58 protein-coding genes (1 of these 58 only partly in view) are annotated in these 55,971 nt (G+C 56.3%); 39 read left to right on the top strand and 19 right to left on the bottom strand.

Annotated elements, in window-relative coordinates; all coding sequences use genetic code 11:
* Positions 1-1,359, top strand: partial view of a two-component system sensor histidine kinase EnvZ gene (gene envZ, locus HFD94_RS16960; protein WP_010253168.1) — the 3' portion only. Its footprint begins 9 nt before the window's first position; the window shows 1,359 of its 1,368 coding nt (coding positions 10-1,368); its start codon lies off the left edge, out of view; it ends in the stop codon at positions 1,357-1,359.
* A gap of 39 nt (positions 1,360-1,398) precedes the next feature.
* Here envZ and pckA read toward each other — a convergent pair whose 3' ends face one another.
* The 5 genes from pckA to HFD94_RS16935 form a co-directional block, all read right to left on the bottom strand.
* Positions 1,399-3,018 (bottom strand): phosphoenolpyruvate carboxykinase (ATP), encoded by a 1,620-nt coding sequence (gene pckA, locus HFD94_RS16955; RefSeq protein WP_010253165.1) that lies wholly within the window; start codon positions 3,016-3,018, stop codon positions 1,399-1,401.
* A gap of 368 nt (positions 3,019-3,386) precedes the next feature.
* The gene (hslO, locus tag HFD94_RS16950; protein WP_010671560.1) at positions 3,387-4,253 is read right to left on the bottom strand and encodes an Hsp33 family molecular chaperone HslO; all 867 of its coding nucleotides are present in this window, start codon (positions 4,251-4,253) and stop codon (positions 3,387-3,389) included.
* A gap of 49 nt (positions 4,254-4,302) precedes the next feature.
* Entirely contained in the window at positions 4,303-4,707 is a 405-nt protein-coding gene (gene hslR, locus HFD94_RS16945) for a ribosome-associated heat shock protein Hsp15 (RefSeq protein ID WP_010253159.1), read from the bottom strand.
* Positions 4,708-4,720: 13 nt separating this feature from the next.
* Positions 4,721-5,368: a GMP/IMP nucleotidase gene (yrfG, locus tag HFD94_RS16940; protein WP_022624036.1), complete on the bottom strand. Its 648-nt coding sequence runs from the start codon at positions 5,366-5,368 to the stop codon at positions 4,721-4,723.
* A gap of 57 nt (positions 5,369-5,425) precedes the next feature.
* The gene (locus tag HFD94_RS16935; protein WP_122889865.1) at positions 5,426-7,561 is read right to left on the bottom strand and encodes an intracellular growth attenuator family protein; all 2,136 of its coding nucleotides are present in this window, start codon (positions 7,559-7,561) and stop codon (positions 5,426-5,428) included.
* Positions 7,562-7,952: 391 nt separating this feature from the next.
* On the opposite strand from HFD94_RS16935, the gene nudE reads away from it, so the two are divergent.
* Complete coding sequence (gene nudE / locus HFD94_RS16930; RefSeq protein WP_122889866.1) at positions 7,953-8,516, top strand: ADP compounds hydrolase NudE; 564 nt, start codon at positions 7,953-7,955, stop codon at positions 8,514-8,516.
* A 72-nt stretch (positions 8,517-8,588) separates the two neighbouring features.
* Here nudE and mrcA read toward each other — a convergent pair whose 3' ends face one another.
* Positions 8,589-11,138 carry a peptidoglycan glycosyltransferase/peptidoglycan DD-transpeptidase MrcA gene (gene mrcA, locus HFD94_RS16925; protein WP_022624040.1) on the bottom strand — a complete coding sequence of 850 codons (2,550 nt, stop codon included), beginning with the start codon at positions 11,136-11,138 and terminating at the stop codon, positions 8,589-8,591.
* Between the two features lie 116 nt (positions 11,139-11,254).
* Between mrcA and pilM the strand changes: the two genes are divergently transcribed.
* From pilM to hofQ, 5 genes are read left to right on the top strand one after another with little or no spacing between them, the layout of a single operon-like run.
* A complete protein-coding gene (gene pilM / locus HFD94_RS16920) occupies positions 11,255-12,061 on the top strand; it encodes a type IV pilus biogenesis protein PilM (protein ID WP_122889877.1) in 807 nt (268 codons plus the stop codon).
* Complete coding sequence (locus HFD94_RS16915) at positions 12,061-12,603, top strand: PilN domain-containing protein (RefSeq protein WP_122889867.1); 543 nt, start codon at positions 12,061-12,063, stop codon at positions 12,601-12,603. Before pilM ends, HFD94_RS16915 begins: the two co-directional genes overlap by 1 nt.
* On the top strand, positions 12,596-13,090 hold the full coding sequence (locus tag HFD94_RS16910; protein WP_022624043.1) for a hypothetical protein: 495 nt from the start codon (positions 12,596-12,598) through the stop codon (positions 13,088-13,090). The genes HFD94_RS16915 and HFD94_RS16910 overlap by 8 nt, the downstream gene beginning before the upstream one ends.
* On the top strand, positions 13,080-13,463 hold the full coding sequence (locus HFD94_RS16905) for a HofP DNA utilization family protein (RefSeq protein ID WP_122889868.1): 384 nt from the start codon (positions 13,080-13,082) through the stop codon (positions 13,461-13,463). The genes HFD94_RS16910 and HFD94_RS16905 overlap by 11 nt, the downstream gene beginning before the upstream one ends.
* Positions 13,402-14,673, top strand: coding sequence for a DNA uptake porin HofQ (gene hofQ / locus HFD94_RS16900; RefSeq protein WP_072044052.1), 1,272 nt, complete (start codon positions 13,402-13,404; stop codon positions 14,671-14,673). The genes HFD94_RS16905 and hofQ overlap by 62 nt, the downstream gene beginning before the upstream one ends.
* Positions 14,674-14,764: 91 nt before the next feature.
* On the opposite strand, the gene HFD94_RS16895 is transcribed toward hofQ, so the two are convergent.
* Entirely contained in the window at positions 14,765-14,938 is a 174-nt protein-coding gene (locus HFD94_RS16895; RefSeq protein ID WP_223265993.1) for a hypothetical protein, read from the bottom strand.
* Between the two features lie 97 nt (positions 14,939-15,035).
* Between HFD94_RS16895 and aroK the strand changes: the two genes are divergently transcribed.
* From aroK to trpS, 7 genes are all read left to right on the top strand, one after another.
* The gene (gene aroK / locus HFD94_RS16890; RefSeq protein WP_003852989.1) at positions 15,036-15,557 is read left to right on the top strand and encodes a shikimate kinase AroK; all 522 of its coding nucleotides are present in this window, start codon (positions 15,036-15,038) and stop codon (positions 15,555-15,557) included.
* A gap of 38 nt (positions 15,558-15,595) precedes the next feature.
* Entirely contained in the window at positions 15,596-16,684 is a 1,089-nt protein-coding gene (gene aroB, locus HFD94_RS16885) for a 3-dehydroquinate synthase (protein WP_010253124.1), read from the top strand.
* 72 nt (positions 16,685-16,756) lie between these two features.
* Positions 16,757-17,809 (top strand): SPOR domain-containing protein, encoded by a 1,053-nt coding sequence (locus HFD94_RS16880; RefSeq protein WP_022624046.1) that lies wholly within the window; start codon positions 16,757-16,759, stop codon positions 17,807-17,809.
* A gap of 93 nt (positions 17,810-17,902) precedes the next feature.
* Complete coding sequence (gene dam / locus HFD94_RS16875) at positions 17,903-18,718, top strand: adenine-specific DNA-methyltransferase (protein ID WP_010253118.1); 816 nt, start codon at positions 17,903-17,905, stop codon at positions 18,716-18,718.
* A 67-nt stretch (positions 18,719-18,785) separates the two neighbouring features.
* The gene (gene rpe, locus HFD94_RS16870) at positions 18,786-19,469 is read left to right on the top strand and encodes a ribulose-phosphate 3-epimerase (protein ID WP_010253116.1); all 684 of its coding nucleotides are present in this window, start codon (positions 18,786-18,788) and stop codon (positions 19,467-19,469) included.
* Positions 19,453-20,130, top strand: a complete 678-nt coding sequence (locus tag HFD94_RS16865) for a phosphoglycolate phosphatase (protein ID WP_010253114.1) — start codon at positions 19,453-19,455, stop codon at positions 20,128-20,130. The genes rpe and HFD94_RS16865 overlap by 17 nt, the downstream gene beginning before the upstream one ends.
* A 16-nt stretch (positions 20,131-20,146) precedes the next feature.
* Positions 20,147-21,148 carry a tryptophan--tRNA ligase gene (gene trpS / locus HFD94_RS16860; protein WP_010253111.1) on the top strand — a complete coding sequence of 334 codons (1,002 nt, stop codon included), beginning with the start codon at positions 20,147-20,149 and terminating at the stop codon, positions 21,146-21,148.
* 58 nt (positions 21,149-21,206) lie between these two features.
* On the opposite strand, the gene cysG is transcribed toward trpS, so the two are convergent.
* Genes cysG through nirB form a run of 3 tightly spaced genes read right to left on the bottom strand, consistent with a single transcriptional unit; the run spans position 21,207 to position 25,480 of the window.
* Complete coding sequence (gene cysG, locus HFD94_RS16855) at positions 21,207-22,571, bottom strand: siroheme synthase CysG (protein WP_167433305.1); 1,365 nt, start codon at positions 22,569-22,571, stop codon at positions 21,207-21,209.
* A gap of 45 nt (positions 22,572-22,616) precedes the next feature.
* On the bottom strand, positions 22,617-22,943 hold the full coding sequence (gene nirD / locus HFD94_RS16850; protein ID WP_137230914.1) for a nitrite reductase small subunit NirD: 327 nt from the start codon (positions 22,941-22,943) through the stop codon (positions 22,617-22,619).
* The gene (gene nirB / locus HFD94_RS16845; RefSeq protein WP_167433304.1) at positions 22,940-25,480 is read right to left on the bottom strand and encodes a nitrite reductase large subunit NirB; all 2,541 of its coding nucleotides are present in this window, start codon (positions 25,478-25,480) and stop codon (positions 22,940-22,942) included. Before nirB ends, nirD begins: the two co-directional genes overlap by 4 nt.
* Positions 25,481-25,697: 217 nt before the next feature.
* On the opposite strand from nirB, the gene HFD94_RS16840 reads away from it, so the two are divergent.
* Positions 25,698-26,975: a cytosine deaminase gene (locus HFD94_RS16840; protein WP_029519456.1), complete on the top strand. Its 1,278-nt coding sequence runs from the start codon at positions 25,698-25,700 to the stop codon at positions 26,973-26,975.
* Between the two features lie 35 nt (positions 26,976-27,010).
* Here the strand turns inward: HFD94_RS16840 and tsgA are convergent, their stop codons facing one another.
* A complete protein-coding gene (tsgA, locus tag HFD94_RS16835; RefSeq protein WP_010253099.1) occupies positions 27,011-28,189 on the bottom strand; it encodes an MFS transporter TsgA in 1,179 nt (392 codons plus the stop codon).
* Between the two features lie 261 nt (positions 28,190-28,450).
* Here tsgA and ppiA point away from each other — a divergent pair, with 261 nt between their 5' ends.
* The 5 genes from ppiA to HFD94_RS16810 all read left to right on the top strand — a co-directional run bounded on the left by ppiA (position 28,451) and on the right by HFD94_RS16810 (position 31,795).
* Positions 28,451-29,023 carry a peptidylprolyl isomerase A gene (gene ppiA / locus HFD94_RS16830; RefSeq protein ID WP_003852970.1) on the top strand — a complete coding sequence of 191 codons (573 nt, stop codon included), beginning with the start codon at positions 28,451-28,453 and terminating at the stop codon, positions 29,021-29,023.
* 99 nt (positions 29,024-29,122) lie between these two features.
* Entirely contained in the window at positions 29,123-29,293 is a 171-nt protein-coding gene (locus HFD94_RS16825) for a YhfG family protein (RefSeq protein ID WP_010253095.1), read from the top strand.
* On the top strand, positions 29,283-29,876 hold the full coding sequence (locus HFD94_RS16820; protein ID WP_122889871.1) for a putative adenosine monophosphate-protein transferase Fic: 594 nt from the start codon (positions 29,283-29,285) through the stop codon (positions 29,874-29,876). Before HFD94_RS16825 ends, HFD94_RS16820 begins: the two co-directional genes overlap by 11 nt.
* Before the next feature lie 41 nt (positions 29,877-29,917).
* Positions 29,918-30,493, top strand: a complete 576-nt coding sequence (locus HFD94_RS16815) for an aminodeoxychorismate/anthranilate synthase component II (RefSeq protein ID WP_033758980.1) — start codon at positions 29,918-29,920, stop codon at positions 30,491-30,493.
* A gap of 81 nt (positions 30,494-30,574) precedes the next feature.
* Entirely contained in the window at positions 30,575-31,795 is a 1,221-nt protein-coding gene (locus HFD94_RS16810) for an aspartate aminotransferase family protein (RefSeq protein WP_022624054.1), read from the top strand.
* A gap of 1 nt (position 31,796) precedes the next feature.
* On the opposite strand, the gene HFD94_RS16805 is transcribed toward HFD94_RS16810, so the two are convergent.
* On the bottom strand, positions 31,797-33,872 hold the full coding sequence (locus HFD94_RS16805; RefSeq protein WP_010253083.1) for a YccS/YhfK family putative transporter: 2,076 nt from the start codon (positions 33,870-33,872) through the stop codon (positions 31,797-31,799).
* A 57-nt stretch (positions 33,873-33,929) separates the two neighbouring features.
* Positions 33,930-34,562: a cAMP-activated global transcriptional regulator CRP gene (gene crp / locus HFD94_RS16800; protein WP_003852956.1), complete on the bottom strand. Its 633-nt coding sequence runs from the start codon at positions 34,560-34,562 to the stop codon at positions 33,930-33,932.
* Positions 34,563-34,865: 303 nt separating this feature from the next.
* Between crp and HFD94_RS16795 the strand changes: the two genes are divergently transcribed.
* Complete coding sequence (locus HFD94_RS16795; RefSeq protein WP_010253071.1) at positions 34,866-35,270, top strand: OsmC family protein; 405 nt, start codon at positions 34,866-34,868, stop codon at positions 35,268-35,270.
* Positions 35,271-35,736: 466 nt separating this feature from the next.
* Here HFD94_RS16795 and HFD94_RS16790 read toward each other — a convergent pair whose 3' ends face one another.
* The 3 genes from HFD94_RS16790 to HFD94_RS16780 all read right to left on the bottom strand — a co-directional run bounded on the left by HFD94_RS16790 (position 35,737) and on the right by HFD94_RS16780 (position 37,907).
* Positions 35,737-36,606 carry a phosphoribulokinase gene (locus tag HFD94_RS16790; protein ID WP_010253068.1) on the bottom strand — a complete coding sequence of 290 codons (870 nt, stop codon included), beginning with the start codon at positions 36,604-36,606 and terminating at the stop codon, positions 35,737-35,739.
* Positions 36,607-36,667: 61 nt separating this feature from the next.
* Positions 36,668-36,886: a YheU family protein gene (locus tag HFD94_RS16785; protein ID WP_010253066.1), complete on the bottom strand. Its 219-nt coding sequence runs from the start codon at positions 36,884-36,886 to the stop codon at positions 36,668-36,670.
* Positions 36,887-36,890: 4 nt separating this feature from the next.
* Entirely contained in the window at positions 36,891-37,907 is a 1,017-nt protein-coding gene (locus HFD94_RS16780) for a hydrolase (RefSeq protein ID WP_031593717.1), read from the bottom strand.
* Between the two features lie 57 nt (positions 37,908-37,964).
* Between HFD94_RS16780 and HFD94_RS16775 the strand changes: the two genes are divergently transcribed.
* On the top strand, positions 37,965-38,567 hold the full coding sequence (locus tag HFD94_RS16775) for a LysE family translocator (RefSeq protein ID WP_010671578.1): 603 nt from the start codon (positions 37,965-37,967) through the stop codon (positions 38,565-38,567).
* Position 38,568: 1 nt separating this feature from the next.
* On the opposite strand, the gene HFD94_RS16770 is transcribed toward HFD94_RS16775, so the two are convergent.
* The gene (locus HFD94_RS16770) at positions 38,569-39,549 is read right to left on the bottom strand and encodes a LacI family DNA-binding transcriptional regulator (protein WP_122889873.1); all 981 of its coding nucleotides are present in this window, start codon (positions 39,547-39,549) and stop codon (positions 38,569-38,571) included.
* Between the two features lie 236 nt (positions 39,550-39,785).
* Here HFD94_RS16770 and tauA point away from each other — a divergent pair, with 236 nt between their 5' ends.
* The 4 genes from tauA to tauD are packed head-to-tail and all read left to right on the top strand — an operon-like array spanning position 39,786 to position 43,200.
* Positions 39,786-40,763 carry a taurine ABC transporter substrate-binding protein gene (tauA, locus tag HFD94_RS16765; protein ID WP_010253052.1) on the top strand — a complete coding sequence of 326 codons (978 nt, stop codon included), beginning with the start codon at positions 39,786-39,788 and terminating at the stop codon, positions 40,761-40,763.
* A 9-nt stretch (positions 40,764-40,772) separates the two neighbouring features.
* Positions 40,773-41,540, top strand: coding sequence for a taurine ABC transporter ATP-binding subunit (tauB, locus tag HFD94_RS16760; RefSeq protein ID WP_010671580.1), 768 nt, complete (start codon positions 40,773-40,775; stop codon positions 41,538-41,540).
* Positions 41,537-42,364 (top strand): taurine ABC transporter permease TauC, encoded by an 828-nt coding sequence (gene tauC, locus HFD94_RS16755; protein WP_167433303.1) that lies wholly within the window; start codon positions 41,537-41,539, stop codon positions 42,362-42,364. The genes tauB and tauC overlap by 4 nt, the downstream gene beginning before the upstream one ends.
* Positions 42,361-43,200, top strand: a complete 840-nt coding sequence (gene tauD / locus HFD94_RS16750) for a taurine dioxygenase (RefSeq protein ID WP_010253043.1) — start codon at positions 42,361-42,363, stop codon at positions 43,198-43,200. Before tauC ends, tauD begins: the two co-directional genes overlap by 4 nt.
* A gap of 32 nt (positions 43,201-43,232) precedes the next feature.
* On the opposite strand, the gene HFD94_RS16745 is transcribed toward tauD, so the two are convergent.
* Positions 43,233-45,137, bottom strand: a complete 1,905-nt coding sequence (locus HFD94_RS16745) for an ABC transporter ATP-binding protein (protein ID WP_010671582.1) — start codon at positions 45,135-45,137, stop codon at positions 43,233-43,235.
* A 112-nt stretch (positions 45,138-45,249) separates the two neighbouring features.
* Between HFD94_RS16745 and kefG the strand changes: the two genes are divergently transcribed.
* The 4 genes from kefG to slyD all read left to right on the top strand — a co-directional run bounded on the left by kefG (position 45,250) and on the right by slyD (position 48,583).
* The gene (gene kefG / locus HFD94_RS16740; RefSeq protein ID WP_010253037.1) at positions 45,250-45,801 is read left to right on the top strand and encodes a glutathione-regulated potassium-efflux system ancillary protein KefG; all 552 of its coding nucleotides are present in this window, start codon (positions 45,250-45,252) and stop codon (positions 45,799-45,801) included.
* Positions 45,802-47,607, top strand: a complete 1,806-nt coding sequence (kefB, locus tag HFD94_RS16735; RefSeq protein WP_010253035.1) for a glutathione-regulated potassium-efflux system protein KefB — start codon at positions 45,802-45,804, stop codon at positions 47,605-47,607.
* Between the two features lie 23 nt (positions 47,608-47,630).
* Positions 47,631-47,825 carry a YheV family putative zinc ribbon protein gene (locus tag HFD94_RS16730; RefSeq protein ID WP_010253033.1) on the top strand — a complete coding sequence of 65 codons (195 nt, stop codon included), beginning with the start codon at positions 47,631-47,633 and terminating at the stop codon, positions 47,823-47,825.
* Positions 47,826-48,022: 197 nt separating this feature from the next.
* Complete coding sequence (gene slyD, locus HFD94_RS16725) at positions 48,023-48,583, top strand: peptidylprolyl isomerase (protein ID WP_010253032.1); 561 nt, start codon at positions 48,023-48,025, stop codon at positions 48,581-48,583.
* Positions 48,584-48,678: 95 nt separating this feature from the next.
* Here slyD and HFD94_RS16720 read toward each other — a convergent pair whose 3' ends face one another.
* Positions 48,679-48,897, bottom strand: a complete 219-nt coding sequence (locus HFD94_RS16720; protein WP_010253031.1) for a SlyX family protein — start codon at positions 48,895-48,897, stop codon at positions 48,679-48,681.
* A gap of 269 nt (positions 48,898-49,166) precedes the next feature.
* On the opposite strand from HFD94_RS16720, the gene fkpA reads away from it, so the two are divergent.
* From fkpA to HFD94_RS16675, 9 genes are all read left to right on the top strand, one after another.
* Entirely contained in the window at positions 49,167-50,012 is an 846-nt protein-coding gene (gene fkpA / locus HFD94_RS16715; protein WP_010253030.1) for an FKBP-type peptidyl-prolyl cis-trans isomerase, read from the top strand.
* Between the two features lie 166 nt (positions 50,013-50,178).
* Positions 50,179-50,901, top strand: a complete 723-nt coding sequence (locus HFD94_RS16710) for a transcriptional regulator (RefSeq protein ID WP_010253029.1) — start codon at positions 50,179-50,181, stop codon at positions 50,899-50,901.
* A complete protein-coding gene (tusD, locus tag HFD94_RS16705; protein WP_010253028.1) occupies positions 50,901-51,287 on the top strand; it encodes a sulfurtransferase complex subunit TusD in 387 nt (128 codons plus the stop codon). Before HFD94_RS16710 ends, tusD begins: the two co-directional genes overlap by 1 nt.
* Positions 51,287-51,646 (top strand): sulfurtransferase complex subunit TusC, encoded by a 360-nt coding sequence (gene tusC / locus HFD94_RS16700; protein ID WP_010253027.1) that lies wholly within the window; start codon positions 51,287-51,289, stop codon positions 51,644-51,646. The genes tusD and tusC overlap by 1 nt, the downstream gene beginning before the upstream one ends.
* Before the next feature lie 9 nt (positions 51,647-51,655).
* Positions 51,656-51,943 carry a sulfurtransferase complex subunit TusB gene (tusB, locus tag HFD94_RS16695; protein ID WP_010253026.1) on the top strand — a complete coding sequence of 96 codons (288 nt, stop codon included), beginning with the start codon at positions 51,656-51,658 and terminating at the stop codon, positions 51,941-51,943.
* A gap of 124 nt (positions 51,944-52,067) precedes the next feature.
* Positions 52,068-52,442 (top strand): 30S ribosomal protein S12, encoded by a 375-nt coding sequence (gene rpsL / locus HFD94_RS16690; protein ID WP_003852912.1) that lies wholly within the window; start codon positions 52,068-52,070, stop codon positions 52,440-52,442.
* 96 nt (positions 52,443-52,538) lie between these two features.
* The gene (gene rpsG, locus HFD94_RS16685) at positions 52,539-53,009 is read left to right on the top strand and encodes a 30S ribosomal protein S7 (protein WP_003852909.1); all 471 of its coding nucleotides are present in this window, start codon (positions 52,539-52,541) and stop codon (positions 53,007-53,009) included.
* 90 nt (positions 53,010-53,099) lie between these two features.
* A complete protein-coding gene (fusA, locus tag HFD94_RS16680; RefSeq protein ID WP_010253020.1) occupies positions 53,100-55,214 on the top strand; it encodes an elongation factor G in 2,115 nt (704 codons plus the stop codon).
* 68 nt (positions 55,215-55,282) lie between these two features.
* On the top strand, positions 55,283-55,971 hold a 689-nt coding region (locus tag HFD94_RS16675), incomplete at its 3' end, for a GTP-binding protein (RefSeq protein ID WP_167433302.1).

Here is a 55,971-nt window from a genome sequence, read left to right as displayed (position 1 = left end):
CTGCGCTTCTCGCCTCGCAGTTCGTTTGCCCGCACCCTGCTGCTGATCGTTACCCTGCTGTTTGTCAGCCTGGTAACGACCTATCTGGTGGTGCTGAACTTCGCCATTCTTCCCAGCCTGCAACAGTTCAATAAGGTGCTCGCTTACGAAGTTCGTATGCTGATGACCGACCGGTTGCAGCTGGAAGATGGCACGCAGCTGGAAGTGCCACCGGCGTTTCGCCGGGAAATCTACCGCGAACTGGGGATCTCGCTCTACACCAATGCAGCAGCAGAGGAGAGCGGATTACGATGGGCGCAGCACTATGAATTCCTGAGCGAGCAGATGGGCCAGCAGCTTGGCGGTCCCACCGATGTGCGGGTTGAGGTTAACAAAAACTCGCCCGTCGTCTGGCTGAAAACCTGGCTGTCGCCCGATATCTGGGTACGGGTGCCGCTGACTGAGATTCATCAGGGCGACTTCTCGCCGCTGTTCCGCTACACCCTGGCGATTATGCTGCTGGCGATTGGCGGTGCCTGGCTGTTTATCCGCATCCAGAACCGCCCGCTGGTGGATCTGGAGCACGCCGCTCTGCAGGTCGGGCGCGGGATTATTCCGCCGCCGCTGCGCGAGTATGGCGCGTCAGAAGTGCGATCGGTGACCCGCGCCTTTAACCAGATGGCGGCCGGGGTGAAGCAGCTGGCGGATGACCGCACGCTCTTAATGGCGGGCGTCAGCCACGATTTGCGAACGCCGCTGACCCGTATTCGTCTCGCCACCGAGATGATGAGCGAGCAGGATGGCTACCTGGCCGAATCGATTAATAAAGATATCGAAGAGTGCAACGCCATTATCGAACAGTTCATCGACTACCTGCGTACCGGTCAGGAGATGCAGACTGAGCGCGCCGACCTTAACAGTGTGCTGGGCGAAGTGGTGGCCGCTGAAAGCGGCTATGAACGTGAGATCGAAAATGCGGTGATGCCGGAAGAGTTAATGCTGGATATCAACCCGCTGTCGATTAAACGGGCACTGGCTAACCTGGTGGTCAATGCCGCGCGATACGGTAATGGCTGGATCAGGGTCAGCAGCGGACGGGAACTGCATCGTGCCTGGTTCCAGGTGGAAGATGATGGACCTGGCATCAAGCCGGATCAGCTGGCGCATCTGTTCCAGCCCTTTGTGCGCGGCGACAGCGCCCGCAGCACCAGCGGAACCGGTCTGGGCCTGGCGATCGTGCAGCGTATTATTGATGCTCATCAGGGCTCGCTGGAGATTGGCGAGAGCGAACGCGGCGGTTTACGCATTCGTGCCTGGTTGCCGTTAGTGGAAAGCATGGCGCTGAGCCACAACAACGGCAGCAACAGCGTGTCGGGATGATAAAAACGGCGCGGCAGTTTCATTGCCGCGCCGCTTCTTTTAGCGTTGCGGGCCAGCTTTCACCAGCGCAGCACCTGCGGCGTTATCCGTGTACTTGTCGAAGTTATCAATAAAGCGCTGCGCCAGACCTTCGGCGGCGGCGGTCCACTTCTCCTCACTCTCCCAGCTACGACGCGGATCGAGCGTATCACTATCCAGTTCGCCCAGCGTAACCGGCATCTGCAGATTAAAGATCGGCAGCGTTTCCATCGGCGCATCATCCAGCTCACCCGCCAGAATGGCATTGATAATGGCGCGGGTATTCTTCAGTGAGATGCGTTTGCCGCTGCCGTTCCAGCCGGTATTGACCAGATAAGCCTGCGCACCGGACGCCTCCATCCGTTTCACCAGCACTTCCGCATACTGCGTCGGATGCAGCATCAGGAACGCCGCGCCGAAACAGGCGGAGAAGGTGGGGGTCGGCTCAGTGACGCCACGCTCGGTCCCCGCCAGTTTGGCGGTGAAACCTGACAGGAAATGATACTGCGTCTGCTCCGGCGTCAGACGTGAAACCGGCGGCAGCACGCCAAACGCATCGGCGGTCAGGAAAATCACTTTCTTCGCGTGGCCCGCTTTTGAGACCGGCTGCACGATATTGTCGATGTGATTGATCGGATAGGAGACGCGGGTGTTTTCGGTTTTGCTGCCGTCGTCGTAATCGACGCTGCCATCTTCGCGGACCACCACATTTTCCAGCAGCGCATTGCGGCGAATGGCGCGGTAGATCTCCGGCTCAGCCTGCTCAGAGAGGTTGATGGTTTTGGCGTAACAACCGCCCTCGAAGTTAAACACGCCATCATCGTCCCAGCCGTGCTCATCGTCACCGATCAGCTGGCGGTCAGGATCGGTAGAAAGTGTGGTTTTACCGGTGCCCGAGAGGCCAAAGAAGACCGCCACATCGCCCGCTTTACCCACGTTTGCTGAGCAGTGCATTGAGGCGATGCCTTTCAGCGGCAGCAGGTAGTTCATGATGGCGAACAGACCTTTCTTCATCTCGCCGCCGTACCAGGTTCCGCCAATCAGCTGCATGCGTTCAGTCAGATTGAAGGCGACAAAGTTTTCAGAGTGAAGACCCTGCGCCTGCCAGTCTGGATTGGTGCATTTGGCGCCGTTCATCACCACAAAGTCGGGAGTGAATTCGGCCAGTTCAGCGTCGTCAGGCTGGATGAACATGTTCTTCACGAAGTGTGCCTGCCAGGCCACTTCGGTGACAAAACGTACGCTCAGACGGGAATCGGCATTGGCACCACAGAACGCATCCACCACAAACAGGCGCTTGCCGGAAAGCTGGCGGGTGACGCAGCTTTTCAGCGCGTTCCAGGTCTCCTGCGACAGGGGCTGATTGTCGTTTTTGCCGGTGCCCTGGTCGTTCCACCACAGGGTATCGCGCGTGGTGTCGTCACGCACAATGTACTTATCCTTTGGCGATCGCCCGGTGAAAATCCCGGTGTCTACTGCAATCGCGCCGCTCTGCGTCAGGGTGCCACGAGCAAAACCTTCGAGGTCCGGGCGCGTCTCTTCCTGAAAAAGCGTGTCGTAATCAGGGTTGTAAACCACTTCCGTGGTATCCACGATGCCCAAAGCGGCAAGGTCTTGCGAGGTCAGGCCGTTAACGCGCATTTTACTGCTCCTTAAATCGGTGTCTGTTCTGCAAAGCAGAGATAGGTTGGGATCGTGCCACCGGCTGTTGTATCGGGTGCGGCAAATCACTGACAGTCGACTGCGCTTCGTCACGACAGCCTGCAAAGATCACCGGGCAATTCAGGGCATCTGCCTCTGACTTCCGGGCGTTTGCACGATCGCGCGCAGTTTACTCTTCTGCGTTAAGGGAAAAAGGGCAGTAATCTAAAAATGCGACTCAGGGCGCGTTAAGGCTATGTTTCGAACGTTTAAAAGATGTTATGAAAGTAAAAAAAGATAATTTGTCTGAAAAATTATGGGGATAGGCATGGGCGGCGGGGAAGGGGCGGCAGAAGCCGCCCGATAAATCAGTGAAGCTGGTTATTATTCTCAAGGGAGTGGCTGCGAATACCGGCGATATCGACGGCGTCAAACACGTAGTTTGAGCCGCAATAGTCGCAGTGCATGTCGATTTTGCCATCTTCCGCGATGATCTCATCCACCTCTTCCTGCGGCAGCGTGGTCAGTACTTCGCCACAGCGCTCACGCGAGCAGGTGCATTTGTAGATCACCGGCTGCGGATCGTAGAGGGTGACCTCTTCCTGATGGTAGAGACGCCACAGCGCTTCATTCGCAGGCAGATCGATCAGCTCTTCCGTTTTAATGGTTTCGGTCAGCGTTGCCAGATGGTCGAAAACCTCTTTCTCCGTATCCTGCGCAGGCATCACCTGCAGCAGAATACCCGCGGCGCCTTTGTCGCTGGTGCGGATAAACAGCCGCGTTGGCAGCTGCTCTGAGCGCATGAAGTAATCTTCCAGGCACTCCGCCAGGGTTTCACCTTCCAGTCCCACTACACCCTGATAACGTTCGCCCTTTTCAGGGGAAATGGTGATTACCAGATAGCCATTGCCCACCATGCTTTTCAGAGTACTGTCGTCCGGGATGTCGCCTTTGATACGCGCTACGCCGCGCAGTTCCTGGTTGTTGTTACCGTTGATCACCGCCAGCGACAGCGGACCGTCACCCTGCAATTGCACGGTGATTTCGCCATCAAACTTCAGCGTGGCAGTCAGCAGGCTGGTGGCGACCAGCATCTCACCCAGCAGCGTTTTAACCGGTGCCGGATAATCATGGTTCTTTACGGTTTCACGCCAGGTGTCAGAGACGTTCACCAGCTCGCCGCGCACGGCGGCATTTTCAAACAGATAACGGTGCAGTTGATCCTGGGCTGACATATTTTTTCTCTCACTGGTACGGGGCGATGGCGCGTCAGCTAAGACGGCGTTATTCATCGCCCGATAATTTAAACTTCATCAAATCGCGACGCTCTTTTTTGTCAGGTCGCCGATCGGGATGGGGCATAGTCAGCGCATTCATTTTGCGCGCCTGCGCCATTTTTTCGCGTTTTTCAATGCTGGCATCGGTTTCGCGATAGAGCTGCTGGGCCTCGCTGGCCGGACGGCGCTGAGCGCTGATGTCCGCCACCACTACGGTGCGTTCATCGTTGCCCTGACGCAGTGTCAGTTCCGCATTCAGCTCTACCACCTTGCCGGGTTTGCTGCGCTGGCCGTTGTAATGCACTTTGCCGCCTTCAATCATCTCCCGCGCAATCGCCCGGGTTTTGTAAAAGCGCGCGGCCCACAGCCACTTGTCGAGGCGTACCTCTTCGCTGCTTTTCTCTTTCTTCATTGCTGCTCCTGACTCAGATCAGCGTCCGGTAGTCGCCGGTGGCGCGATGACGCTGAAAGATTTGCTCAGGACGACCCGAATCGGGGTTCTTTACGCCTAAGCACTCGCCGATGCCCCATGACGCCGCAGCATCCAGAATCACTTCGCTATCATCGATAAACAGCGTGCGCGGCGCAGAAAAGCCGGTGTGCTGTTGTACCGCCTGCCATAAACGTTGGTCTTCTTTCGGATACCCAAAGGTATGGGTGGAAAGTAATAAATCAAGGTGCGGCGCTAAACCTGTCTGCGCCAGTTTGACGTCCAGATTGTAAGGATGCGCGTTGGTCAGCAGGATAGTGGACTTGCCCGCGCGGCGCAGAGCCTGCAAAAAAGGCAGCGTATCGTCACGCAGCGCAATGCGGCTGCGCATCGCCCAGGTCATGGCACGGATGTCCAGCGCCAGCGCTTCTGCCCAGTAATCCAGACAATACCAGTTTAGCGTATGGGCGACGGCCTGATACTTTTCCGCGATGATCGCTTCGGCTTCCGCCCGGGTGATGCCGCGTTGCTGACTGAGTTGTTCAGGCACATGCTCCAGCCAGAAGTGGCGATCAAACGCCAAATCCAGCAGCGTGCCATCCATGTCGAGCAGCACGGTATCAATCTCAGACCAGTTGAGCATGCGTATGTTTCACCCTGTAAAAAAACCGGGCGACAGGGTAGCACAGAAGGGCAGGGCTCAGAATATCGGGCGCACGCTCTGCAAAGTGCCGAGGTTATGATTGAAGCACTTGTCGTAATAGTGCTGGATATCGATCATGCGCTGGCGATTAAGGTGCATACGGCGCAGCGCCAGTAACCCATTGATCCCACCGCAGGTTAACAGCACCAGCAGCAGCAATACGGTGCCGAGATAGCGCCACTGCGCCATGGCATCCGGTTCATTATGCAGCACGATGTGACGCGTGCCGTTGGCATCCGTTGAAATGCTGGTGATGATGCCGCTGGCGCTGAAAGGCGTATGCAGCAGCATGGCGGAGATACGTTGCAGTTCGCGCCACTGAGAGGGCGGATCGAGATCAAACAGCGACACGGTTGGCTGAGGCTGATTCACCAGCTGGCGACCCTCGTCGCTGACGATCAGAAAACCCCCTGGCGGCGGGCTGTTAAGATTTTCCGCTGCACGACGGGTTTCGCGGAAAAAGAAGGTCGAGGTGGCGGTATTGACCAGGTTTTCCAGGGCTTCAGCACTGACCGGCCGCAGCAGCACATTCATGCCGTTTAGCTGGCCGGAATCTGCGCGACGCATCAGCGCTTCCCAGTCTTTGGCATTGCCCAGGTTCACCAGCGCATTTTTCAGGCGCATACAATCCTGTGGCTGATTACAGAGATCCTGCGTTTTCATCACCAGATCGGAGAAGTCATCCAGCAGGATCATGCCGGACTTCTGAATCGCGGAGGCCAGCTGCGGATTCAGTTTAGGATCGGTATTGGTTTCCGGATGCAGCTGCTTTGTGGTGGTCTCCAGCAGAGCAGCGGCTTTATCAATAATGTCCGATTGTGGCTGCGGCAACGGCGTGGCGTTATTCCAGTAGACCGCCGAGCAGTCGAACGGCATGAAGGCGTAACTTCGGTTGCTCTGATAGTTGTCCGGCACCGAACACATGCCGGTACCGCTCACTTTGAGGTTGTCGCCAATATTCAGGGGCACGCTGCTGAGTTTATCGACGCTGCTGACCTCCAGGCTGTCGGTGCCCCTGGCCCAGGCCAGACTGAGTTTGATCGGCATGCCGAGCGGGATCCAGGTGACCAGCATGGTCAGCACCATCAGTGAACCACAGGCCAGCACCACGTTTTTCCGCCAGCGCTGAATAGGGAAGTTTCTGACTTCATCCTGTAGCGACAGGAAGCGACCCTGACGCACCACCTGACGGTTAAGGTAGATCTCCACATCCGTCACCTGTCCGAGATCGTGCGCGACATAAGGCTGCCAGTGTGATGGATAGGCGAGGTCAATAATCCCCAGTGTGATATTGCTCTGCTCCTGGTTCGATTCGCTGAACAGGCCCCAGCGCTTTGGCGCGCCGCGCAGGCAGTGTATGTCACGCAGGCCGCGCTCACCCGGAATGCGGTAGAGCAGCCACAGGCTGGCGGCAATCATGACTGCACCCGTCAGCACCAGCCAGATCATCAGCGTTGCGGGGACTAACAGGCTGAAGAAGAAGAGTAAGAAGGCAAGAGAGATGATCACCGCTTCACGCGTGCCATCTGGCCGCGACAGACGATACTCTTCCGGCGTCTCTTTGCGCACCTGCAGCAGTTCGACGTTTTCCGTTTCCGCTTTGCGGATAGAGGCGTTGGTCGACACCGGACGCATCAGCGTCGGCAGCGATTGCTGATCCACGGCGTAATCCACCAGCGAGTGGCCGTTCAGCGAGATCACCAGCGGAATAGATTGGGTGCGGATTAACTCAACGTAGTTTTCGTCGGCGATGTACTGTTCCCAAAGCGGCGGCAGATGAACTTCAACTTCATCTAGGTAGTAGCGCCATTTATGGGGATCGTCCGTGGAGAGTCCGTAGCGGGTAATCGCACGGGTAACGGGGTAGACATTGTTGCTTTGTGCCGTCAGCGTCAGACGTTCGGACGCGCTGCGCTTATCGGTCGTCACCGCGGTACGGGGCTGCTTTTCCAGCGCGGCGACATACTTATCAACCGCCTCACGCTCCTGAGCAGAGAGTTTACGGCAGGGCGGACTGATAAATGGCAGAGGTTTCGCCAACGGCGGACGATGCCGCATAGCGTACCAGAACCCAATGCCTGCCAGGATTGAACAGGTCAGCACTATGGCCAGGATCATCAAGATTGTGCTCATGCTCTGCTCAATTCAGCCAAAATGCTGCCTTCACTTTAAACTTTCGCTTTCGGTTATGCTCACTATAAAAGAGGCATTCCGGAAGATTATATAACCCTGAGGAGTCAGACACCCGATGAAATAGTGCCAGCGTATATCTGATTAGCATTTGTTAAACCCTGCCTTGTCCGAATGGTAACCGGCTCAGACTGGATTAAATATCGGTATTATCTGAAACTTATCGCAGCATATTGACTAATGCAAATTTAGTCTTAACTGATAACCAAAGGCTGTTATTCAATCGATGTAATCTGTGTAACGATAACGTGATTGTCTGACTGTCGCACAATTGCCTGTGGTTAGGTATGCTAATTCGCTCCAGATAGCCGGCGCAAAATAATTTGAGGCTGATATGAAAATTCCAAAAAAACCTGACATCCTCAATATCACCGCCGTGGCACGTTCACGGTTATTCACCATTGAATCGGTCGATCTGACTTTCAGCAATGGTGCGCATCGCGTTTATGAGCGGATGAAGCCCTCAGAACGTGAAGCGGTGATGATTGTGCCGATTATTGATGACCATCTGATCCTGATTCAGGAGTATGCCGTCGGACTGGAAACCTATGAGCTTGGTTTCCCCAAGGGGCTGATCGATTCAGGTGAAAACGTGAATGAAGCGGCAGTTCGCGAACTGAAAGAAGAGGTCGGTTTTGGTGCTGACCAACTGACAACGCTGGGCAAACTCACCATGGCGCCCTCCTACTTTTCCAGCAAAATGAACATTGTGGTGGCGGAAGGTCTCTACGCTGAAAAGCTGGAAGGCGATGAGCCGGAGCCGCTGATTGTCCACCGCTGGCCGCTGAGCGATATGATGTCGCTGCTGGATGAACCCGATTTCCGCGAGGCACGTAATGTCAGTGCGCTGTTTATGGCGCGCGAATGGCTGGTGAAGCAGGGACGGCTGAGTTACTGAATATCATCTGTGACTGAATAAAAAAGGCCGACTGACGTCGGCCTTTTTTACAGTGCGGTTTCGTGGGTCACATCAGAACAGCTCGTGACTCTCACCGTTATCCATAATGGTGGTACCCACATCATGAACCGAATATTCGGTTGGCTGGGTGCCATTGATGAAGTACTCCTGACGGGTGTTACCCCCTCCATTTGCCAGCTTGCCGGTGCTGCGATCGATCGTCACCGTGACCACGCCATCCGGCGGTGTTAACGGCTGCACCGGTACACCATCCAGCGCACTCTTCATGTACTCATCCCATGCCGGTTGCGCGCTCTTGGCACCGCCTTCATAGCCCGAAATCTGATCGGGAATGGCGCCGGAGAGCGTGCTGCGGCCCAGATTGCGGCGCGCATCATCAAAGCCGATCCAGACTGAGGTGACCACTCCAGGGCCGTAACCCGAGAACCAGGCATCTTTCGAGCTGTTAGTGGTACCGGTTTTACCGCCGATATCATTACGCTTGAGGTCACGCCCGGCACGCCAGCCTGTTCCCATCCAGCCCGGTTCGCCAAAGATGTTACTGTTCAGCGCGCTCTTGATCAGGAAGGTGAGCGGGGTGTTGATCACGTGCGGTGCATATTGCTGCTCACCCTGTTGTGCCTGAGCGGGAACCTGCTCCAGTTCAGGCTGAGGAACGGCCTGATTCTGGTTGTTATTAGAGGCTGCAACGTTCTCGACGCTCTCTTCATTCAGGGCCAGCGCTTTTTTGGTCTCGCCATAGATCACCGGCAGATTGCACTGCGGGCAGGCGATCTTCGGTTTCTCTTCAAATACGAGGCCGCCCTGTTCGTTCTCAATCCGGGTGATGAAGTAAGGATCGACCAGGAAGCCGCCATTCGCCATCACGGAGTAGCCGCGCACCACCTGTAACGGGGTAAACGAGGCCGCACCTAATGCCAGCGATTCGGTGTGAACAATGTTCTGAGCCGGGAAACCAAAGCGCTGCAGATACTCAGCGGCGTAATCCACGCCCATCGCACGCATCGCACGCACCATCACCACGTTTTTCGACTGGCCTAAACCCTGACGCAGACGAATCGGACCATCGTAAGTTGGCGGGGAGTTCTTGGGACGCCAGTCAGCACCTGCACCCGCATCCCAGCGTGAAATCGGCACATCGTTAAGGATTGAGGCGAGCGTCAGCCCGCGATCCATTGCGGCGGTATAGAGGAAAGGCTTGATGTTAGAGCCGACCTGACGCAGCGCCTGGGTCGCACGGTTAAACATGCTCTGGTTAAAGGCAAAGCCGCCTACCAGCGCGCGCACCGCACCATCATTCGGATCCAGCGAGACCAGCGCCGAGTTCACATCCGGCACCTGGCCCAGCCACCACTCATCACCCACTTTGCGCACCCAGATCTGCTGGCCTGCCTGCAATACCTGCGTCACGCTTTTCGGCGTCGGGCCCTGCACGGTGTCAGACTTATAAGGACGCGCCCAGCGCACACCGGCTAATGCCAGCGACACATTGCTGCCATCTTTCAGCATCACCGTCGCTTCATCGCTGCGCGCTTCGGTTACGACTGCCGGATTGAGCGGACCATAGACCGGCAGCGTCTTCAGCGCTTTCTCAATCTTCGTCTGATCCCAGGCCGGTTCACCCACTTTCCACAGCACGCTGGTCGGGCCGCGATAGCCATGACGCATATCGTAGGCCATGACGTTATTGCGAACTGAGGTCTGCGCGGCTTCCTGCAGGCGACGGGTCACGGTGGTGTAGACCTTGTAACCGTCGGTGTAGGCATTCTCGCCGTAGCGTTTCACCATCTCCTGACGCACCATCTCGCTGAGATAGGGGGCAGAGAAAGCGATTTCCGGGCCGTGATACTTCGCGACCAGCGGCGTATTACGCGCCTCATCATACTGCTGCTGCGTGATGTAATGCTGATCCAGCATACGCGCCAGCACCACGTTGCGGCGCGACAGGGCACGACTCGGCGAGTAAAGCGGGTTAAAGGTGGAAGGGGCTTTCGGCAGACCGGCAATCATCGCCATCTCACTCAGCGACAGCTGGTCAACCGGCTTACCAAAATAGACCTGTGAGGCTGCGCCGACGCCATAAGCACGGTAGCCGAGGTAGATCTTATTCAGGTAGAGCTCAAGGATTTCATCTTTGTTCAGCAACTGCTCAATGCGGATCGCCAGGAACGCTTCCTTTATTTTACGCATCAGGGTGCGTTCCGGGCTCAGGAAGAAGTTACGGGCCAGCTGCTGAGTGATAGTACTGGCACCCTGCGAGGCGTGACCGGAGACCAGCGCAACGCTGGCCGCACGGAAAATACCCACCGGATCAACACCATGGTGCTCATAAAAACGGCTATCTTCGGTCGCAATAAACGCTTTCACCATCACAGGTGGCACTTGCTGCAGGGTCAAAGGAATACGGCGCATTTCGCCATACTGGGCGATCAGATCGCCATCGGCGCTGTAAACCTGCATAGGGGTTTGCAGACGCACATCTTTCAGCGTGTTTACGTCGGGCAGCTGTGGCTCTATGTATTTGTATAAACCATAAATCGAGCCAGCTCCCAACAGGATGCAACACACTGCAAGGATCAATAAATACTTTACGAACTTCACCTGGAATTTCCCATCTGTTGTCGTTTGAGCAGTTTATAAACAACCGCGCGGTAGTATAAAGGCAAGCCAGACGCTTTGATATGTCCATTTTCCCGGACGATAAGGAGATCGCGCGTATGGCTTTTCATACCTGGCAAATTGGGCTGGATATTCAGAATAGGCAGATTTGCGCCCTGGCCCTCCAGCCTCGTCGTGATGGCTGGCAGCTACGCCACTGGTGGCAGCAGCGGCTGCCGCAAGATACGTTAAGAAACGGCGTGCTGCAATCTTCGCCTGAATTACTGGCGGCCTTAACGACCTGGCGTCAGCGGTTACCACGCCGTTATTCGCTGCGGGTCGGATTGCCTGCCCAGCTGGTGCTGCAGCGCCAGCTCCCCCTTCCTGCGCAGTCGCTGAATGAGCCCGCGCTGGGGCACTACGTGCAGGCGGCCGCGCGCCGTCTCTTTCCGCTGGAGCCCGCTGCGCTGGCGCTGGATTACCGGCCGGATGTGCAGAGCGGGCAGCTCTGCGTCACGGCAGCGCGGCTGGAGATTATCGACCAGTGGGCGGCACCCCTGTTGCAGGCGGGTTTAAAGCCGCAGGTGTTCGAACTGACCACCGAGGCGTTGAAGCGGTTAGCCCGGCAGGCAGCGCTGCAGGACGACGCGGTGCTGGTTCTGCAGCAGGATAACCGCTGGCTCTGGAGCGATGCGCACACCGCTGCTGACACAGGCGAAGCCGCCACGCTGGAGGCACTGCAACGGCAGGCCTTTCCCGGGGCGCGTTCTGTCGCCTGGTGTACTACAGAGCAGGCGCCGTTGCCTGCAGACGTTAGCGCGTTTTCCCCTTTTGATCTGTTTCGTTATAAGCAGCCACCTTTGCCGGAGAATCCGGGCGCTTTTGCGCTGGCGGCCGGGCTGGCGCTGCGCGACGGAGATGAGTGATGGTCGCGGTTAATCTGCTGCCCTGGCGGCATCGCCGTCGGCAACAGCAGCGGCGACAGAGCCTGGTCGTGCTGTCACTGGCGACTGGCGCCCTGTTACTGGTGGTGATGCAGCAAACCTGGCGGATCCAGCAGACGCGTCAGCAGGTGGCGCAGGCGAGCAGGACGCAGCAGCAGGCGCTGGAAAGCCTGGGGCAGCAGTTAGCGCAACAGAAGCAGTTACTGGACCAGCTCGCGGTTATGCAAAAACAGCAGGCGAAGCATCGCCAGCAGGCTGCACAACTGGCCGCCTGGCAGCAGTTCTGGCTCGATTTACCCGCGTTACTTCCCGACACCGCCTGGCTGACCCGGCTGGAGAAGCGCGACAACCGTCTGACACTGGAGGGGCAGGCACAGGATATGGCGGCAGTCCGACAGTTCCGCCAGCAATTAACCACTGTGGCCCTGTTTGGTCTGGTGAAGCAGGGCGGGGTTAAGCGTCAGGCTGATGGCCATTATCGGTTTTCACTGCGGGCAGAGATGCAGGAGGTGAACAGTGAGTGAATGGTGGGAGCGCTGGTGGCAGATGGCCGCTATTGCGCGCTATGGCTTGCTCGCCGCACTCTTATCCGGTCTGCTGCTGCTCTTCTGGATCCTGTGGTTACGGCCACAGCAGCAGGCGCTCATTGCTGAACAGCAGACGCTGTTGCAGTTGACCCGCACTCTGCAGCTGCGCCAGCACCAGTGGCGTCAGAACCCTGATAATGCGCAGTTGCAGGCGCAGCTGCAGTCGATGCAGATCGCGAGATCAGCATCTGCATCGGGCCGTGCAGTGGAAGAGATCCTGGCGGCACGCCGTAGCCAGCTTGAAGAGTGGCAGCCGGACGCCCCCTCACGCATGCTGACGCTGCATCTGCAGTGGCCGGCGTTCCAGTCGCTTTTTGCTGAGCTTGCCCAGGCTTCCGCACCGTTTCCGGTGCATTTCCAGCTGCTGGCGCAGCCGCAGTACCTGGTGGCTCAACTCTGGCTGGAACCTGACGATGCGCCATAGTCTGCTGATTTTACTGTTGTGCTGTGGCGGCGTGATGGCGCGCGATCCGTTCCGGCCTGTAGCCGGTTCCGTCTGTGAGGCGTCAGTGGAACCGCTCACCGGCTGGCGTCTGCAGGGGATCATTGGCCGGGAGGCACATTTCCATGCCTGGCTGCTGACCCCGCAGGGAGAGAGTATTACGGCCCGCACCGGTAAGCCATTTCCATTCGCACCCTGGCAACTGGCGGAGATGACCCGCCGCAGCCTTACCTTAGCGGTGCCGAATAGCTGCAACGCACAACAGGCCGTATTTTATTTAAAAGGACGTTCGCATGATAAGGATAACCACTCTGCTGCTGCTACTAAGCTGCCTGCCGCCGGTTCACGCCGCTGATGAGGAACCTCTCAGTCTGACTTTTGATAACGCCCCGGTAGAACGTATTTTGCAGGCGCTGGCTGACTATCAGCAGATCAATCTGATGATTGCGCCAGAGGTTGAAGGTTCGTTATCGCTGCGGCTGGATAACCTGCCCTGGCATCAGGCGCTCGACCTGGTGGCGCGCATGGCAAAGCTGACGCTGGTTGAACAGGATAATGTCCTGCTGGTCTATCCGGAAAGCTGGCAGCAGGCTCAGCAGCAGGCACGTGAGGCTGAGCAGCAGTCGCAGTTGCAGCAGGTTCCTTTGCAACAGCGCGCTGTGATATTGCGTTATGCCAGCGCCAGCGAGGTGTATGCCAGCCTGCTGAGTGAGCGTCAGTCGCTGATGACACCACGCGGTAGCGTGACGGTCGACAAACGCACCAACGCATTGTTACTGCGCGATAGTGCGGCGGCTTTAAAAGAGACGGAGCGCTGGATACGGGCGCTGGATCTGCCACTGGAACAGATTGAACTGTCAGCCCACATCGTCACTATCAGCGAGGAGCATCTGCAGGAGCTGGGCGTGAAGTGGGGATTGCAGGCGGGGGACGCCGCCGTAACTGATATTCTGCATCATCCCCGGCTGGATGTTCCGCTGGCGGTGAGTTCACCCGGCATCAGCGTGGGAATGGCGCTGGCGCGCATCGGAGGGCAGCTTCTGGATCTGGAGTTAAGTGCGCTGGAGCAGGAGAACCAGATTGAAATCATCGCCAGTCCGCGCCTCTTTACCTCACATCAGCAGACCGCTTCGATTAAGCAGGGCACAGAAATTCCTTATGAAGTGTCGGCAGGAAACAGCGGTGCCACCAGTATTGAGTTTAAAGAAGCGGTACTGGGTATGGAGGTGACACCGACGATTTCCGGAAATGGCCGCATCCAGCTGAAGATCCATATCAGTCAGAATATGCCGGGTCGCAGCATCAGAACCGGCGATAGCGACATATTATCCATCGATAAACAGGAAATTGAGACTCAGGTCACGGTCAGTGACGGGCAAACACTGGCGTTAGGCGGTATCTTTCAGCAGCAGCGCACCCGCGGACAGAATCAGGTGCCGCTACTGGGAAATGTGCCGCTGATTGGCGGGTTGTTTCGCCAGCAATCTGATCAGCGCAAAAAAAGAGAGCTGGTGATCTTCATTACGCCGCGATTGGTCAGGGAAGCAGCGCTTACGGCTGGATAAAACGGAAAATGCGTCCCTTAAGGCCATCTGCGTTGACGCAGGAGAGGAATTAGCTTACAAGGTTTAGCGATTTTCAATACGGTGTAACCGTCTATGCTGGGTAAATCCCGGCAAACAGATCAGAAAACTCCTCTGTACGCAGCGTTGTAAAGACGCAGCGCTGGCGCGTTACAGTTTCGCGAACACAGGCCAATTCAGAAATGGATGTGCTGAAGGCAATATAATCGGTTGCCAAACAGCCTTGAGTGTTGAGATAATTTTTCATCTGACTCTTGCTAACGCTCATGAGGTCTCAGTTCCTGTCCCGCCAGCAAATGCTGAACGCGGGGTATCATTAACGAATTCTTAGTAATACCGACAAAATGGCAGAGAAACGCAATATCTTTCTGGTTGGGCCGATGGGTGCCGGCAAAAGCACTATTGGCCGTCAGTTGGCTCAGCAACTCAACATGGAGTTCTTCGATTCCGATCAGGAAATTGAGCGACGCACCGGAGCGGATGTGGGCTGGGTTTTTGATGTCGAAGGCGAAGCTGGCTTTCGCGATCGCGAAGAAAAAATCATTAACGAACTGACCGAGAAGCAAGGCATCGTCCTGGCGACAGGCGGTGGTTCCGTCAAATCCCGGGAAACGCGTAATCGTCTCTCCGCCCGCGGTGTTGTGGTTTATCTTGAAACCACCATCGAGAAGCAACTGGCGCGCACCCAACGTGACAAAAAACGTCCGTTGCTGCAGGTGGATTCACCGCCGCGTGAAGTGCTCGAAGCGCTGGCTGGCGAACGTAACCCGCTCTACGAAGAGATCGCCGATGTAACCATTCGCACAGATGATCAGAGTGCGAAAGTGGTGGCGAATCAGATTATCCACATGTTGGAAAAAAGTTGATCCAACGTTCGAAGGCTCCTTAACAGGTATCGGGCATCATGGAGAAGATCACCGTCTCACTGGGGGAACGCAGTTACCCCATCACTATCGCTGCCGGACTGTTTAACGATCCGGCTTCTTTTTGGCCGCTAACCGCGGGCGAAAACGCCATGGTGGTGACAAACCAGACGCTGGCTCCGCTTTATCTTGACCAGCTGACGGCGCTGCTGACGGCGGCAGGTGTAAAAGTGGATCAGGTGATCTTACCCGACGGCGAGCAATATAAGACGCTGGCCGTGATGGATCAGGTTTTTACCGCGCTCCTGCAAAAGCCGCACGGTCGTGATACGACGCTTATCGCCTTAGGCGGCGGCGTCATTGGCGATCTTACCGGTTTTGCTGCGGCCAGTTATCAGCGTGGCGTACGCTTTATTCAGGTACCGACCACCTTACTGTCGCAGGTCGACTCTTCGGTTGGCGGCAAAACGGCCGTTAACCATCCGCTGGGCAAAAACATGATCGGCGCGTTTTATCAACCCGCGTCGGTGGTGATTGATACTGCCTGTCTGCAGACGTTGCCCGCGCGCGAACTGGCGTCGGGTCTGGCGGAAGTGATTAAGTACGGCATCATCCTCGACGGTGCGTTTTTCCAGTGGCTGGAGCAGAATCTTGATGCCCTGCTGGCGCTGGATGAACAGGCGCTGGCGTACTGCATTCGTCGCTGCTGTGAACTGAAAGCCGAAGTCGTGGCCGCCGATGAACGTGAAAACGGTCAGCGGGCGTTGCTGAATCTGGGCCATACTTTTGGTCATGCGATTGAAGCACACATGGGCTATGGCAACTGGCTGCACGGTGAAGCGATTGCAGCGGGCATGGTGATGGCGGCACGCACGGCTGAACGCCTGGGGCAGTTCCAGGCACAGGAGACGGACCGCATTATTGCTCTGTTCCTGCGTGCCGGTTTGCCGGTACATGGGCCGGAGGCGATGAGTGCGGAGATGTATCTGCCGCACATGATGCGCGATAAGAAAGTTCTGGCGGGCGAATTGCGGCTGGTACTCCCGCTGTCGATTGGCCGCTCTGAAGTGCGTGGTGGCGTGGCACATGATATGGTGCTGGCTGCAATTAATGATTGTCAGCAATCCTGAGATTAAGCAGTTGAGTGGTGACGCGGCGCGCAGGGTGCGCAGTGCGGAATGCCGCTTTACGGAGGAGGCAAAATGGATGAGTTTAAACCGGAAGATGAGTTAAAACCTGACGCCAGCGATCGCCGTCCCTCGCGCCCTCGTAAGTCGTCTCCCGCAGCCAAAATACCGGTTTCGCGCCAGCGCATCATGATGGGTGTCGGGATCCTGGTTCTGCTGTTACTGGTACTGGGTATTGGTTCGGCGCTGAATGGCCCGGATGAGAAAAAACCTGCGACTGCGGGCAATACGCCTGCCGCTGGCGGCGGTTCCGGCAGTGAGAAGAACATCGACCTGGCCGGCTCCTCTTCCATGTCAGGTGGACAGACGACGCCAACCGGCGGGCAGACCACGCCAGCTACCAGCGAAAATAACGCGGCGACCAGCGGTAATGCTGCGTCTGACCCGCAGCGCGACGTCTCAATGCCGCCTGTGGCTTCAACGCCTACGCAGGCCGCCCCTGTTGAGACGCCAGCAAATCAGCAGCGTGTCACGCTGCCGGGCGATCTGAACAGCGCGCTGAGTAATCAGCAGCAGCAGGTCGACAGTGCCGCGATGGGCACGCAGGGTGGCAGTTCACTGCCAACAGCCCCTGCCACAGTCAGCGGTAATGCCGGAACGGCTGCGAATCCGGTTACGGCCCCAGCAGGCCGTCAGACGCCAAACAAATCAAACGCTTCTGCCCGTCCGGCGCACGATTCATCGCATAAAACTGCCTCGAAGCCTGCAACCCGTGACAGCAAAACACATACCACGCCAGCACGTACGCCAGCCCCTTCTGCTCCGGCCACTGCGGCGGCAGGCAGCAGTTCAGCCAGCAAATCATTGCCAGGCGGCAGCTATACCCTGCAACTGAGCGGTGCATCGAAGGCGGAAAGCCTGAATGCCTGGGCTAAGCAGCAGAATCTGAGTGGGTATCACGTCTACAAAACCACCCGTAACGGTCAGTCGTGGTACGTGCTGGTGAGTGGTTCCTATGCCACACCGGCTGATGCCAAACGCGCGGTAGCCTCACTGCCTGCCGAAGTGCGTGCGAAGAACCCGTGGGTTAAACCAGTAAGCCAGGTGAAGAAAGAAGCCAGCCAATAGCGGATGTGGGGCCAGTTTCTGGCCCCGTTTTAAGCGCAGATCTGCTGTCGGTCCAGCCACAGCCTCACAATAAGATGTAATAACCACGACAGCATGAAAAAAAATCGCGCTTTCCTGAAATGGGCAGGGGGAAAATTTCCCTTAGTAGAAGAGATCCATCGCCATCTGCCGCAGGGCGACTGTCTGGTAGAACCCTTTGTTGGCGCGGGTTCGGTGTTTCTGAACACTGAATTTGATCGCTACCATCTGGCTGATATCAACAGTGACCTGATTAATCTCTATAACATTGTTAAAACGCGCACGGCGGATTTCATCCGTGACGCGCAGCTGCTGTTTACGCCGGAAAGTAACAACGAGATCTGTTATTACCAGCGTCGCACCGAATTTAACACCAGCACCGACGCCTACCTGCGCGCGCTGTTGTTCCTCTATCTGAACCGTCACTGTTACAACGGCCTCTGTCGCTATAACCTGCGTGGCGAGTTCAACGTGCCGTTTGGCCGCTATCGCAAACCCTACTTTCCGGAAGCAGAACTGTTATGGTTTGCCGAGCGTGCGCAAAAAGCGACGTTTGTCTGTGAATCGTACGATGTTACCCTGACCAATGCCGGTAAAGGCTCGGTAGTCTATTGCGATCCGCCTTATGCGCCGCTGTCGGCAACGGCCAATTTCACGGCTTATCACACCAACAGCTTCAGCCTGCGTGAGCAGGAGAACCTGGCGGCGTTAGCGTCAAAGCTGGCTTCGTCGGAGAACCGGATACCGGTACTGATTTCTAACCACGACACTGCACTGACGCGTTTATGGTATCAGGATGCAGAGTTACATGTGGTCAAAGCCCGGCGTTCTATCAGCCGAAGCATAACGGGTCGCACCAAGGTCGACGAACTGCTGGCACTTTATAGCTAGTCTGTTTCGTCCGCGACCAACGCATTACGCCAGCCTGCGTGCTGGCGCACAACAGTGGGAGAATCGGATGAAACAATATTTGCTGGCCCCTTCAATCCTTTCGGCGGACTTTGCTCGCCTGGGCGAAGACACAGCCAAAGCGCTGGCGGCCGGAGGTGACGTGGTTCACTTCGACGTGATGGACAACCACTACGTGCCTAATCTGACCATGGGTCCGATGGTGCTGAAAGCACTGCGCGACTATGGCATCACTGCCCCCATCGATGTGCATCTGATGGTGAAGCCGGTAGATGCGCTAATCCCTGATTTCGCCAAAGCGGGTGCCACCTACATCACCTTTCATCCCGAAGCCAGCGAACACGTTGACCGCACCCTGCAAATCATCAAAGAGCATGGCTGCAAAGCGGGTCTGGTGTTTAACCCGGCGACCCCGCTGAGCTACCTCGATTACGTCATGGATAAGCTGGATATCATTCTGCTGATGTCAGTGAACCCTGGCTTTGGCGGTCAGTCATTTATTCCTGGCACACTGGATAAACTGCGTGAAGCGCGCAGGCGTATCGATCAGAGCGGTTACAGCATTCGCCTTGAAGTGGATGGCGGCGTGAAGATCGACAACATTGGCCAGATCGCTGCCGCCGGTGCCGACATGTTTGTCGCCGGTTCCGCGATCTTCGGTCACCCTGACTATAAAAAAGTGATCGACGATATGCGCAACGAACTGGAGAAGGCCAATGGCTCATTTCACTGATATTCGTGCGCTGGCGTTTGATCTTGATGGGACACTGGTGGATAGCGCACCCGGCCTGGCCGATGCGATTGACCGCACGCTGAATGACCTCCGTCTGCCGCAGGCGGGCCTTGAGCGTGTCTCAACCTGGATTGGCAACGGCGCGGATATCATGATGGCCCGCGCGCTGACCTTCGCGCTGGGCCGTGAGCCGCAGCCGGAAGAGCAGCGTGATGCGCGGGCACTGTTTGACCGGCATTATGCCGATACCGTGGATGCGGGCAGTACGCTGTTTCCACAGGTAAAGCAGACGCTGGCCGCATTAAAGGCTGCCGGGCTGCCGATGGCGATAGTCACCAACAAGCCGACGCCGTTTGTGGCACCGCTGCTGGAGTCGCTTGGCATTGCTGATGCGTTTTCGCTGATTATCGGTGGCGACGATGTGCCGGTTAAAAAACCGCATCCTGCGGCAATTTTTATGGTGCTGGGCACCTTTGGTGTGTTGCCGAATGAGTTGCTGTTTGTCGGCGACTCACGCAATGATATCCAGGCGGCACAGGCGGCGGGCGTACCCAATATCGGCATGACCTTTGGCTATAACTATGGCGAGCCGATTGCCACCAGCCAGCCCGATTTAACCCTCGACTCTTTCGACGAACTTTTGCCCGCTCTGGGGCTGTAAATATCAGGACATAAGTATGAAACCCATCGTTTTCAGCGGCGCACAGCCGTCCGGCGAACTGACCATTGGCAACTATATGGGAGCGCTGCGTCAGTGGGTGCAGATGCAGGATGATTTCCACTGCATTTATTGCATCGTTGATCTGCACGCGATCACCGTGCGTCAGGATCCTGTTGCACTGCGTAAAGCGACGCTGGACACGCTGGCGCTCTATCTGGCCTGTGGTATCGACCCGCAAAAAAGCACCATCTTTGTTCAGTCGCATGTGCCAGAGCACACGCAGCTGAGCTGGATCCTGAACTGCTATGCCTACTTCGGTGAACTGAGCCGCATGACGCAGTTCAAGGATAAATCAGCGCGTTACGAAGAGAACATTAACGCCGGTCTGTTCGACTATCCGGTGCTGATGGCGGCTGACATTCTGCTCTATCAGACCCATCAGGTGCCGGTGGGTGAAGATCAGAAGCAGCATCTGGAGCTGAGCCGCGATATCGCGCATCGCTTCAATGCGATCTACGGCGATATCTTCAAAGTACCAGAGCCGTTGATTCCGAAGTCTGGCGCGCGCGTGATGTCGCTGCTGGAACCGACGAAGAAGATGTCCAAGTCTGACGATAACCGCAATAACGTGATCGGCCTGCTGGAAGATCCGAAAGCGGTCGTGAAGAAGATTAAACGCGCCGTCACCGATTCTGAAGAGCCGCCAGTGGTGCGCTACGATATCAAAGAGAAAGCGGGCGTCTCTAACCTGCTGGATATTCTGTCGGGCGTGACCGGTAAAACCATCGCCGAGCTGGAGCAGGAGTTCGAAGGCAAGATGTATGGCCACCTGAAAGGCGCAGTAGCCGATGCCGTGTCCGGTATGCTCTCTGAGCTGCAGGAGCGTTATCACAGCTTCCGCAACGATGAGGCACTGCTGGAGCAGGTGATGCGTGATGGCGCGGCCAAAGCACGCGCACAGGCGCAGGAAACGCTGAAGAAGGTGTATCAGGCGGTAGGCTTTGTCGCGATGCCGTAATGGCTGAGCAGACAACCAGGACGGCGGGCATTGTGCCCGCCGTTTTTATTTACCGGACTCAGAACCAGCGCAGGCTGTCACGCAGACTTACCACGCTGCCGATGATCATCAGGCTGGGACTGGTCACCTGACCGGCTAACGCTTCCAGCTCGCTCAGTGTCCCGGTGACCACGCGTTGACGCGTAGTGGTGCCGTTTTCCACCAGCGCCACCGGCATATCGCTGCGCATACCGTGCTTTATCAACTGCTGCTGAATCTCTCCGGCCTGCATGAGCCCCATATAAAAGACCAGCGTCTGCTGTTCCGCCGCCAGCGTCTGCCAGGCGAGCGTGCCCTCTTTCTGCAGATGTCCGGTAACCAGTCTGACGCTCTGCGCATGATCGCGGTGGGTCAGGGGAATACCGCTGTAGGCCGCACAGCCCGATGCGGCGGTGATCCCTGGCACCACGCTGAACGGAATATGCAGCTGCGCCAGCGCTTCCAGCTCTTCACCGCCGCGACCAAAGATAAAGGGATCGCCGCCTTTCAGCCGCACTACGCGTTTTCCCCGCTGCGCCTGTTCGCAGAGCAGCTGGTTAATCTCATTCTGCGGTACGCAGTGATGTCCGGCGCGTTTCCCGACAAAAATGCGCTCGGCATCGCGGCGCACCAGATTCAGGATCTCATCGGAGACCAGCCGGTCATAGACGATGACGTCTGCCTGCTGGATCAGCTGTAAGCCTTTCAGGGTCAGTAATCCGGCATCACCCGGACCGGCACCGACCAGCGCCACTTCACCCTGTTGGCGAAGGTCAGCGTTAAAGAGCTGGTCGGTAATCTGCTCCGCGCGTTCACTGTCGCCGTTGGCCAGCGTCTGGGCCAGCCGCTCGCTGTTAAAGAAGCGTTCCCAGAAGTGGCGGCGGGCACTGACAGAGCTGAATTGCTGTTTCACCCGCGCGCGCAGAGTGCCTGCCAGCTGAGCCAGCTGGCCAAGGTGTTGCGGCAGCATCGCCTCCAGCTTCTCCCGCAACAGGCGCGCCAGTACCGGCGCGCGTCCACCGGAAGAGACGGCGACCATCAGCGGGGAACGATCGATAATCGACGGCATAATGGCGCTGGCCTGCTGCGGCGCATCCACCAGATTGCAGAAGATCTGCTGTTTTTCGGCGGCTTCAGCCACCTGCTGATTAACCGCATCATCGCTGGTCGCGGCGACCACCAGCCAGCAGCCGGTCAGCCAGTGCGGATCAAACGCCCCTGGCAGCAGCGTGATGGTTTCCTGCTGCGCCCATTGCCGGAAGGCGGGGGAGAAATCAAGGGCACCGACCAGCAGTTCGGCGCCGGCCTCCAGCAGCAGGCGGGCTTTCCGCTCAGCCACGTCACCTGCGCCGACCAGCAGGCAGCGTCGGCCCTGCAGGCGGCAGAATAAGGGGAAGTAGTCCATCAGACGTCCTTAAAAAAGCCCGCGGAGGCGGGCTGTTGACGGGAGTTACAGGCAGACTTCAACCTGTCCGGCATTGACCCGCACCGGCCAGGCCGCCACGGAGCGCGTTTCGTCCTCCATGCAGTAGCCATCGCTAAGACGGAAACGCTGCTTTTTCAGCGGGCTGGCAACCCAGAGCGCATCCTGATGTTCAGCAATAATGCCGCGTGACAGCACGCTGGCATCGGCAAAGGGATCGATATTGCTGATGGCATAGAGCTGCTCATCGTTGCGGGGACGGAAGATAGCAACCTGCTGGCCTCTGACCAGCGCGCAGACGCCCGTGGCGGGCAGGATCTGCGTCAGCGGGCACACCGGATTCCACTGGCTCATGATTCGGTCTCCTCAATCAGGGTCACGGCAATGCGTTCATCGGCGCGTGCCGGGCGGTGCTGGTCGCGCTCCGCGACCCGCTGCACGCCAGGATCGCGTTGCGGCGAGTTGATAAAGTGGGCAAAGCGCGTCAGGTGATCCTTATCTTCCAGCGTCGCTCTCCATTCACAGCTGACGCTGGCGCGCAGTGCGGCCAGCTGCTGCTCCATCTGGCTGTTGAGGCCAAGTTTGTCATCCACGATCACCTTACGCAGATAGTCGATGCCGCCTTCCAGACTCTCCAGCCACAGCGAGGTGCGCTGCAGTTTGTCGGCGGTGCGGATATAGAACATCATGAAACGGTCGAGATAGGTGATCAGCGCCTGCTGATCGAGATCGGCCGCCAGCAGATCGCCATGGCGCGGTTTCATGCCGCCGTTGCCGCAGACGTAGAGGTTCCACCCTTTTTCGGTCGCGATAATGCCGACATCTTTGCCCTGTGCTTCCGCACATTCGCGGGTGCAGCCAGAGACACCAAACTTCATCTTGTGCGGCGTGCGGATGCCTTTGTAGCGGTTCTCCAGCATCACGCCGAAGCCGAGGCTGTCACCCACGCCATAACGGCACCAGGCGCTGCCAACGCAGGTTTTCGCCATCCGCAGCGCCTTGGCGTAGGCCTGGCCGGTTTCAAATCCGGCGTCGATCAGCTGTGACCAGATAGCGGGCAGATCGTCTTTCTGCGCGCCAAACAGACCGATGCGCTGAGAGCCGGTAATTTTGGTGTAGAGCTGATAGCGCTCGGCGATCTCGCCAATTACTTTCAGTCCCTGGGGCGTGATTTCACCGCCGGGCGAGCGCGGGATCACCGAGTAGGTGCCATCTTTCTGGATGTTGCCAAGGTAGAGGTCGTTGCTGTCCTGTAACGGCGCGTGCTGGGGTTTGAGCACATACTCATTCCAGCAGGAGGCGAGCAGTGAGCCAACCACCGGCTTGCACACTTCACAGCCGTAACCCTGACCATAGCGGGCCAGCAGTTCGTCAAAGGTTTTAATCTCCTCTACCTGAATCAGGTGATAAAGCTCCTGACGTGACCAGGCGAAGTGGGCGCAAAGATGGTTATTGACCTCAATGCCCTGACGGCTGAGTTCACTGTTGAGAACCTGGGTGATCAGTGGGATACAGCCGCCGCAACCGGTGCCGGCACGGGTGCTGCTTTTCAGTGCTGCCACGGTATGACAGCCACCCTGAACCGCCTTAATGATGTCGCCTTTACTGACGTCAAAGCAGGAGCAGATTTGTGCGGTATCAGGCAGAGAATCGACGCCGATGGCCGGTTTATCCCCGCTGCCGGCTGGCAGAATCAGCGCTTCCGGATTAGCAGGCAGCGGAATAGCATTCAGCACCAGCTGCAGCAGGTTGCCATAGTCGCTGGTGTCGCCCACCAGGACGGCACCCAGCAGGGTTTTCTGATCTTCGCTGATAATCAGGCGCTTGTAGATCGATTTGCTCTCATCCAGCCAGACCACGCTGCGAGCGCCTGGCGTGGTGCCGCGCGCATCGCCAATGCCGCCAACATCAACACCCAGCAGCTTCAGTTTGGCGCTCATGTCCGCGCCGGTAAACGCATTGTCGCGGCCCAGCAGATGGTCGCTGGCGACCTGGGCCATTTTGTATCCCGGCGCCACCAGGCCATAGACGCGATTCTGCCAGGCAGCGCACTCACCGATGGCGTAGATAGTGGGATCGCTGGTCCGGCACTGGTCATCAATGGCGATGCCGCCGCGCGGCCCCAGTGCTAATCCACACTGCTTCGCCAGTTTGTCCTGCGGGCGAATGCCGGTGGAGAAGACGATGAAATCGACCTCCAGCGCGCTGCCATCAGCAAACTGCAGCGTTTTGCCGCCTTGCTCGTGATGCACAATCTGTTGGGTGTTTTTACCGGTGTGGACCCGCACGCCCATCTGCTCAATCTTGCGACGTAGCTGCTCACCGCCTTGCTGATCTAACTGCTCCGCCATCAGCACCGGCGCAAATTCAATAACGTGGGTTTCAATGCCCAGATTTTTCAGTGCGCCCGCCGCTTCCAGCCCCAGCAGGCCGCCGCCAATCACCGCACCGCATTTACTGCGGCGCGAACAGGCTTCGATGGCGTTGAGATCTTCGATGGTGCGATAGACAAAGCAGTCGCTGCCTTCGGCACCGTTAATTGGCGGGATCCACGGATAAGAGCCGGTGGCAAAAATCAGCGTATCGTAATGCACCGCGCGACCGGTACTGGAGTGGATGAGCTTCTCATCACGGTTAATGGTGATGGCGCGTTCACCCAGCAGCAGATTGACCTGATGTTTGTCGTAATAGCCTTCACGAACCAGCGACAATTCTTCAGCGGTGTGATGGGAAAAGTAGGCGGACAGGTGGACACGATCATAGGCGACACGGGGTTCTTCACAAAAGACGGTCAGCGAAAACTGGTCAGGTTCCGCTTTCTCTAGTAATTCTTCTATGAAGCGGTGGCCGACCATGCCGTTACCGATAACGACGACATTGTGCTTGCTCATTTTTGCCTCAAATTTGCGATATCTTCGGCTACAATAGCGCGCCGTTTCTGGCACTTATTGATATACATCAACCACGACGCCATATACCTATTAAGAGGTATATGGTTGATTTGAAATAATTTTTTCTGGTGCGGATAACCCGCTGATTATTCGGGCTTGCGGCGGGTCACCTGAATCGTGTTAGTTTTAAAACACAAAACCGGAAAAGGAGTCGGCAATGATGTCACCTAAGTGGATCAATAACGTGCGTTTACCCTGGCGGGATGGGTTATGGCAGATCGCCATCGCCGATGGCAAAATTGCCCGGCTCTCAGCCCAGCCGCAGCACGCTTCACCGGCGGATGAATCGCTGGACGGCGAGGGTGGCTTAGCCTGCGCGCCTTTTATTGAGCCGCATATTCATCTGGATACCACCCAGACCGCTGGCGAACCCGCGTGGAACCAGTCCGGGACGCTGTTTGAAGGCATTGAGCGCTGGGCTGAACGCAAAGCCATGCTCAGTCATGAAGATGTTAAGCGGCGGGCGATGCAGACGCTGAAGTGGCAGATTGCCAACGGCATTCAGTTTGTCCGTACTCATGTTGACGTTTCTGACCCATCACTGACGGCGCTTAAAGCGATGCTGGAGCTAAAGGCGGAGATGGCGCCGTGGATCACTATCCAGATTGTTGCTTTTCCCCAGGAGGGTATTCTCTCTTATCCCAACGGTGAAGCGTTGCTGGAGGAGGCATTGCGGCTGGGCGCGGATGTGGTCGGCGCGATCCCGCATTACGAATTCACCCGTGAATATGGTGTTGAGTCGCTGCATAAAACCTTTGCGCTGGCTAACCGCTACGATCGGTTGATCGATGTTCACTGCGATGAGATCGATGATGAACAGTCGCGCTTTGTGGAAACCGTGGCGGCGCTGGCGCATCGCGATGGCAACGGCGCGCGCGTGACGGCCAGTCATACCACCGCGATGCACTCTTACAATGGCGCGTATACCTCACGACTGTTTCGACTGCTTAAGCTGTCGGGCATTAATTTTGTCGCGAATCCGCTGGTCAATATTCACCTGCAGGGCCGCTTTGATACCTACCCTAAGCGGCGCGGCATTACGCGGGTGAAAGAGATGCTGGAGGCGGAGATTAACGTCTGTTTCGGCCACGACGATGTGTTCGATCCCTGGTATCCGCTGGGCACCGCCAGCATGCTACAGGTGCTGCATATGGGCTTACACGTCTGTCAGTTGATGGGCTATGAGCAGATTGATGCGGGTCTGGATCTGATTACGCATAACAGCGCGAAGACGCTGCAGCTGTCAGGCTATGGCATTCAGACCGGCAACGATGCCAGCCTGATTATTCTGCCGGCAGAGAGTGGTTTTGATGCAGTAAGAAGACAGGTTCCGGTGCGCTACTCGCTGCGTCGCGGCACTGTGGTGGCAGAGACAAAGCCCGCAGAAAGCGAGATTTACTGGCGGGAGCGGGAGCGGATAGACTTCCGGCGTTAAACAGCAGGGCGGCGATCAATCGCCGCCCTGAATGATTAATGCGTAACGTGACCGTGCGAGCGATGTTTAGTGACCAGCCCCAGCAGGACACACATCACAAACACCACCGCGTAGAGGCCGTTGGCGGTGGCCAGCGCCGTGTGCACGCCGCTCTTCTCAACAATCGGCGCGGTCACCACGAAGGTCAGCATGGTGCCGACGGTGCCGCAGGTCAGAATAAAGTTCACCAGTTTCGGTGACGCTACTTTGGTCTGCAGCGAGCCGAGCGTGATGATGGTGGTGTAAATTGCGCTGGAGCTGAAGCCCAACACCATAATGATCCACTTCAGCATGCTGGCATCGCTGCTGCTGACGAACCAGTACATCAGTACGGTAGCCAGTCCCGCCAGTACCATCAGAATGCGTTGCAGATCGAAGAAGCGCAGCAGGAAGCTGAAGGCCCACATACCCACCATATACGCGGTCCAGAAGCTGCCCACCAGTTGTCCGGCATCATTAATATTCATGCCCATGACTTTGGTGGCATATTCCGGCACCCAGGAGATAAAGCCAAGCTGGCCCAGAATGTAGCAGAGCGCCGCCACTGCCAGCAGCAGCACGCCCACACCCCATTTTTCTTTCTCAACTGTCGGGCTGTTTTCGGGCTTACGCAGCACCGGGAACTCGACAAACAGCGTCATGATGAAGATCGCGACGTAGATAAAGCCGATGCAGACGTAGACCCAGTACCACGGCAGCTGACGCGCCAGCAGAATCCCCGCCAGCACCGGAAACAGCGTGCCCGCCATGCTGAAGAAGGAGTCGGTAAACAGCAGGCGCGAACCGCGCTGGCGGCCTTCATACATATGGGTGATCAGGAAGGTGCCGATCGACATAGTAATGCCGCTGACCACGCCCAGCACAAACATACAGAGCGAGAAGACGGTCAGATCGCGGCTGGTCATCAACCCGATTATCGCCAGTACCATCAGGACGAAGCCGAAAATCAGCTGACGCTTCAGTGGCACAATCACCATCAGCCAGGCGTTCAGGAAAACCGCCGCCAGGATGCCGCTGTTGAGGAAGGTGAAGGTATTACTCATGCTGGAGATGGGGATCTGGAAATCTTTTGCGATATCGCCCATTACCATGCCGGTAACAATCACCAGCGCGCCGGTAAGCGCGTAGGAGAAGAAGCTTATCCAGGTGAGGCCAATACGATTACGGTTTGTCATGTTCTGAACCTGTTGAGAACCGGGTGCCAAAAAGTGTCAGAAAGTGTAAACGGAACCGTGATCTTAATAAACAACCAGTGAAACCAGAGATCCATATTTCATGTGTTGTGTGATTTTAATCACGTAATTGCCGGGGTTTAACGTTTGCTCCCCCCATTTGCTGCCACAGCGTAAATATAGGTAAAACGCTGGCTCCTGGAATAGAGTCTCTTTACAATCAATCACGTTTTTGTGCCCGCTCTCCCAGGTAAGGAATCTTTCATGTTTAAACGTACTTTAACAGCGGCCATCACCCTGTTAGCGCTCTCTTCCGTTTCCGCCCAGGCGCTGGCTGCAAAAGGTGACACCCACGTTCTGCTCACCACCTCCGCCGGCAATATCGAACTCGAACTGAATAACCAGAAAGCGCCGGTTTCTGTGAAAAACTTCGTTGATTACGTCAACAACGGTTTTTACAACAACACCATTTTTCACCGCGTGATCCCGGGCTTTATGGTGCAGGGTGGGGGCTTCACTACGGACATGCAGCAGAAGCAGACCAACGCGCCGATCAAGAATGAAGCGGATAACGGCCTGCGTAACCTGCGTGGCACGATTTCCATGGCGCGTACCGCCGATAAAGACAGTGCGACCAGCCAGTTCTTCCTCAACGTCGCGGATAATGCATTCCTCGATCACGGACAGCGCGATTTTGGCTATGCCGTATTTGGTAAGATTGTGAAAGGTCAGGATGTGGTTGAAAAAATTTCTCAGGTACCGACCAAAGATGTGGGTCCTTACCAGAATGTTCCATCCAAACCGGTAGTTATCCTCTCCGCCAAAGTCCTGCCTTAAGTCCGTTCGTCGCCATCTGCGGATGGCGACCGCCTGCCGCATCCGGCAAAGCCAGAATTTGCTCTTATACTTAGGGCAAAAACCTGAGCAGGAGGCGGCATGGCGAACAAACTCACCGAAAAACAGAAGGTCACCCTGTGGCGACAGCGGCGTAGCGCCAGCTATCAGGCCAGCTGTCGGCTGGAAGGCTTCTCGCCAAATGAAACCAGCGTAAACAGCGATGATGCGGCCGCACGTCTGGCGTCACTGAGGAGGCAATATGGACTCTAATACCGCCGTCAGCCAGGATCCCTACCTGTGGCAGCATGACAATGTGCTGAAAAACCTGCCCGATATTCACGATGCCGCGCAGCTGCGTAAGGCGGAGCTGAGTTTTAGTGCGGCGCGTGCCGCCACGCTGGAGCTGGGCCCCCGTAATCCTGGACTGCCTTACCTGTGCCAGATCCACCGTACGCTGTTTCAGGACGTCTACAGCTGGGCTGGTGAACTGCGCACTATCGATATCTGGCGCGATGAGACGCCGTTCTGTCATTTCGAATATATCGAAAAGGAAGGTAACGCCCTGATGGCCGCGCTGGAGGAGGAGAAGGGCCTTGCTGACCTGCCACGTGACGCGTTTATTGAGCGTGTTGCCCACTACTACTGCGAAATCAATATGTTGCATCCTTTCCGCCACGGCAACGGTCGGGCGCAGCGGATTTTCTTTGAACAGCTGGCGCTGCATGCCGGTTATCTGCTCTCCTGGGAAGAGACTGACGCTGAAAGCTGGAAAGCGGCGAATCAGGCCGGTGTGGCCGGAGACCTGACTCTGCTGGAGCAGGTATTTGCGAAAGTGGTGAGCGAGGCGGCTTAACCGCGTAGAATAGCGGCGCGGGTAATTATTCTGGACTGGCCATGCTGCTGCTTATCGACAATTACGACTCCTTTACCTGGAATCTTTATCAATATTTCTGCGAGCTGGGCGCGCAGGTTCAGGTGGTGCGCAATGATGCCATCACGCTGGAGCAGATGGCGGCGTTACCGCTGACTCATCTGGTGATCTCCCCTGGTCCCTGCACGCCGTCGGAGTCAGGCATTTCGCTGGCGGCGATCCGGCATTTCGCCGGTCAGCTGCCGGTGCTGGGCGTCTGTCTGGGCCATCAGGCAATTGCGCAGGCGTATGGCGCGCAGGTCGTGCGCGCGCGTCAGGTGATGCACGGCAAAACCTCTGCGATTCAGCACACTGGCCAGGGCGTGTTCCGCACTCTGAATAATCCACTGACCGTGACCCGCTACCATTCGCTGATTGTACAGCGCGACTCCCTGCCAGATGCCTTCGAGGTGACTGCCTGGACGGTGCGTGACGGCGAGCCTGACGAAATTATGGGATTCCGCCATAAAACCCTGGCGCTGGAAGGCGTGCAGTTCCATCCCGAAAGCATTCTCAGCGAGCAGGGACATCAGCTGCTGCGCAATTTCCTTGAGCAATAAGTTGCCTTTGAGTGATTTTTTATGCATATTTTGTGATTATTATTTCAAAGTTGCACATCAATCATTTAAATGGGGTCATCAATGGCAGCGGAAAAAATTGCGGTCACGCGGGAGACGTTCGATAACGTTATTTTGCCTGTTTATGCACCTGCGCAGTTCGTGCCGGTAAAAGGCAAGGGCAGTCGTGTATGGGATCAGCAGGGCAAAGAGTATATCGATTTCTCAGGTGGTATCGCCGTCACCGCACTTGGACACTGCCATCCTGCGCTGGTGGAGACGCTGAAAAGTCAGGGCGAGACGCTGTGGCACACCAGCAACGTCTTCACCAACGAACCGGCGCTGCGTCTTGCCAGTAAGTTAATTCAGGCGACCTTTGCCGAGCGGGTCTTCTTCGCTAACTCCGGGGCCGAAGCCAACGAGGCCGCCTTTAAGCTGGCGCGCTACTACGCCTGCAAACGTCACAGCCCGTTCAAAAGTAAGATTATCGCCTTTCATAACGCCTTTCATGGCCGGACGTTGTTTACCGTCACGGTCGGCGGACAGCCAAAATATTCTGATGGGTTCGGGCCTAAACCGGCGGATATCGTCCATGTGCCGTTCAATGATCTGAACGCAGTGAAAGCGGTGATTGACGATCACACCTGCGCCATTGTGGTTGAACCGATTCAGGGGGAGGGTGGCGTCGTGCCCGCAACGCAGGAATTTATGCAGGGACTGCGTGAGCTTTGCGATCAGCATCAGGCGCTGCTGGTGCTGGATGAAGTGCAGAGCGGCATGGGGCGCAGCGGCAAGCTGTTCGCCTATGAGCATTATGGCATCCAGCCCGATATTCTGACCTCAGCCAAAGCGCTGGGCGGCGGTTTCCCGGTCAGCGCCATGCTGACCACTAACGAGATCGCCTCGACCATGGCGCCGGGCGTGCATGGCACCACCTATGGCGGCAATCCACTCGCCTGCGCCATCGCCGAAACCGCGCTAGATATTATCAATACGCCGGAGGTGCTGGCAGGCGTTGAGACACGTCGTCAGCACTTTGTCACGGCGCTGCAGGCCATCGATGCGAAGTATGATCTCTTCAGCGATATTCGCGGCAAGGGTCTGCTGATTGGCGCGGCGCTGAAACCGCAGCATGCCGGTAAAGCACGCGATATCCTGAATGCCGCGGCCGCAGAAGGCGTGATGGTGCTGGTTGCCGGCACCGACGTGATGCGTTTTGCCCCGTCACTGATCATTGAGCCTGCCGATATCGAAGAGGGCATGAGCCGCTTCGCCACGGCCGTCGGCAACGTGCTCAACGGCTAGCTTAGTTTTTACGTAAGCGTCTGATCAGCCAGCGGCCATGTTGCGGCCGCTGGTTCCACGCCAGCGATGAAATGGTGTACATCACGCTCAGATGATCGAGAATGCGCCGCACATGCTGCTCCACCACCGTGATCGGTCCCTCACTGATGTTCTCCAGCTCATCCAGCAGGTTAACCTGTGAGCTTTCACCATCATATTCCAGCCGCTGCTGACACCGCTGCAGCGCGATTTCACAGGATTGCAGGTAACGCTCAGCCAGCGAGGCAGTGAGCATGGTGTGCTCCCGCGCCAGAATCGTCATGGCGTTGATATGCTCGACGATAAACTGACTGTGCGTGACCCAGAGCCGCATATCACTCAGATAGCGGGAGTTGAACGCGGGTTCCTGCATCGCCTGATTCAGTGAGTTAAACAGCGCATTGTGTGCCTGATTGACCTTCACGCGCTGATAAGCCAGTTTCTCTGGTGACTGTTCGTCACCCAGCAACAGCCGTAGCGCATCCTGATAGGTTTCCAGTGCGTCATGGGCGTTCTGCCGCAGTAAGCCGCTCTGCCACTGCGGCCACAGCCACAGCATCCCGCCAAAGGCGATCAGACAACCCATCAGCGTATCCATGAGACGCGGCAGCAGAAACTGCGCGCCATTCAGCGACAGCAATTGCAGCGAGTAAACCGCCGTGACCGTAAAGCCAATCATCGACCAGCCATAGAACTGGCGGGTAAAGCGATAGCTGATAAAAGTAATTGCCAGCATGATCAGCAGCACCAGCGACTCCGGCACCGCCATGCGCAGCGTGGCGGCCGCGATCACCAGACCGGCAAAAGTGCCCAGCGCCCGGTGCTGAATGCGGACACGGGTAGCGCTGTAGCCGTTCTGGCTGACGAACATGATGGTCATCAGGATCCAGTAGGGTTTGGGGATGTTGAAGAACAGCGCCAGCGCGCTGCCCAGCATCAGCATCACCGCAAAGCGGCCGGCAGTGCGCAGGGCCGATGAGCGAAACGAGAGATAACTGCGCAGCGCCGGTAACAGCGGCAGACGGCGCTGGCGGTCAGCCATCAGATCGCGCTGATAAAGGGGTTTCTGGGTGCGCAGAACCCGCGCAATACGGTTGAAGTGGTAAAGGCAGAAGTTACCCACCGGATTGTCGGGATGCTGATGGGCGATTTTCTCCAGCGCGCCGAGCTGTTTATCCATCGCAAAGCGATCGGGTAGCTGGTGATAGAGAATGTTATCCGCCAGCACCCGCAACCGGGCCGAGATGGTTTTGGCATTCCAGCGGATCACCGCTTCGGCGTGGCTCTGTTCGACCAGCTTCTGCACCTCTTCCGGCCGATGCAGGCTGACCGAGATATGTTCCTGCAGATCCAGCGCCACCTGAAAGGCGCGCGTCAGCCGTTTATGGCTGTGATCGCGGCTTGCCGACAGCATATGCATCTGCTGATAACAGGTGTTAATCAGATCGACCACTTTCTGCTGACGAGCCAGCAGCGGCGGCAGCGCCTTTTCCGGATCGGTCAGCTGCGTCAGCAGGGTATATTTTGCGTCGCAGTAGTTAGCCAGCTCGCGGTAGATCAGGCTCAGGCTTTCGCGCATCGGCTGCTCTTTCCACAGCCAGAACCAGAACCAGTTAAACAGCCCGTACCACAGCGTGCCGCCGATATAGAGCAGCGGGGGAACATAGATTGGCATGCGGCCAATCAGGCTCAGGGTAAAGATGGCGGCAATCAGGGTGCCGGGCAGCAGACGGCCATGCAGCGGGCTGATCTCCCCGGTAACGCCGAGCAATAAGGGCATAGCAAACAGGATCAGCGGCAGCGGAATAGCATGGAGGGTGAGCCACTGCATCAGAAAGCTGCCGAGGGCAAACAGGCTGCCGCCAACAATCAGGCGTTTGAAGAAGCGTTTATGCGGGGTATCCAGACCGGCGATGTTGCAGCAGGCGGGCACTAATGAGAACAGCAGACCTTTTTGCAGGTCGCCAGCCAGCCAGCCCAGCGCCACCGGCAGACAGAGCACCAGCGTTTGCCGCAAGGCGTAGTTAACTTCAGGATGGTAAATAATTCGACGCCACATCGGCCCAACACAAACAATAACGGCGTGATGTTGCCATCACGCCGTGGGTGACAGGAATTAGCGGGTGCCGTAAACGACGATGGTTTTGCCGTGTGCGGAGATCAGGTTCTGATCTTCCAGCATCTTCAAAATACGGCCCACGGTTTCACGTGAACAACCAACAATCTGGCCAATTTCCTGACGAGTGATTTTAATTTGCATGCCGTCGGGATGCGTCATGGCATCTGGCTGCTTCGCCAGGTTGAGCAGGGTCTGTGCAATGCGTCCGGTTACGTCGAGGAAAGCGAGGTTACCCACTTTTTCAGACGTCACCTGCAGGCGACGCGCCATCTGCGATGAGAGTCGCATCAGGATGTCAGGGTTAACCTGGATCAGCTGACGGAATTTCTTGTAAGAAATCTCCGCCACTTCGCACGCGCTTTTCGCACGTACCCAGGCGCTGCGCTCCTGGCCTTCTTCGAACAGGCCAAGTTCACCAATAAAATCGCCCTGATTCAGGTAGGAAAGAATCATCTCTTTGCCTTCTTCATCTTTAATCAGAACCGCAACGGAACCTTTCACGATGTAGTAAAGCGTTTCTGCTTTTTCACCTTGGTGAATCAGCGTACTTTTGGATGGATACTTGTGAATATGGCAATGGGACAGGAACCATTCGAGTGTAGGGTCTGTTTGCGGTTTGCCGAGAACCATTCGCTATTATCCTCTGTTGTAATCGTGCCCAAAATACAGGGGGCAGTTTTCCCTGTCAGGCGGTGAAAGCTTCAAGCGTTTCCATTTCAGGAAATTATTCGGGCCGCATCAGGCGCAGTGCGCATCATCCTTCCCGGCTTCGTCATCGGGTGACGAAAAATATTTTCAGCACTGTTTGTAGCACAGCTTTTGCCGACTGTCTTCTGTTGTCTCGCTTCAGCTACGGGCGGATTTCTCTGGATTGCTGTTTACCAGGCGAAAGCGTACTCTGGCGACAAAACAGTGTATTCCGGAGCAAAAATCATGCAGGCAAGAGTGAAATGGGTAGAAGGGCTGACATTCCTCGGAGAATCCTCATCCGGCCATCAGATACTGATGGATGGAAATTCGGGTGATAAAGCGCCCAGCCCAATGGAGATGGTGCTGATGGCGGCGGGCGGATGCAGCGCGATTGACGTGGTATCAATTCTGCAAAAAGGCCGAAACGATGTGGCTGATTGTGAAGTAAAACTGACCTCAGAACGTCGTGAAGAGGCGCCGCGAATCTTTACGCACATCAACCTGCATTTTATCGTGAGTGGTAAAGCCCTCCAGGATAAAGCGGTATCACGCGCCGTGGATCTTTCTGCTGAAAAATATTGCTCTGTGGCCATCATGCTGGGTAAAGGCGTCAACATTACCCATAGCTATGAAGTGATCGAACTTTAGTACTAGCAGGGATCTTTTAAGGTCGCGGGCAAAATCTGTCGTGCTCTGCTGTCAGACTGTGCCTGCGCTGGGAACCGGGTCAGATCGGAAAGTCGCTTAAGCCAATCCCTGGCCGCTCGGCCCGCGCCGTCCCTGGCGCGGGACGCTTTCCTCTTCTGACCCGGTTCCCAGCGTGTTGAACTTATCTATTGCTGCCAGATTCTTTCTGCCCAGGCGTTGTCTGTAGCGACCTTCCTGAAACCGGATGCGGTTGCCGGACGTGAAGCGAAGGGAGCATATACCTGTAGCAAAGCATCGCGGGCCAGGGATGGCCCGCGCTGAGCCTGCCAGGGATGGCGGTTTTGCGTCTTTGCGAAAGGTGTATGCTCCCTGAAGCCTGCTCAGCGGTAAGTCTTTAGCCGCAGGAAAGCCAGTTTTACCATCTTTATGAAAGACATCTGCTCTCAGAGCGGTTTTTGCTGGCCTCTTACTCTATTCGTTTGCCTTCCATCAGCCGCTTCACCAGCGGACCCATGATCAACTCCATCGCCAGACCCATTTTGCCGCCAGGCACCACCAGCGTATTGATGTGCGAGATAAACGAGCCCTGCAGCATCGCCAGCAGGTAGGGGAGGTCGATATCTTCCAGCGCCTGGAAGTGGATCACCACAAAGCTCTCATCCAGTGACGGAATAGCGCGGGCAGCGAACGGGTTTGAGGTATCGACCGTCGGGACGCGCTGAAAGTTGAGGTGAGTGCGTGAGAACTGTGGTGTGATGAAGTTGATGTAATCTTCCATCGAGCGCACTACCGAATCCATGACCGCTTCACGTGAATGGCCGCGCTCGCCGGTGTCGCGCACCAGCTTCTGTATCCACTCCAGATTCACAATCGGCACCACGCCAACCAGCAGATCAACCTGTTCTGCTACGTTGTGCTGCGCCGTCACCACGCCGCCGTGCAGCCCTTCGTAGAAGAGAATATCGGTGTTCTGCGGCAGCGGTTGCCACGGCGTAAAGGTGCCGGGCACCTGATTCCACGGCACCGCTTCATCGTAGGTATGCAGATATTTACGCGACTGGCCCTGTCCGCTCTGACCATACTCTTTAAAGCTCTGCTCCAGCAGGCCAAAGTCATTGGCTTCCGGGCCGAAATAGCTGACATGACGTCCTAAATCGCGCGCCTTACGAATCGCCATATCCATTTCAGGGCGGGTAAAGCGGTGAAAACTGTCACCTTCCAGCTCCGCCGCATGAAGATCGAGCTGCTGAAAGATTTTGCGAAACGCCACGCTGGTGGTGGTGGTTCCTGCACCGCTGGAACCAGTCACCGCGATAATGGGATGACGTGCAGACATAGAAAAGCTCCCTGTGAGGTCGGGCAATAGGCATTGTTAACACGAAATGCCGTTGGGTGCATCAGCCACGAAATTCTTTGCGCGGCATGATATTGACCGATTCGTGCAGTTCCGACCACACCAGTACCACTTCACCCGTTTCCAGCTGACGTCGCACATCGGCCACCTTGTCGATCAGGCTGCGTTCCTGCTCGCCATAGTCCGTGCCTTCGCGCAGCACAAAGGTTTCAATCAGATTTTCAAGGGTCTCAGGTGAGACCTGTTGCCAGGGAATAATCACGAGTTCAGTTATCCAGAAAAGGGGCTATCCACTGGGGGATACGCTGTTCCAGCCACATTTCAGGCTGGCGTAATGTCCCACCAACAAAACCTACATGGCCGCCGTGTGGTGTCAGTTGATAAGTAATAGTGGCAGATAATTGGCTGCTGTGCGGGATCACCTCATCACTCATAAAAGGATCATCTTTGGCGTGAATGATCAGCAGCGGTTTCTCTGCGTGCTTCAGCCAGGGCATGGCGCTGGCACGATGATAGTAATCGGCCGCATCCAGAAAACCGTGGGCGCGGGCGGTAATGGCATCATCAAAGTCGCGCAGTCGCCGTAGCGCTTTCAGCTGCGCCAGATTGACCGGCAGCGTATCCGGCCAGGCATGCAGTTTGCGGCGGGCATTTTTCTTGAGCTGAGCCAGCAAATAGTATTGATAGACGCGTGAGAAGCCGCGTTCCAGTTTTACGCTACAGGGCTCCAGCAGCAGCGGAGCGGAGACAATGACGCCCGCGTCTACCTCAGCGGCTGCGCCCTGCTGGCCCAGCAGGCAGCCCAGCATGTTACCGCCCAGCGAGAAACCGACCGCGGCGGTGGGTACGCGGCCCCAGCGGGTGCGCAGCCAGTGCAGAAAAAAGCGGGCATCTTCGGTTTCGCCAGAGTGATAGATACGGTTGAGCCGATTCGGTTCGCCGCTGCAGCCGCGAAAATGCATCACCACCGCCAGCCAGCCGCGCGCGCGGCAGATCGCCATCAGTCCATGAATATAGGGGCTATGAAAACTGCCCTCCAGCCCATGAAACAGCACCACGCGCGGTTTATGCTGCGCGAACTGCGGATCTTCACTCCAGGCGAGATCGACAAAGTCGCCATCCGGCAGGTCGAGACGTTGCCAGTGGGGATCGCCCGTGATACGACGACGTAGCAGGCGCGGCAGCAGGGTCTGCAGGTGCGCGTTACGCAGACTCTCAGGAGGCGTGAAGTGCTCGTTTTCCGGTCCGGTAAATTTCATGTGGTAAAAGCTTGTCTGTTCCATATCACACTGTTAGCTTCGATAAGTTTTTTCTTGCAGGGTAAGGAGTACCCGATTGCCATGGAACTGAGTCTTTTCTTATCAATGTTGGGATTTCTTTGGGTCGCGGCCATTACGCCCGGGCCTAATAATATGTTACTCACTGCCTCGGGCGCTAATTTTGGCTTTATGCGCACCATTCCGCTGATGATTGGCATCATGATCGGGATGCAGGTGATGCTGCTGATGGTGGCCTTTGGCGTCGGCGGGCTGATCCTGCTCTATCCTTCGCTGCACCTGGTGCTGAAAATCGCCGGTAGCCTCTATCTGCTCTGGCTGGCATGGAAAATCGCTACTGCCAGTTATGAGAAGCTGGAAACCGATCAGGCGCCGGATGCGCCGATGCCCTTCTGGCAGGGCGGCTTGTTGCAGTTGATCAATCCCAAGGCCTGGCTGATGGCGCTGGGCGCGGTCGCCAGCTTCAGCCTGGCCGGTGACGCGTATCGCCATTCAGTGATGGCGATAAGCATCGGCATGTTTCTGGTTAATCTGGTGTCGGGTGTTATCTGGATGGGATTTGGTGCGATGATCGGCCGCATTCTGCGCAGCCGTCGCGCCTGGAAAATCTTTAACCTCGCCATGGGGCTGCTGACCGCCGCCTGCGTGCTGTTAATCTGGCACTAAATTAGCTGGATGCGCGTTCAACGCGCGTCCACGGCAGCACCTCGCGGATGACTGGCGCATTAGCATTGCGGATCTTCTGCAGCAGCAATTGCACGCTACGCGCGCCCAGCTGGTTCATCGGCTGCTCGATGGTCGTCAGCGGTGGATTCAGGCTGCGGGTAAACGACACGCCATCAAACCCGACCACCGCCAGATCTTCCGGCACGCGCAGACCCGCTTCCAGCGCCGCATGCACCACGCCTACCGCCAGCACATCTGAAACCGCGAACACCGCATCCGGCGGTTCCGGCAGCGCCATCAACTCCCTTAGCCCCTGACTGCCCGCCTCACAGGAGATTTCGTAAGTGTAGGAGACGCCGGACCAGACATACCCCAGCTCCTCAATCGCCTGCCGGTAGCCCTTTTCACGATGATGCGAGTAAAGGTAACGCATGTCGCCATTGATCAGCCCGATGCGTTTACGCCCTTTACCGGCAAGGTAATGGACGGTGTCGCGCGCGGCTTCAAGGTGATCAATGCTGACCGAGGAGGCGGGGATATCCGGATCAAATTCGCAGCACTGCACCCAGGGCGCCCCGGCAATGAGGGCCTGCAAATCCTGTAAACCGGAGGCCGCATCCATCGTAATTACGCCATCCACCACTTTTCCGGTCAGCAGGGAGAGATAGGCGGCTTCACGCTGGAGCTGCGAGGCGGAGTTACAGAGCAGGATGTGATAGCCGTGCAGTTCCGCTTCGGCCTCGATGCCCTGAACCACGCGTGAACAGAAGGGATTGGTGATATCCGAGATCAGCACCAGCAGCATGTTGCTTTGCGACGTACGCAGCTGACGCGCCAGTAAGTTGGGCTGATAGTCGCAGGCAGAGATTGCCGCCAGAACTTTCTCACGCGTATCGGGCTTCACGCCGGGATGCGCGTTGAGAACCCGCGATACCGTGGCTTTGGAGACGCCAGCCAGCTGAGCGACTTTCTCGATCGACATCGGATTCAGAAACCTTAACAGGCAATAATTGGGAACGCATATGAATAGCACAGGGACAATGTGAGCGCCTGACATTTTTGCTTACTTTAGCTATTTTCAGCATTTGCGATTTTTGACTTAGTTTTGCAGATAGTGATCTAAGAACTTATTTCTATTAGGGATAATTTTTAATTCCTTTATGAAACTATAGCGCGCAGAGACACTGCCTCCACTATAAAAACGGTGGGGTAGTGATCATGGCAGCAACACGTTTAACTTTTTTAGCCGCAGCGCTGGCGCTGCTGGCGTTTCGGGCTGATGCGGTCAATGTCACCGTGGCTTACCAGACCTCGGCTGAGCCGGCGAAAGTGGCGCAGGCTGACAACAGCTTTGCTAAAGAAAGCGGGGCCAGCGTTGACTGGCGCAAGTTTGACAGCGGCGCCGGGGTATTACGTGCGATGGCGTCCGGTGACGTCCAGATTGGCAATATCGGTTCCAGCCCGTTAGCGGTCGCGGCGGCGCAGAAGCTGCCGATTGAAGCCTTTTTACTCGCCTCTCAGCTGGGCAACTCTGAAGCGCTGGTGGTGAAGAAGAACATCACTACGCCCAAAGATTTAATTGGCAAACGCATCGCGGTGCCGTTCATCTCTACCACCCACTACAGCCTGCTGGCTGCGCTGAAACACTGGGGCATCAAACCGTCACAGGTACAGCTGGTCAATCTGCAGCCGCCAGCGATTATTGCTGCCTGGCAGCGTGGCGACATTGATGGCGCTTACGTCTGGGCACCGGCGGTTAATGAGCTGGAAAAAGAGGGCAAGGTGTTAACCGACTCTGCGGAAGTGGGAAGCTGGGGATCGCCGACGCTGGATGTCTGGGTGGTACGCAAAGATTTTGCTCAGCAGCATCCGGAGATCGTGACTGCTTTTGCCCGCAGCGCGCTTGACGCGCAGCAGGCCTACCTGAACAGCCCCGACAGCTGGCTGAAGCAGTCCGATAACCTCAGCAAACTCTCTCGCCTTAGCGGTGTGCCGGAAGCACAGGTGCCCGGTCTGGTGAAGGGCAATACCTACCTCACGGCGCAGCAGCAGGTTGAGCAACTGGGCAAACCGGTCAATAAAGCGATCGTCGATACCGCGCAGTTTCTGAAAGCACAGGGCCGGGTGCCGCAGGCGGATAACGACTACAGCAGCTATGTGACCTCCCGTTTCGTCGAGCCATTAGTTAAACCTTAAGGAGGCACTATGCTGCGCATCGCTCACCTTAATGCCCGTTATGCCGGACAGCCGGTGTTGCAGGATATCAATCTGCAGCTGGATAGCCATGAACTGCTGGTGGTGCTCGGCCCCTCCGGCTGCGGCAAAACCACACTGCTCAATCTGGTTGCCGGTTTCCTGCCGGTGGAGTCGGGCAGCATCACGCTGGATAACCAGCCGGTGACCGGGCCTGGTGCGGAGCGCGGCGTGGTGTTTCAGCATGAAGGATTACTGCCGTGGCGCAACGTGCTGGATAACGTCGCCTTTGGCTTGCAGCTGGCGGGGATGTCGCGCCCGGATCGCGACGCGATTGCCCGCCGGTTAATCAGGCAGGTGGGGCTGGAGGGCGCGGAAAAGCGCGCCATCTGGCAGTTGTCCGGCGGTCAGCGTCAGCGGGTGGGCATTGCGCGCGCGCTGGCCACGGATCCACAACTGCTGTTGCTGGATGAGCCTTTCGGCGCACTGGATGCCTTTACCCGCGAGCAGATGCAAACCCTGCTGCTGACGCTGTGGCGCGACAGCGGTAAACAGATTCTGCTGATTACGCACGACATAGAAGAGGCGATTTTCCTGGCCAGCGAACTGATTCTGCTGTCGCCAGGACCGGGCCGCATCGTTGAGCGGCTGCGTCCTGGCTTTGGTCAGCGCTTTGCCGCAGGGGAGTCGTGCCGCAGTATCAAATCCGATCCGCAGTTTATCGCCCAGCGCGAGTATGTGCTGAGCCGGGTCTTTGATCAGCGGGAGGCGTTTGCATGAGTGCACTCATCAATGACAAGTCTCTGCCGGTGCGCCGTCGTTTGCGCTGGCCGTTTTCAACCGCCTTTACGCTGAGCATGCTGAGTCTCTCTCTGCTGTTGCTGCTCTGGTGGGGCGTGACCGCGCTGGGCCTGATTGCCCCGCTGTTCCTGCCGTCGCCGCAGCAGGTGTTAAGCAAGCTGCTGCTGATTGCCAGCGCGCAGGGCTTTATGGATGCCACGCTGTGGCAGCATCTGGCCGCCAGCCTGACACGAATGCTGATTGCGCTGACTGCCGCTGCCGCCATCGGCATTCCGGTAGGGATCCTGATGGGCCTCAGCCCGGTCGCTCGCGGGTTGCTCGATCCTCTGATTGAACTCTATCGCCCGATTCCGCCACTCGCCTATCTGCCATTGATGGTGATCTGGTTCGGCATTGGTGAGACCTCGAAAATCCTGCTGATCTATCTGGCGATTTTCGCGCCGGTGACGCTTTCCACCCTGGCCGGTGTGCGTAACACGCAGCAGGTCCGACTGCGTGCGGCTCGCTCGCTGGGGGCTAATCGCTGGCAACTGCTGCGCTGGGTGATTCTGCCAGGCGCGTTGCCGGAGATCCTCACCGGTCTGCGCATCGGTCTGGGGGTTGGCTGGTCAACGCTGGTGGCCGCTGAGCTGATTGCTGCCACGCGGGGTCTGGGTTTTATGGTGCAGTCAGCAGGAGAATTCCTCGCCACCGATGTGGTGCTGGCGGGTATCGCGTTAATCGCCTTTATTGCTTTTAGCTTAGAACTCGGGCTCCGCGCGTTGCAGCGCCGTCTGACGCCCTGGAGTGGAGAACAATCATGAACGAACGTCTCAGTTTTACCCCGCTTGGCCCGTACATTGGCGCGCAGGTCTCAAACCTGGATGTGTCTCGCCCACTGAGTGATGCTCAGTTTGAGCAGCTTTATCATGGCCTGCTGCGTCATCAGGTGCTGTTTCTGCGTGACCAGAAAATAACGCCGGAACAGCACCGCGCGCTGGCAATCCGCTTTGGCGATCTGCACATCCATCCGGTCTATCCGCATGCGGAAGGCGTCGAGGAGATTATCGTGCTGGATACCCATCAGGATAATCCGCCAGATAATGACAACTGGCATACCGATGTCACCTTTATTGATACGCCGCCAGCGATCGCCTTGCTGGCCTCGAAGGTGTTACCGGAGTCGGGGGGTGACACGCTCTGGACCAGCGGCATTGCGGCTTACGAAGCGCTCTCTGAACCCTTTAAGCAGCTGCTGGCAGGTCTCCATGCCGAGCATGATTTCAAAAAGTCATTCCAGGAGTATAAGTACCGCAAAACGGAGGAGGAGCATCAGCGCTGGCAGCAGGCGGTAGCAAAACATCCGCCGGTGCAGCATCCGGTCATCCGCACCCATCCGGTCAGCGGCAAAAAAGCGCTGTTTGTGAATGAGGGCTTTACCACGCGGATCGTCGATTTAAGCGAGAAAGAGAGTGATGCGGTGCTGGGCTTTCTGTTTGCGCACGCCACCAAACCGGAGTTTCAGGTGCGCTGGCGCTGGCAGCCAGACGATTTGGCTATCTGGGATAATCGGGTCACGCAGCATTATGCCAATGCTGATTACTATCCTGCCCGGCGTATCATGCAGCGGGCAACGGTGCTGGGCGATAAACCCCGTTAAAAGAGAATCTCCCCGCTCGCGGGGAGATTTTTTTATGAGGCCATAATCTGTTCGAGCTGTTCCTGCGCTTCCAGCCACGCCATCTCCACCTCTTCCAGCGCAGATTTGCTCTCCGCCTGACGCTGCAGCGCGGTGGTCAGGTCCGCTTTACGGCTCTGTTCATAGATAGCGCTGTCTGAGAGCTGAGCTTCGGCTTCGGCCAGCTGGCTCTGCCATTTGCTCATCTGCTTTTCCAGCTTCTCTATCTCTTTGCGCAGCGGCTGCGTCTGGGTGCGCAGTTCAGCATCACGACGCTTCTGGTCTTTACGCGCCTGGGCACTGTTGCCGTTATCCTGCTTCGGCGCGGCATCCTGTTGCGCCTGCTGCTTCTGCAGATCGCTCAGCCACTTCTGATAATCTTCGAGATCGCCTTCAAACACATCCACTTTGCCATCATGCACCAGATAGAGATCGTCGGTGGTCGCGCGCAGCAGATGTCGGTCGTGCGATACCACGACCAGCGCACCTTCGAAGTCGATCAACGCTTCGGTCAGCGCCTGGCGCATATCGAGATCGAGGTGGTTGGTGGGTTCATCCAGCAGCAGCAGGTTAGGGCGCTGCCAGACAATCAGCGCCAGCACCAGTCGCGCTTTCTCTCCGCCGGAGAAGCGCTCAGTGATTTCAGTGACTTTATCGCCGCGGAAATCGAAGCCGCCCAGATAGTCGCGCAGCTGCTGTTCCAGCACCTCAGGCGCAATACGCGACAGATGCTGCAGCGGTGACTCATCGGCTCGCAGATACTCCAGCTGATGCTGGGCGAAGTAACCGAGCTTGATCCCTTTCGCCAGACCCATCTTGCCGTCCATCGCCTCCAGCTCACCCGCCAGCAGCTTAATCAGGGTCGATTTACCGGCACCGTTACGTCCCAGCAGGCCGATGCGCGAGCCGGGGACCAGGTTGAGCTTGATGGCGTCGAGAATAATACGATCGCCATAACCCGCGGTGACCTTCTCCATCTTCATCAGTGGATTAGGCAGGTTCTCCGGCTTGCGGAAAGTGAAGCTGAATGGGTTATCGACATGGGCGGGCGCAATCATCTCCATGCGCTCCAGCATCTTGATGCGGCTCTGCGCCTGCTTCGCCTTGGTGGCCTGGGCGCGGAAGCGATCAATGTAGCTGTGCAGGTGCGCCACTTTCTCCTGCTGGCTCTCATACAGTGACTGCTGCTGAGCCAGTTTGGCGACGCGCTGCCGCTCAAAGGAGCTGTAGTTGCCGGTATATTCGAACATCGACTCCTGTTCGATATGAATAATTTTGTCGATGACGGGATCGAGGAAGTCACGATCGTGCGAAATCAGAATCAGCGTGCCTTCATAACTCTTCAGCCAGCGCTCCAGCCAGATCACCGCATCGAGATCGAGGTGGTTGGTCGGTTCATCCAGCAGCAGCAGATCGGAACGGCAAATCAGCGCCTGTGCCAGGTTGAGGCGCATGCGCCAGCCACCCGAGAAGTCGCTGACCGGGCGTTGCAGCTGTTCCTGACTGAAGCCCAGACCATGCAGCAGGCTTGAGGCGCGCGCATGGATGCTCCACGCCTGCACCGCGTCCAGCTTGCCATGCAGCAGCGCGATGGCATTGCCATCGTCACGCAGATTGGCGTCCGCCAGTTCTGCTTCAAGCTGGCGAAACTGGCGATCGCCATCAATCACGTACTCCAGCGCGGCTTTATCCAGCGCAGGGGTTTCCTGATTCACCCAGGCCAGCGCCCAGTGAGTGGGGAAAGTGACGGTACCGGCATCGCTGGTGATTTCACCTTTTAACAGCGACAGCAGCGTGGATTTTCCACAGCCGTTTTTACCCACCAGCCCGACCTTCTGGCCGGGATTAATGGTGGCGGTGGCGTTGTCGAGCAGGACGCGGATGCCGCGGCGAATTTGTAAGGCTGAGAAGACAATCATGTAAGCGCCGTATCGTCAGAATATGTTAATTTACTGGCAACATAATGAGATTTTGCTGCGTCGTGCATGGTAGCGGAAAACCGCACCAATGACGACGCTTTGGAGGGAAAGGATGTCGCAGCCACCCAGGGTTTTGCTGCTTTATGCTCATCCGGAATCACAGGATTCGATCGCCAATCGGATTCTGCTGCAGCCGGCTCAGGCACTGGAACACGTTACCGTGCACGATCTGTACGCAACCTATCCGGATTTTTTTATCGATATTCACCATGAACAACAGCTGCTGCGTGAACATGATGTCATCATTTTTCAGCATCCGCTCTATACCTATAGCTGTCCGGCGCTGCTGAAAGAGTGGCTGGACAGGGTTCTTTCGCGCGGTTTCGCCAATGGCGTGGATGGCAATGCGCTGGAAGGAAAGTACTGGCGCAGCGTCGTCACCACCGGAGAACCGGAAAGTGCCTTCAGACATCAGGGTCTGAACCGCTATTCGCTCAATGACATTATGCGTCCTTTTGAGCTGACCGCGCAGATGTGCCGTATGCACTGGATGCCTCCGATGATCGTCTACTGGGCGCGTCGTCAGAGTCCTGAATTAATGAAAAATTACGCCCGCGCCTATGGCGACTGGCTGGCGGCACCGCTGCCGAATGGAGGGGTATAGATGGAAGGGCAAACGCTGCTGACCGCCGGGGTGATTTATCTGGTCGCGGCGGTATTGATTGTACCGGTGGCGGCGCGCCTCGGTATTGGTGCAGTTCTGGGTTATCTGGTGGCGGGTATCGCTATCGGCCCGTGGGGATTAGGCTTTATCAGCGACGTCGACGAGATTCTGCACTTCTCTGAGCTCGGCGTGGTGTTCCTGATGTTTATTATCGGGCTGGAGCTGAACCCGGCAAAGCTGTGGGCGCTGCGCCGCTCCATTTTTGGCGTCGGCGCGGCGCAGGTGATCTTCTCAGCGGCGATTCTGGGCGGCTTATTGTGGCTGACCAACTTTAGCTGGCAGGCTGCGATCATTGGCGGGATTGGTCTGGCGATGTCCTCGACCGCCATGGCCCTGCAGCTGATGATGGATAAAGGCATGAACCGCAGCGAAGCGGGGCAACTGGGCTTTTCGGTGTTGCTGTTTCAGGATATCGCGGTGATCCCAGCCCTGGCGCTGATCCCGCTGCTGGCCGGAACCGACAGCGGTCATATCGACTGGATGAAGGTCGGCATGAAAGTACTGGCGTTTGCCGGCATGCTGGTAGGCGGACGCTATCTGCTGCGGCCTATCTTCCGTTACATCGCTGCGTCGGGCGTGCGCGAAGTCTTTACCGCCGCTTCGCTGCTGCTGGTGCTGGGCTCGGCGCTGTTTATGGATGCGCTGGGTCTGTCGATGGCGCTGGGGACCTTTATTGCCGGGATCCTGCTGGCGGAGAGCGAGTACCGGCATGAGCTGGAAGTCGCCATCGACCCGTTTAAAGGTTTACTGCTGGGCCTGTTCTTTATTTCGGTTGGCATGGCGCTCAACCTCGGTGTGCTCTATACCCATATTGTGACCATCCTGCTGGGTGTCGTGACGCTGGTGGCGGTGAAAACGCTGGTGCTCTATCTGCTGGCGCGCATTTATGGCTTGCGCAGCTCTGAGCGGCAGCAGTTTGCTGGCGTGCTGAGTCAGGGGGGCGAGTTCGCCTTTGTGCTCTTTTCCGCGGCCTCCTCGGCAAAGCTGTTCTCTGGCGATCAACTGCCGATGCTGCTGGTGACGGTGACCCTGTCGATGATGACCACACCGCTGCTGATGAAGGGAATCGATCGTCTGCTGGCACGCCGCTTCAATGAGCCGGATGACGAGGCAGAGAAACACTTTGTCGAAGACGATCAGCCGCAGGTGATTGTGGTGGGCTTTGGTCGCTTCGGGCAGGTGGTGGGTCGTTTGCTGATGGCGAACAACAAACGCATCACCGTGCTTGAGCGCGACATCAGTGCAGTCAGTCTGATGCGGAAATATGGCTATAAGGTCTATTACGGCGACGCTACTGAACTGGAGTTGCTGCGGGCAGCCGGTGCGGCCAGCGCTCAGGCGATTGTGATCACCTGTAACGAGCCCGAAGATGTGATGACGATTGTACATCTGTGCCAGCAGCATTTTCCGCAGTTGCAGATTCAGGCGCGCGCCCGGGGCCGTGTAGAAGCGCATGAACTGCTTCAGGCGGGCGTCACGCAGTTCTCGCGTGAGACCTTCTCCAGTGCGCTGGAGCTGGGACGTAAAACGCTGATGACGCTGGGGATGCATCCGCATCAGGCGCACCGCGCCCAGCAGTATTTCCGCCATCTTGATATGCGGATGCTGCGCGAGCTGATGCCCAATCTCTCTGAAAGCGCGCAGGCTTCGCGCGTCCGTGAAGCGCGGCGTGAACTGGAAGATATCTTCCAGCGCGAAATGCAGCGCGAAAAGCGGCAGATCGACGGCTGGGACGATGATGAATAACCTCTTTAAACAGGCAGAAGCTAATGCGTAAACGTTTTATTGCTGGTGCGACATGCCCGCACTGCCAGGAGAAGGACACGCTGGCAATGTGGCGTGAAAATAATGTCGATGTGGTGGAGTGCGTGAAGTGTGGTCACCAGATGCGTGAGGCCGATAAGCAGGCGCGCGATCAGGTTCGCACTAATGAGCAGGTTATCGGTATTTTTCATCCTGAGTAGCGGAATGGCGCAGCTTTTTTTACGCCTGGACTTACAGCGGGATTGAATTCCGTTACAATTGTCGCCATTAACGCTGTAGTCGCAAGAGAAAGTGAAAACCCTCTTGTACTCAGCCCCGAACCTTTCTGGTTGGTGTTATTGCACGAAAGAATAGACCAATGAGACGGGATCTCAGCTCTCAACGGTTAGGAGATATCATGAAAGTAGCAAAAGACCTGGTGGTAAGCCTGGCCTATCAGGTACGTACAGAAGACGGCGTGTTAGTTGACGAGTCACCGGTGAGTGCACCGTTAGACTACCTGCACGGTCATGGTTCCCTGATTTCTGGTCTGGAAAATGCGCTGGAAAACCACATTGCCGGCGACAAGTTTGACGTGCATATCCCGGCAAACGATGCCTACGGTCAGTATGACGATAACCTGGTGCAGCGCGTTCCTAAAGACGTCTTCATGGGCGTTGACGAACTGCAGGTTGGCATGCGCTTCCTGGCAGAAACCGATCAGGGCCCGGTACCGGTAGAAATCACCGAAGTGGAAGATGATCACGTCGTGGTTGATGGTAACCACATGCTGGCGGGTCAGAACCTGAACTTCAACGTTGAAGTGGTTGCTATCCGCGAAGCCACGCCGGAAGAACTGGCTCATGGCCACGTTCACGGTGCAGATGGCCATCATCATGACCACGATCACGGCCATGATCACGACCATGATCAGGGTAAAGGCGGTTGTGGCACTGGCGGCTGCGGCTGCAGCCACTAAGTCTCAACAGACCTTTCAAGGCCACCCTCGGGTGGCCTTTCTTTTGGCGCGTATTCTGGTTTTGCCCGGGTAAGCCGGGGCCAGATAGCCCGCGATCAGTAGTGCGGTGGTGGCGTCTCTTCAGATTGTGAGGCGACGATCGATGGCGCATTCGCTTTGAGCTTGTCGGTTAAAATGCGCATCTGCTCACGCATCTTATTCATCTCCAGCTCATGCTGAACGACCGCGCTGTTCAGCTGATCGATAGTCATCTCCTGAAAGGCCAGTTTGCTCTCCAGCGTCTCCAGACGCTGTTCCCACTCAGATTGTTGCATGACCTGTTCCTCTGTTAAGGTGCGACTCGGGGCGTGATTCTACGATCTGAATGCCAGGAATCACCTGTTTTTTTCACGCCCGGAGGCGTTGCGCTTGAAAAAAGGCAGCGCGGCATCATCTCTGATGAAACTTCCCGATGTTATAAAGGTCGGAGGTTAACCGGGTAATTACATTGTGGGAGTGTTCGACACTGCCACGTAAAGTTATAGTGTGGACCCTGAAGTCCGCAATGTTTCCCGAGGTTAGACGCTTCGGTTTTGGAGAATGGATGAAATCACTGTTTAAAGTCACATTGTTAGCTACCACCATGGCTGTTGCGCTGAATGCTCCGCTGGCAATGGCGGCAGATACCGCTGCGGCGCCACAGGCTGCACCAGCCGCCGCGCCACAGTCTGCGCCTCAGGCACCGAAAAATGCTGCCTTCAAAGATGAAGACCAGCAGTCTGCCTACGCGCTGGGTGCTTCGCTGGGTCGCTACATGGACAACTCCCTGAAGGAGCAGGAAAAACTGGGCATCAAACTGGATAAGCAGCAGCTGATCGCTGGTGTTCAGGATGCATTTGGTGGCAAGAGCAAACTCTCTGATGAAGAGATTGAGCAGACGCTGCAATCCTTTGAAGGCCGCGTGAAAGGCGCAGCCTCAGCGAAAATGGAAAAAGATGCGAAAGAGAACTCTGAAAAGGGCGAAGCTTACGCAACCAAATTTGCTAAAGAGAGCGGCGTGAAGAAAACCGAAAGCGGCCTGCTGTATAAAGTTGAGAAAGAGGGTACCGGCGATGCACCTAAAGACAGCGATACTGTAGTGGTAAACTACAAAGGTACGCTGATTGACGGTACTGAATTCGACAACTCTTATACCCGTGGCGAGCCACTTTCATTCCGTCTGGATGGTGTCATCCCGGGCTGGACTGAAGGTCTGAAGCACGTGAAGAAAGGCGGTAAGATCAAGCTGGTGATCCCACCAAATCTGGCTTACGGCAAAAATGGCGTTCCGGGCATCCCGGCTAACTCCACCCTGGTGTTTGATGTCGAGCTGCTTGATATCAAACCAGCGCCAAAGGCAGATGAAAAAGCACAGGCTCCTGCGCCTGCTGCTGCAGAAAAAGCGCAGTAATCTGCTGACCGCCGCCTCCGGGCGGCGGTTTCATTTCGGCTTCACGACAAACCTCTGGCATAAGCCGACGACATTTGCCAGACTAATGCCTGCCTAATTATCCCAATATCGAGTCTGCCCATAAGCCGCTGTGACAGGCTCCAGCCATTCAGGGTGATACTCTTCAATGTCTAATCCATTCAATCCGGGTGAACTGAGCGACTTCGATCTTCTGGAGCAGCGCCCGTTCGAACAAAGTGATTACGATATTCTGAAATCGTACGAGGCTGTCGTGGATGGCCTGGCGATGTTGATCGGTTCGCATTGTGAAATTGTCCTGCATTCGCTTGAAGATCTTAAGTGTTCGGCCGTGCGTATCGCTAATGGTGAACACACTGGACGTAAAGTCGGTTCGCCTATTACCGATTTAGCCCTGCGTATGCTGCATGATATGCATGGCGCGGACAGTAATGTCTCCCGTGCCTACTTCACACGTGCCAAAAGCGGCGTGCTGATGAAATCGGTCACGATTGCGATTCGTAACCGTCAGCAGCGGGTCATTGGCTTGCTCTGCATCAACATGAACCTTGATGTGCCGTTCTCACAGATCATGTCGACCTTTATGCCGCCCGAGATGCAGCAGGTTGACTCCAACGTCAACTTCGCCAGTTCGGTAGACGATCTGGTGATGCAGACGCTGGAGTTCACCATTGAAGAGGTGAGTGCTGACCGTAATGTATCGAACAACGCCAAGAATCGTCAGATTGTGCTGAACCTGTATGAGAAGGGGATCTTCGACATCAAGGATGCCATCAACCAGGTGGCCGATCGGCTGAATATTTCCAAACACACCGTCTATCTCTATATCCGTCAGTTTAAAAATGGCGACTTCCAGGGGCAGGAGCGGTAATGCGTTACACCCTGCTGGTCACCGGTCCGGCTTACGGTACGCAACAGGCGACCAGTGCCTGGCTGTTTGCCCGCGCACTGCTGACGGCAGGCCATCAGCTTGACAGCGTTTTCTTCTATCGCGAAGGGGTGCTGAACGCTAACCAACTGACGTCGCCCGCCAGTGATGAGTTTGATCTGGTGCGTGCGTGGCAGACATTGCATCAGGAGCAGGGTGTGGCACTGAATATTTGTGTGGCGGCCGCGCTGCGTCGTGGCGTCAGCGACCAGCAGGAAGCGGCACGACTCCAGCTGGCGGGCAGTAACCTGCAGCCGGGCTTTACCCTGAGTGGGCTGGGCGCGCTGGCGGAAGCGGCGCTGAGCTGTGAACGCATGGTGCAGTTCTGATGAATCGGGTCGCGTTTGTCTTTACCCGGGCGCCGCACGGCAGCAGCGCAGGACGTGAGGGGCTGGATGCCGCGCTGGCCACGGGCGCGCTCAGTGAGGATATCGGCCTGTTTTTTATCGGTGATGGCGTGCTGCAACTTAATCTGCACCAGCAACCTGAGACGATTAAGAGCCGTCACTATGCCGCGACCTTTGGCGTGCTGGCACTGTATGAGATTGAACACTGCTATCTCTGCCGGACATCGCTGATAGCGCGTGGATTAGAGGTTGACGCTGACCGGTTGCTGGATGTTACGCTACTGGACGCGCCGGCGCTGCGACAGACGCTGGCCAGCTACGATCGCATTCTTACTTTTTAAGAGACGTTAATGCTGCATACGTTACTGCACTCACCGGCACACTGTGACCTTGAGAGCCTGCTTTTAATGGCGGGTGCGGGTGATGACCTGCTGCTATTGCAGGATGGCGTGCTGGCCGCTTTAGCTGGCAGCCACGCATTGATGCGACTGTCAGAGAGCGAAGCGACGCTCTGGGTGCTGGACGAAGATGTCCAGGCTCGCGGTCTCGCTGGACAAATTTCGACCCGTGTGCAGTCAGTAGACTATACTGGGTTTGTCACGCTAACGATCAGGCATCAGCAACAAATGGTCTGGTAATCGGCTAAAACCTGGTTATTTCTTGACACCCCTTTGACTCAGCCCTAAAATTCTGCCTCCTCGTAATTCTACGAGGCGATTTATTACGTGTTTACGAAGCAAAAGCAAATCCAGGAGCTATTTAATGGCAACAGTTAACCAGCTGGTTCGCAAACCACGCGTCCGCAAAGTTGCAAAGAGCAACGTGCCGGCGCTGGAAGCTTGCCCGCAAAAACGTGGCGTTTGTACTCGTGTGTACACCACCACTCCTAAGAAACCAAACTCCGCACTGCGTAAAGTCTGCCGTGTGCGTTTGACCAACGGTTTTGAAGTTACCTCCTACATTGGTGGTGAAGGTCATAACCTGCAGGAACACTCCGTGATCCTGATCCGTGGCGGTCGTGTAAAAGACCTGCCAGGTGTGCGTTACCACACCGTTCGTGGCGCGCTTGACTGCTCAGGTGTTAAAGACCGTAAGCAGGCTCGCTCCAAGTACGGCGTGAAGAAGCCAAAGGCTTAATGGTTCTCCGTTAAGTAAGGCCAAACGTTTTAAATTAAATGTCAAAATAAACTCATAGAGTTTTGGACAATCCTGAATTAACAACGGAGTATTTCCATGCCACGTCGTCGCGTCATTGGTCAGCGTAAAATTCTGCCAGATCCTAAGTTCGGATCAGAGCTGCTGGCCAAATTTGTAAATATCCTGATGGTAGATGGTAAAAAATCTACTGCAGAATCAATCGTTTATACCGCGCTTGAGACCCTGGCTCAGCGTTCAGGTAAAAACGCGCTGGAATCTTTTGAAGTAGCCCTGGAAAACGTGCGTCCGACTGTCGAAGTTAAGTCACGTCGCGTTGGTGGTTCTACTTATCAGGTACCAGTAGAAGTCCGTCCGGTTCGTCGTAATGCTCTGGCAATGCGCTGGATCGTAGATGCTGCTCGTAAACGCGGTGATAAATCAATGGCTCTTCGCCTGGCGAACGAACTTTCTGATGCTGCAGAGAACAAAGGTACAGCAGTTAAGAAACGTGAAGACGTTCACCGCATGGCAGAAGCCAACAAGGCGTTCGCACACTACCGTTGGTAATCACCACGTAGTTGTTAAACCAGTGGGCGCTCAATCAGCCAACCCGCTGGGGTCGACTTACCTTGAACGTCCGAGAATCAGAGGAATCAAATGGCTCGTAAAACACCCATTGCCCGCTACCGTAATATCGGTATCAGTGCGCACATCGACGCCGGTAAGACTACCACTACCGAACGCGTTCTGTTCTACACCGGTGTAAACCACAAAATCGGTGAAGTACATGACGGCGCAGCAACCATGGACTGGATGGAGCAGGAACAGGAACGTGGTATTACCATCACCTCCGCTGCGACCACCTGTTACTGGTCTGGTATGGCCAAGCAGTTTGAACCACACCACGTAAACATTATCGACACCCCAGGACACGTTGACTTCACCATCGAAGTTGAGCGTTCTATGCGTGTGCTTGATGGCGCGGTAATGGTTTACTGTGCAGTTGGTGGCGTTCAGCCACAGTCTGAGACCGTATGGCGTCAGGCTAACAAATATAAAGTTCCACGCATTGCGTTCGTTAACAAAATGGACCGCATGGGTGCTAACTTCCTGAAAGTTGTTAAACAGATGGAAGTTCGTCTGGGCGCAACTCCAGTTCCTCTGCAGCTGGCTATTGGCGCAGAAGAGAAATTCACCGGTGTTGTTGACCTGGTGAAAATGAAAGCAATCAACTGGAACGACGCAGACCAGGGTGTAACCTTCGTCTACGAAGATATTCCAGCTGATATGCAGGAACTGGCTGAAGAATGGCATGCGAAGCTGGTTGAAGCCGCTGCTGAAGGCTCTGATGAGCTGATGGAGAAATTCTTCGGTGGTGAAGAACTGACTGAAGAAGAGATCAAAACATCTCTGCGTAAGCGTGTTCTGAACAACGAAATTATCCTGGTAACCTGTGGTTCTGCATTTAAGAACAAAGGTGTTCAGGCGATGCTGGATGCAGTTGTTGAATATCTGCCAGCACCGACTGACGTTACCGCGATCAACGGTATGCTGGACGACGGTAAAGACACGCCGGCTGTTCGTCACTCTGATGACAACGAGCCGTTTGCTGCACTGGCGTTCAAAATCGCTACCGACCCGTTCGTGGGTAACTTAACCTTCTTCCGCGTTTACTCTGGTGTTGTTAACACGGGTGACACCGTGTTCAACCCGGTTAAGTCAAACCGTGAGCGTCTGGGCCGTATCGTTCAGATGCACGCTAACAAGCGTGAAGAGATTAAAGAAGTTCGTGCGGGTGATATCGCAGCTGCAATCGGCCTGAAAGATGTGACCACTGGTGACACCCTGTGTGACCCAGATAACGTCATCATCCTTGAGCGCATGGAGTTCCCGGAGCCGGTAATCTCTATCGCCGTTGAGCCAAAAACCAAAGCTGACCAGGAAAAAATGGGTCTGGCTCTGGGCCGTCTGGCAAAAGAAGACCCATCATTCCGCGTATGGACTGATGAAGAATCTAACCAGACCATCATCGCCGGTATGGGTGAATTGCACCTCGACATCATCGTTGACCGTATGAAGCGTGAGTTCAACGTTGAAGCAAACGTGGGTAAACCACAGGTTGCTTACCGTGAAGCGATTCGCAACAAAGTTACCGATGTTGAAGGTAAACACGCCAAGCAGTCTGGTGGTCGTGGTCAGTATGGTCATGTTGTTATCGACATGTACCCACTGGAGCCAGGTTCGAACCCGAAAGGCTACGAATTTGTCAACGACATCAAAGGTGGTGTGATTCCTGGTGAATACATCCCTGCGGTTGACAAAGGTATCCAGGAGCAGCTGAAATCAGGCCCTCTGGCTGGTTACCCGGTTGTGGATCTGGGCGTGCGTCTGCACTTCGGTTCTTACCACGATGTCGACTCCTCAGAACTGGCGTTTAAACTGGCCGCGTCTCTTGCCTTCAAACAAGGCTTTAAACAAGCGACACCTGTTCTGCTTGAGCCTATCATGAAGGTTGAAGTTGAAACGCCAGAAGAGAACACGGGTGATGTCATCGGTGACCTTAGCCGTCGTCGTGGTATGCTCAAAGGGCAGGAATCTAACGCTACTGGCGTTCAGATTCACGCTGAAGTTCCGTTGTCTGAGATGTTCGGATACGCAACTCAGCTGCGTTCTCTGACCAAAGGTCGTGCTTCTTACTCCATGGAGTTCCTGAAGTATGACGATGCGCCAAACAACGTAGCGCAGGCCGTTATTGAAGCTCGTAGCAAATAAGCTACGGTTTAAATTTGAACTGATGCCTTCACCCAGATGGTGAAGGCACAACGTAAGGAATTATCGCCATGGCGAAAGAGCAATTTCAGCGTAACAAACTGCACGTAAACGTGGGCACCATCGGTCACGTCGACCACGGTAAAACCACCCTGACTGCAGCTATCACCACCGTACTGTCTAAAACTTACGGCGGCCAGGCTCGTGCATTCGATCAGATCGATAACGCACCAGAAGAGAAAGCACGTGGTATCACCATCAACACTTCACACGTTGAGTATGAAACCCCGACTCGCCACTATGCGCACGTTGACTGCCCAGGCCACGCCGACTATGTGAAAAACATGATCACCGGTGCTGCGCAGATGGACGGCGCGATCCTGGTTGTTGCTGCGACTGATGGCCCAATGCCACAGACCCGTGAGCACATCCTGCTGGGTCGTCAGGTTGGCGTTCCTTACATCATCGTGTTCCTGAACAAGTGTGACATGGTTGATGATGAAGAGCTGCTGGAACTGGTAGAGATGGAAGTTCGTGACCTGCTGTCAGCATATGACTTCCCAGGCGACGATACTCCAATCGTTCGTGGTTCTGCTCTGAAAGCGCTGGAAGGCAACCCAGAGTGGGAAGCGAAAATCATCGAACTGGCTGAGCATCTGGACAACTACATCCCAGAGCCACAGCGTGCGATCGACATGCCGTTCCTGCTGCCAATCGAAGACGTATTCTCAATCTCTGGCCGTGGTACCGTTGTTACCGG

It is taken from the genome of Pantoea sp. EKM20T, assembly GCF_011800485.1.
GTDB lineage: Bacteria > Pseudomonadota > Gammaproteobacteria > Enterobacterales > Enterobacteriaceae > Pantoea > Pantoea agglomerans.
The sequence above is the reverse complement of the archived record's forward strand: the minus strand, read 5'-3'. Positions and strand labels throughout refer to the sequence as shown.

Bases quoted from the DNA above. Each gene is read 5' to 3' on its own strand.
- pckA (WP_010253165.1), bottom strand. From the start codon at position 3,018: ATGCGCGTTAACGGCCTGACCTCGCAAGACCTTGCCGCTTTGGGCATC.
- hslO (WP_010671560.1), bottom strand. From the start codon at position 4,253: ATGTCAGCCCAGGATCAACTGCACCGTTATCTGTTTGAAAATGCCGCC.
- hslR (WP_010253159.1), bottom strand. From the start codon at position 4,707: ATGAAGAAAGAGAAAAGCAGCGAAGAGGTACGCCTCGACAAGTGGCTG.
- yrfG (WP_022624036.1), bottom strand. From the start codon at position 5,368: ATGCTCAACTGGTCTGAGATTGATACCGTGCTGCTCGACATGGATGGC.
- HFD94_RS16935 (WP_122889865.1), bottom strand. From the start codon at position 7,561: ATGAGCACAATCTTGATGATCCTGGCCATAGTGCTGACCTGTTCAATC.
- nudE (WP_122889866.1), top strand. From the start codon at position 7,953: ATGAAAATTCCAAAAAAACCTGACATCCTCAATATCACCGCCGTGGCA.
- pilM (WP_122889877.1), top strand. From the start codon at position 11,255: ATGGCTTTTCATACCTGGCAAATTGGGCTGGATATTCAGAATAGGCAG.
- HFD94_RS16915 (WP_122889867.1), top strand. From the start codon at position 12,061: ATGGTCGCGGTTAATCTGCTGCCCTGGCGGCATCGCCGTCGGCAACAG.
- HFD94_RS16905 (WP_122889868.1), top strand. From the start codon at position 13,080: ATGCGCCATAGTCTGCTGATTTTACTGTTGTGCTGTGGCGGCGTGATG.
- hofQ (WP_072044052.1), top strand. From the start codon at position 13,402: ATGATAAGGATAACCACTCTGCTGCTGCTACTAAGCTGCCTGCCGCCG.
- HFD94_RS16895 (WP_223265993.1), bottom strand. From the start codon at position 14,938: ATGAAAAATTATCTCAACACTCAAGGCTGTTTGGCAACCGATTATATT.
- aroK (WP_003852989.1), top strand. From the start codon at position 15,036: ATGGCAGAGAAACGCAATATCTTTCTGGTTGGGCCGATGGGTGCCGGC.
- aroB (WP_010253124.1), top strand. From the start codon at position 15,596: ATGGAGAAGATCACCGTCTCACTGGGGGAACGCAGTTACCCCATCACT.
- HFD94_RS16880 (WP_022624046.1), top strand. From the start codon at position 16,757: ATGGATGAGTTTAAACCGGAAGATGAGTTAAAACCTGACGCCAGCGAT.
- dam (WP_010253118.1), top strand. From the start codon at position 17,903: ATGAAAAAAAATCGCGCTTTCCTGAAATGGGCAGGGGGAAAATTTCCC.
- rpe (WP_010253116.1), top strand. From the start codon at position 18,786: ATGAAACAATATTTGCTGGCCCCTTCAATCCTTTCGGCGGACTTTGCT.
- HFD94_RS16865 (WP_010253114.1), top strand. From the start codon at position 19,453: ATGGCTCATTTCACTGATATTCGTGCGCTGGCGTTTGATCTTGATGGG.
- trpS (WP_010253111.1), top strand. From the start codon at position 20,147: ATGAAACCCATCGTTTTCAGCGGCGCACAGCCGTCCGGCGAACTGACC.
- cysG (WP_167433305.1), bottom strand. From the start codon at position 22,571: ATGGACTACTTCCCCTTATTCTGCCGCCTGCAGGGCCGACGCTGCCTG.
- nirD (WP_137230914.1), bottom strand. From the start codon at position 22,943: ATGAGCCAGTGGAATCCGGTGTGCCCGCTGACGCAGATCCTGCCCGCC.
- nirB (WP_167433304.1), bottom strand. From the start codon at position 25,480: ATGAGCAAGCACAATGTCGTCGTTATCGGTAACGGCATGGTCGGCCAC.
- HFD94_RS16840 (WP_029519456.1), top strand. From the start codon at position 25,698: ATGATGTCACCTAAGTGGATCAATAACGTGCGTTTACCCTGGCGGGAT.
- tsgA (WP_010253099.1), bottom strand. From the start codon at position 28,189: ATGACAAACCGTAATCGTATTGGCCTCACCTGGATAAGCTTCTTCTCC.
- ppiA (WP_003852970.1), top strand. From the start codon at position 28,451: ATGTTTAAACGTACTTTAACAGCGGCCATCACCCTGTTAGCGCTCTCT.
- HFD94_RS16825 (WP_010253095.1), top strand. From the start codon at position 29,123: ATGGCGAACAAACTCACCGAAAAACAGAAGGTCACCCTGTGGCGACAG.
- HFD94_RS16820 (WP_122889871.1), top strand. From the start codon at position 29,283: ATGGACTCTAATACCGCCGTCAGCCAGGATCCCTACCTGTGGCAGCAT.
- HFD94_RS16815 (WP_033758980.1), top strand. From the start codon at position 29,918: ATGCTGCTGCTTATCGACAATTACGACTCCTTTACCTGGAATCTTTAT.
- HFD94_RS16810 (WP_022624054.1), top strand. From the start codon at position 30,575: ATGGCAGCGGAAAAAATTGCGGTCACGCGGGAGACGTTCGATAACGTT.
- HFD94_RS16805 (WP_010253083.1), bottom strand. From the start codon at position 33,872: ATGTGGCGTCGAATTATTTACCATCCTGAAGTTAACTACGCCTTGCGG.
- crp (WP_003852956.1), bottom strand. From the start codon at position 34,562: ATGGTTCTCGGCAAACCGCAAACAGACCCTACACTCGAATGGTTCCTG.
- HFD94_RS16795 (WP_010253071.1), top strand. From the start codon at position 34,866: ATGCAGGCAAGAGTGAAATGGGTAGAAGGGCTGACATTCCTCGGAGAA.
- HFD94_RS16790 (WP_010253068.1), bottom strand. From the start codon at position 36,606: ATGTCTGCACGTCATCCCATTATCGCGGTGACTGGTTCCAGCGGTGCA.
- HFD94_RS16780 (WP_031593717.1), bottom strand. From the start codon at position 37,907: ATGGAACAGACAAGCTTTTACCACATGAAATTTACCGGACCGGAAAAC.
- HFD94_RS16775 (WP_010671578.1), top strand. From the start codon at position 37,965: ATGGAACTGAGTCTTTTCTTATCAATGTTGGGATTTCTTTGGGTCGCG.
- HFD94_RS16770 (WP_122889873.1), bottom strand. From the start codon at position 39,549: ATGTCGATCGAGAAAGTCGCTCAGCTGGCTGGCGTCTCCAAAGCCACG.
- tauA (WP_010253052.1), top strand. From the start codon at position 39,786: ATGGCAGCAACACGTTTAACTTTTTTAGCCGCAGCGCTGGCGCTGCTG.
- tauB (WP_010671580.1), top strand. From the start codon at position 40,773: ATGCTGCGCATCGCTCACCTTAATGCCCGTTATGCCGGACAGCCGGTG.
- tauC (WP_167433303.1), top strand. From the start codon at position 41,537: ATGAGTGCACTCATCAATGACAAGTCTCTGCCGGTGCGCCGTCGTTTG.
- tauD (WP_010253043.1), top strand. From the start codon at position 42,361: ATGAACGAACGTCTCAGTTTTACCCCGCTTGGCCCGTACATTGGCGCG.
- HFD94_RS16745 (WP_010671582.1), bottom strand. From the start codon at position 45,137: ATGATTGTCTTCTCAGCCTTACAAATTCGCCGCGGCATCCGCGTCCTG.
- kefG (WP_010253037.1), top strand. From the start codon at position 45,250: ATGTCGCAGCCACCCAGGGTTTTGCTGCTTTATGCTCATCCGGAATCA.
- kefB (WP_010253035.1), top strand. From the start codon at position 45,802: ATGGAAGGGCAAACGCTGCTGACCGCCGGGGTGATTTATCTGGTCGCG.
- HFD94_RS16730 (WP_010253033.1), top strand. From the start codon at position 47,631: ATGCGTAAACGTTTTATTGCTGGTGCGACATGCCCGCACTGCCAGGAG.
- slyD (WP_010253032.1), top strand. From the start codon at position 48,023: ATGAAAGTAGCAAAAGACCTGGTGGTAAGCCTGGCCTATCAGGTACGT.
- HFD94_RS16720 (WP_010253031.1), bottom strand. From the start codon at position 48,897: ATGCAACAATCTGAGTGGGAACAGCGTCTGGAGACGCTGGAGAGCAAA.
- fkpA (WP_010253030.1), top strand. From the start codon at position 49,167: ATGAAATCACTGTTTAAAGTCACATTGTTAGCTACCACCATGGCTGTT.
- HFD94_RS16710 (WP_010253029.1), top strand. From the start codon at position 50,179: ATGTCTAATCCATTCAATCCGGGTGAACTGAGCGACTTCGATCTTCTG.
- tusD (WP_010253028.1), top strand. From the start codon at position 50,901: ATGCGTTACACCCTGCTGGTCACCGGTCCGGCTTACGGTACGCAACAG.
- tusC (WP_010253027.1), top strand. From the start codon at position 51,287: ATGAATCGGGTCGCGTTTGTCTTTACCCGGGCGCCGCACGGCAGCAGC.
- tusB (WP_010253026.1), top strand. From the start codon at position 51,656: ATGCTGCATACGTTACTGCACTCACCGGCACACTGTGACCTTGAGAGC.
- rpsL (WP_003852912.1), top strand. From the start codon at position 52,068: ATGGCAACAGTTAACCAGCTGGTTCGCAAACCACGCGTCCGCAAAGTT.
- rpsG (WP_003852909.1), top strand. From the start codon at position 52,539: ATGCCACGTCGTCGCGTCATTGGTCAGCGTAAAATTCTGCCAGATCCT.
- fusA (WP_010253020.1), top strand. From the start codon at position 53,100: ATGGCTCGTAAAACACCCATTGCCCGCTACCGTAATATCGGTATCAGT.